The sequence below is a fragment of the Catonella morbi ATCC 51271 genome, assembly GCF_000160035.2.
Taxonomy (GTDB): Bacteria; Bacillota; Clostridia; order Lachnospirales; family Lachnospiraceae; genus Catonella; species Catonella morbi.
On sequence record NZ_KI535368.1, the window covers coordinates 230,687 to 288,357 of the forward strand.

Annotated in this window: 47 protein-coding genes (2 of these 47 running past the window's edge); 43 read left to right on the forward strand and 4 right to left on the reverse strand. The window is 35.5% G+C overall.

Annotated elements, in window-relative coordinates; all coding sequences use genetic code 11:
- The 26 genes from GCWU000282_RS08150 to GCWU000282_RS08280 form a co-directional block, all read left to right on the forward strand.
- A protein-coding gene (locus GCWU000282_RS08150) for a sensor histidine kinase (RefSeq protein WP_023354601.1) crosses the window boundary here: on the forward strand, positions 1-121 show its 3' end. The gene continues 1,154 nt to the left of window position 1, outside the view; 121 of the gene's 1,275 nt are visible here — the last part of the coding sequence; its start codon lies off the left edge, out of view; the stop codon is at positions 119-121.
- The gene (locus GCWU000282_RS08155) at positions 118-735 is read left to right on the forward strand and encodes a response regulator (protein ID WP_023354602.1); all 618 of its coding nucleotides are present in this window, start codon (positions 118-120) and stop codon (positions 733-735) included. The genes GCWU000282_RS08150 and GCWU000282_RS08155 overlap by 4 nt, the downstream gene beginning before the upstream one ends.
- A 254-nt stretch (positions 736-989) precedes the next feature.
- Positions 990-1,691, forward strand: a complete 702-nt coding sequence (locus GCWU000282_RS08160) for an LptM family lipoprotein (RefSeq protein ID WP_023354603.1) — start codon at positions 990-992, stop codon at positions 1,689-1,691.
- A gap of 143 nt (positions 1,692-1,834) precedes the next feature.
- Entirely contained in the window at positions 1,835-4,882 is a 3,048-nt protein-coding gene (locus GCWU000282_RS08165) for an InlB B-repeat-containing protein (RefSeq protein ID WP_023354604.1), read from the forward strand.
- A 548-nt stretch (positions 4,883-5,430) separates the two neighbouring features.
- On the forward strand, positions 5,431-7,194 hold the full coding sequence (locus GCWU000282_RS08170) for an ABC transporter ATP-binding protein (protein ID WP_035040066.1): 1,764 nt from the start codon (positions 5,431-5,433) through the stop codon (positions 7,192-7,194).
- On the forward strand, positions 7,191-8,948 hold the full coding sequence (locus tag GCWU000282_RS08175) for an ABC transporter ATP-binding protein (RefSeq protein WP_023354607.1): 1,758 nt from the start codon (positions 7,191-7,193) through the stop codon (positions 8,946-8,948). The genes GCWU000282_RS08170 and GCWU000282_RS08175 overlap by 4 nt, the downstream gene beginning before the upstream one ends.
- Positions 8,945-9,517: an L-2-amino-thiazoline-4-carboxylic acid hydrolase gene (locus tag GCWU000282_RS08180; RefSeq protein ID WP_023354608.1), complete on the forward strand. Its 573-nt coding sequence runs from the start codon at positions 8,945-8,947 to the stop codon at positions 9,515-9,517. Before GCWU000282_RS08175 ends, GCWU000282_RS08180 begins: the two co-directional genes overlap by 4 nt.
- A gap of 30 nt (positions 9,518-9,547) precedes the next feature.
- Entirely contained in the window at positions 9,548-10,156 is a 609-nt protein-coding gene (locus tag GCWU000282_RS08185; protein ID WP_023354609.1) for an MptD family putative ECF transporter S component, read from the forward strand.
- Entirely contained in the window at positions 10,156-10,851 is a 696-nt protein-coding gene (locus tag GCWU000282_RS08190; protein WP_023354610.1) for an energy-coupling factor transporter transmembrane component T family protein, read from the forward strand. Before GCWU000282_RS08185 ends, GCWU000282_RS08190 begins: the two co-directional genes overlap by 1 nt.
- A complete protein-coding gene (locus GCWU000282_RS08195) occupies positions 10,848-12,233 on the forward strand; it encodes an ABC transporter ATP-binding protein (protein ID WP_023354611.1) in 1,386 nt (461 codons plus the stop codon). The genes GCWU000282_RS08190 and GCWU000282_RS08195 overlap by 4 nt, the downstream gene beginning before the upstream one ends.
- Before the next feature lie 26 nt (positions 12,234-12,259).
- Positions 12,260-13,594, forward strand: coding sequence for an MATE family efflux transporter (locus GCWU000282_RS08200; RefSeq protein ID WP_023354612.1), 1,335 nt, complete (start codon positions 12,260-12,262; stop codon positions 13,592-13,594).
- A 221-nt stretch (positions 13,595-13,815) separates the two neighbouring features.
- Positions 13,816-16,056 carry a sensor domain-containing diguanylate cyclase gene (locus GCWU000282_RS08205; RefSeq protein ID WP_023354613.1) on the forward strand — a complete coding sequence of 747 codons (2,241 nt, stop codon included), beginning with the start codon at positions 13,816-13,818 and terminating at the stop codon, positions 16,054-16,056.
- A 232-nt stretch (positions 16,057-16,288) separates the two neighbouring features.
- Positions 16,289-16,909, forward strand: coding sequence for a TetR/AcrR family transcriptional regulator (locus tag GCWU000282_RS15920; RefSeq protein WP_023354614.1), 621 nt, complete (start codon positions 16,289-16,291; stop codon positions 16,907-16,909).
- A gap of 60 nt (positions 16,910-16,969) precedes the next feature.
- Positions 16,970-17,584 (forward strand): MptD family putative ECF transporter S component, encoded by a 615-nt coding sequence (locus tag GCWU000282_RS08215; protein ID WP_051384162.1) that lies wholly within the window; start codon positions 16,970-16,972, stop codon positions 17,582-17,584.
- Complete coding sequence (locus tag GCWU000282_RS08220; protein WP_023354616.1) at positions 17,584-18,318, forward strand: energy-coupling factor transporter transmembrane component T family protein; 735 nt, start codon at positions 17,584-17,586, stop codon at positions 18,316-18,318. The genes GCWU000282_RS08215 and GCWU000282_RS08220 overlap by 1 nt, the downstream gene beginning before the upstream one ends.
- Positions 18,319-18,400: 82 nt before the next feature.
- Positions 18,401-21,652 carry an energy-coupling factor transporter ATPase gene (locus tag GCWU000282_RS08225; RefSeq protein WP_035040348.1) on the forward strand — a complete coding sequence of 1,084 codons (3,252 nt, stop codon included), beginning with the start codon at positions 18,401-18,403 and terminating at the stop codon, positions 21,650-21,652.
- Positions 21,649-23,376, forward strand: coding sequence for an ABC transporter ATP-binding protein (locus GCWU000282_RS08230; protein ID WP_023354618.1), 1,728 nt, complete (start codon positions 21,649-21,651; stop codon positions 23,374-23,376). The genes GCWU000282_RS08225 and GCWU000282_RS08230 overlap by 4 nt, the downstream gene beginning before the upstream one ends.
- The gene (locus tag GCWU000282_RS08235) at positions 23,369-23,557 is read left to right on the forward strand and encodes a hypothetical protein (protein WP_023354619.1); all 189 of its coding nucleotides are present in this window, start codon (positions 23,369-23,371) and stop codon (positions 23,555-23,557) included. The genes GCWU000282_RS08230 and GCWU000282_RS08235 overlap by 8 nt, the downstream gene beginning before the upstream one ends.
- A gap of 201 nt (positions 23,558-23,758) precedes the next feature.
- Positions 23,759-25,036 (forward strand): ATP-binding protein, encoded by a 1,278-nt coding sequence (locus GCWU000282_RS08240; protein ID WP_035040069.1) that lies wholly within the window; start codon positions 23,759-23,761, stop codon positions 25,034-25,036.
- 60 nt (positions 25,037-25,096) lie between these two features.
- Positions 25,097-26,098: a permease gene (locus GCWU000282_RS08245; RefSeq protein ID WP_023354621.1), complete on the forward strand. Its 1,002-nt coding sequence runs from the start codon at positions 25,097-25,099 to the stop codon at positions 26,096-26,098.
- A 9-nt stretch (positions 26,099-26,107) separates the two neighbouring features.
- Complete coding sequence (locus GCWU000282_RS08250) at positions 26,108-27,037, forward strand: CobW family GTP-binding protein (protein WP_023354622.1); 930 nt, start codon at positions 26,108-26,110, stop codon at positions 27,035-27,037.
- Between the two features lie 7 nt (positions 27,038-27,044).
- On the forward strand, positions 27,045-27,278 hold the full coding sequence (locus GCWU000282_RS08255; RefSeq protein WP_023354623.1) for a thioredoxin family protein: 234 nt from the start codon (positions 27,045-27,047) through the stop codon (positions 27,276-27,278).
- 337 nt (positions 27,279-27,615) lie between these two features.
- On the forward strand, positions 27,616-28,758 hold the full coding sequence (locus tag GCWU000282_RS08260) for a Fic family protein (RefSeq protein WP_023354624.1): 1,143 nt from the start codon (positions 27,616-27,618) through the stop codon (positions 28,756-28,758).
- A 34-nt stretch (positions 28,759-28,792) separates the two neighbouring features.
- Positions 28,793-30,313 carry an SMI1/KNR4 family protein gene (locus tag GCWU000282_RS17375; protein ID WP_023354625.1) on the forward strand — a complete coding sequence of 507 codons (1,521 nt, stop codon included), beginning with the start codon at positions 28,793-28,795 and terminating at the stop codon, positions 30,311-30,313.
- 220 nt (positions 30,314-30,533) lie between these two features.
- Positions 30,534-30,851 carry an ArsR/SmtB family transcription factor gene (locus tag GCWU000282_RS08275; RefSeq protein WP_023354626.1) on the forward strand — a complete coding sequence of 106 codons (318 nt, stop codon included), beginning with the start codon at positions 30,534-30,536 and terminating at the stop codon, positions 30,849-30,851.
- Entirely contained in the window at positions 30,844-33,306 is a 2,463-nt protein-coding gene (locus tag GCWU000282_RS08280) for a CoA-disulfide reductase (RefSeq protein WP_023354627.1), read from the forward strand. The genes GCWU000282_RS08275 and GCWU000282_RS08280 overlap by 8 nt, the downstream gene beginning before the upstream one ends.
- A gap of 13 nt (positions 33,307-33,319) precedes the next feature.
- Here GCWU000282_RS08280 and GCWU000282_RS08285 read toward each other — a convergent pair whose 3' ends face one another.
- The 4 genes from GCWU000282_RS08285 to GCWU000282_RS15925 form a co-directional block, all read right to left on the reverse strand.
- Positions 33,320-35,035 carry a cache domain-containing sensor histidine kinase gene (locus tag GCWU000282_RS08285; protein ID WP_023354628.1) on the reverse strand — a complete coding sequence of 572 codons (1,716 nt, stop codon included), beginning with the start codon at positions 35,033-35,035 and terminating at the stop codon, positions 33,320-33,322.
- Positions 35,025-35,795, reverse strand: coding sequence for a response regulator transcription factor (locus GCWU000282_RS08290; protein WP_023354629.1), 771 nt, complete (start codon positions 35,793-35,795; stop codon positions 35,025-35,027). The genes GCWU000282_RS08285 and GCWU000282_RS08290 overlap by 11 nt, the downstream gene beginning before the upstream one ends.
- Before the next feature lie 260 nt (positions 35,796-36,055).
- Positions 36,056-37,030 carry a peptide-methionine (R)-S-oxide reductase MsrB gene (msrB, locus tag GCWU000282_RS08295; protein WP_330365823.1) on the reverse strand — a complete coding sequence of 325 codons (975 nt, stop codon included), beginning with the start codon at positions 37,028-37,030 and terminating at the stop codon, positions 36,056-36,058.
- 335 nt (positions 37,031-37,365) lie between these two features.
- Positions 37,366-38,463, reverse strand: a complete 1,098-nt coding sequence (locus GCWU000282_RS15925; RefSeq protein WP_023354632.1) for a redoxin family protein — start codon at positions 38,461-38,463, stop codon at positions 37,366-37,368.
- Positions 38,464-38,704: 241 nt separating this feature from the next.
- Here GCWU000282_RS15925 and GCWU000282_RS08305 point away from each other — a divergent pair, with 241 nt between their 5' ends.
- The 17 genes from GCWU000282_RS08305 to GCWU000282_RS08385 all read left to right on the forward strand — a co-directional run.
- Entirely contained in the window at positions 38,705-39,319 is a 615-nt protein-coding gene (locus GCWU000282_RS08305) for a class I SAM-dependent methyltransferase (RefSeq protein ID WP_023354633.1), read from the forward strand.
- Between the two features lie 226 nt (positions 39,320-39,545).
- Positions 39,546-39,905, forward strand: a complete 360-nt coding sequence (locus GCWU000282_RS08310; protein WP_035040074.1) for a BlaI/MecI/CopY family transcriptional regulator — start codon at positions 39,546-39,548, stop codon at positions 39,903-39,905.
- A gap of 8 nt (positions 39,906-39,913) precedes the next feature.
- Positions 39,914-42,166 (forward strand): M56 family metallopeptidase, encoded by a 2,253-nt coding sequence (locus GCWU000282_RS15930; RefSeq protein WP_023354635.1) that lies wholly within the window; start codon positions 39,914-39,916, stop codon positions 42,164-42,166.
- Positions 42,167-42,729: 563 nt separating this feature from the next.
- Positions 42,730-43,362, forward strand: coding sequence for a DUF421 domain-containing protein (locus GCWU000282_RS08320; RefSeq protein ID WP_023354636.1), 633 nt, complete (start codon positions 42,730-42,732; stop codon positions 43,360-43,362).
- An 83-nt stretch (positions 43,363-43,445) separates the two neighbouring features.
- Positions 43,446-44,138, forward strand: coding sequence for a DNA alkylation repair protein (locus GCWU000282_RS08325; protein WP_023354637.1), 693 nt, complete (start codon positions 43,446-43,448; stop codon positions 44,136-44,138).
- 160 nt (positions 44,139-44,298) lie between these two features.
- Entirely contained in the window at positions 44,299-44,802 is a 504-nt protein-coding gene (locus tag GCWU000282_RS08330; protein ID WP_035040077.1) for a GNAT family N-acetyltransferase, read from the forward strand.
- Positions 44,803-44,828: 26 nt separating this feature from the next.
- Entirely contained in the window at positions 44,829-45,386 is a 558-nt protein-coding gene (locus GCWU000282_RS08335) for a hypothetical protein (protein WP_207637279.1), read from the forward strand.
- 251 nt (positions 45,387-45,637) lie between these two features.
- Positions 45,638-46,999 (forward strand): ABC transporter substrate-binding protein, encoded by a 1,362-nt coding sequence (locus tag GCWU000282_RS08340; RefSeq protein ID WP_023354640.1) that lies wholly within the window; start codon positions 45,638-45,640, stop codon positions 46,997-46,999.
- Between the two features lie 220 nt (positions 47,000-47,219).
- Positions 47,220-48,098 (forward strand): carbohydrate ABC transporter permease, encoded by an 879-nt coding sequence (locus GCWU000282_RS08345; RefSeq protein ID WP_023354641.1) that lies wholly within the window; start codon positions 47,220-47,222, stop codon positions 48,096-48,098.
- A gap of 18 nt (positions 48,099-48,116) precedes the next feature.
- Positions 48,117-48,959 (forward strand): carbohydrate ABC transporter permease, encoded by an 843-nt coding sequence (locus GCWU000282_RS08350; protein WP_023354642.1) that lies wholly within the window; start codon positions 48,117-48,119, stop codon positions 48,957-48,959.
- Positions 48,960-49,007: 48 nt separating this feature from the next.
- Positions 49,008-50,027, forward strand: a complete 1,020-nt coding sequence (locus GCWU000282_RS08355) for a LacI family DNA-binding transcriptional regulator (RefSeq protein ID WP_035040082.1) — start codon at positions 49,008-49,010, stop codon at positions 50,025-50,027.
- A gap of 20 nt (positions 50,028-50,047) precedes the next feature.
- Positions 50,048-51,625 (forward strand): GH35 family beta-galactosidase, encoded by a 1,578-nt coding sequence (locus GCWU000282_RS08360; RefSeq protein ID WP_023354644.1) that lies wholly within the window; start codon positions 50,048-50,050, stop codon positions 51,623-51,625.
- Positions 51,626-51,721: 96 nt separating this feature from the next.
- Positions 51,722-53,077, forward strand: a complete 1,356-nt coding sequence (locus tag GCWU000282_RS08365; RefSeq protein ID WP_023354645.1) for a glycoside hydrolase — start codon at positions 51,722-51,724, stop codon at positions 53,075-53,077.
- 197 nt (positions 53,078-53,274) lie between these two features.
- Positions 53,275-54,321: a LacI family DNA-binding transcriptional regulator gene (locus tag GCWU000282_RS08370; RefSeq protein ID WP_035040086.1), complete on the forward strand. Its 1,047-nt coding sequence runs from the start codon at positions 53,275-53,277 to the stop codon at positions 54,319-54,321.
- 188 nt (positions 54,322-54,509) lie between these two features.
- Complete coding sequence (locus tag GCWU000282_RS08375; RefSeq protein ID WP_023354647.1) at positions 54,510-55,880, forward strand: ABC transporter substrate-binding protein; 1,371 nt, start codon at positions 54,510-54,512, stop codon at positions 55,878-55,880.
- Between the two features lie 84 nt (positions 55,881-55,964).
- A complete protein-coding gene (locus GCWU000282_RS08380; protein ID WP_023354648.1) occupies positions 55,965-56,885 on the forward strand; it encodes a carbohydrate ABC transporter permease in 921 nt (306 codons plus the stop codon).
- Positions 56,872-57,671, forward strand: partial view of a carbohydrate ABC transporter permease gene (locus GCWU000282_RS08385; RefSeq protein WP_023354649.1) — the 5' portion only. The gene runs 52 nt beyond the window's last position; 800 of the gene's 852 nt are visible here — the first part of the coding sequence; it begins with the start codon at positions 56,872-56,874; its stop codon lies beyond the right edge, outside the window. Before GCWU000282_RS08380 ends, GCWU000282_RS08385 begins: the two co-directional genes overlap by 14 nt.

Genomic DNA, 57,671 nt, shown 5'->3' on the forward strand with positions numbered 1-57,671 from the left:
GTCCGGAGGACTTTTAAATGTTAAAAACCGTGTAGAATATCAGGGAGGAAAACTAAATATTATATCAGAACCGGCATTTAAGCTTACGGTAATCTTTGAGGGAGGAGGTAAAACGGAATGAAAAAAGTTATGATAGTGGAAGATCAGAGAATCCATCGTGAGTATATGGAAAATATAGTGAAATATTCAGACAGTTATAAACTGGTTACATCAGTAACGGCAGCAGATCTTGCAGCTTCTGTATGTACAGATACAAAAATAGACCTCATCCTTATGGATATTGCTGTAAACGGTTCATTAGACGGAATAGAGGCGGCAGCCGGAATCAAGAGTAAATTTCCGAATATAAAGATAGTCATTGTTACATCAATGCTTGATGAAACCTGTCTTAAAAGGGCAAAAGACGCCGGAGTGGATAGCCTGTGGTATAAGGATGCCTCAAAAGAGAATTTGCTTGAGGTAATGGATGCTACTATGCTGGGAGAGAATATTTTCCCGGAAGCTGCACCGAAGGTTCTGATAGGTTCAGCCAGTAACAAGGACTTTACAAAAACCGAAGTCCTTATACTAAGAGAGATAGTAAATGGTCTCAGCAATAAGCAGATAGCGGAGAAGTTAGGTGCGACAGAGAACACAATAAACTGGCATGTGAAGAATCTTCTTTCAAAGACAAAGCTTGCCAATCGCACTATGCTTGCAATTTCAGCCGCAAGAGGAAATTTATTTAGTAAATGACAGAATAGGAAAGTATATTTAAGGCAGCCTTGGTGGCTGTCTTTTTGTATGTAGAAATGATTGTAGAAAAATAAAAAAAATTGTAAAAATTTCAAAAACCCACCAATTTGGGTAGGGTAAAATTTTTTGATTTATGATATTGTATAGACAAAGGTGAAGGGTGACATAGAGGCTTATGTGCAAAATTACAAAAATATAACTTTCACTATGAAGATTCATGATTCTAAAATATTTGTAAGAAAGGAAGGGGTAAAATGAAAAAAGCATTTGGTCTTATGTTGGGGATGTTGTTGGTAGTATCACTTGCCGGATGTGGAGGAAAGAAGAATGATATGCAGTCTTCGGCTGAGAAAACTGCCGGGGTATCAAGTACAAAAGGAGTAAGCAAAAGTACGGCGGATGATAAGACATTATCTGAAAATGTCAGTGCATCAGCCGGAAATACATCATTGGAAAATGGAAGCCAATCAACAGGAAACGCATCGTCGGTTGCCGGAAATACGAGCAATACGTCAGGTGATGCCGGAGCGGGCGGAGCTTTATCCAAAGTTGATTATTCTGACAGAGGTAATTTTTTTGTTTCATATCCATCAGATATATATACCTATGATCCTGATTACACAAAATTGAAAAGAAAAGACGGAGAAGGCGGTATCATGATGGATGCCTTGCTTGGAGATACAAATTATGAGGAATTTAGAAATAAATTTGAAACAGAATTCTCAGGAAATAAGAACTATTCTTTGGAGGAGACAGACATAAACGGTTATAAAACCATGGTCGTAAAATACGATGATTCGGATGGCGGGAATATGGTAGTCATTGTTGATTTTAACGGCTTTTTTGGTGAAGGAAGCTATTATGGCATGCGATTTGTGGTTTCAGGAAAAACAATCGCAGATTGTGATACCGACGTGGTATGGTCGATAATAAAGTCTTTTGAACTGGCTAAATAAACGTTTTAAAGAAACCATGGAACAGGCTGTAAATATAGAGCAGTAAGTTTAACAAAATTCTTTGTAATGATACTTTGTTCCATATTTGCAGAAGTATAACTTTTATCGGGGAAAGCTATATATTTTTATGCAGAAGGGAGAAAATGATGAAAATAAAATCGAAATTTAATGGAAGGTTCTTATCAATATTGCTGACTCTTGTCATGTGTCTGACGCTTTTGCCCATGACGGTGTTTGCAGAGGGAGGAGAACCGGAAGAAATTAAGGAAGTGGTAGCTACAGCGGAAATTGAGGTGCCGAAGCTTGGATACAAGCCGGGAAATCCGAAATTTACAATTATTTCTCCTACCGATAAGGGTGTGAAGATTCCGCCTGCCCAGATTTATTGGTTAAAAAAGGATGATAATGGAATGTTTAAACCTTATTTTGGTTCTACCTTTGAAGAGGGCAGATACCGATTGGGGGTACAAGTGCGTAGTGAGAAAAATGATGGGAAATATTATCCTTTGTCTGAATATGTCACTTTTAAAGTGAACGGAGATAAGTGGTTTTCGGAAAAGATTTGGCAATATTCTGATTATAGTTGCGTGAACTGTTATGGAGCTGAATATGTTGTAACCTATTCGGGAGAACAACCTGAAGAGATATTTACAGTAGCCTTTGATACAAAAGGAGGTACTCCTTCAATAAATCCTCAGAAAGTAAAAAAGGGACAAAAAGCTGACGAGCCTGCTGATCCGTATCTATTTGGGTATGAATTTGGGGGATGGTACACGGAGAAGGAGTGTACAAATAAATTTAACTTTAACACCCCGATAACGGAAAATATAACCCTTTATGCGAAGTGGACTGTAAAAGCACCGGTAGAAAAATTTGTAGTAAGCTTTGATAAAAATGGACACGGAAGCGGAGCGAGTATAACTCCGCGGATAGTAGAGAAAGGAAAGACGGTGGAAGAGCCTCTCGCTCCTAAAGATGAAGGCTTTGAATTTGGAGGCTGGTATACGGAGAAGAAGTGTATACATAAATTTGACTTTAACACCCCGATAGCGGAAAATATAACCCTTTACGCAAAGTGGACGGAAAAAACGCCTGAAATCATTGAAATTGATACTGTGGATATTACAGTGGCAAATTTGCCGGTAGTGGGTGGAGAGCCTACAACCAATGGGATTACTGTAAATACAGAAGGTCTTAACTTTAGTTTTGCCAAAAATTATTTAGTAAAAGACTCAAAATATTATACTATAGGTTCGGATCGTATCTACGAAGCCGGTAAAGAATATGCAATAGGTGTTACTATGCTCTTAAAAGAAAATTATAAATTTGCAAAAGATATTATCGTAAATGTAAACAACAATAAGGCAAAAATTGATAATTGTGATATAAATATACTCAGCATTGTATATTCCTTTGGTGTCCTGCAGGGTAAGCCGAAAACGTTCAATGTTAAAATATCGGATTCAATTTCTAACGGCAAAGTTACTGCAGATAAAACAAGTGGGATTTACGCAAAATCAAAGGTTAGCCTGACAGTAACACCTGATGACGGTTATAAATTGGATAAACTGGAAGTTGTTAAGAATATAAGTGATCAGAAAGTTACGGTAGATGAGTATAATACCTTTGAAATGCCCGGCTCTGATGTAACCATTACGGCAACCTTTAAGGAAATCACGCAGACTGCAGAAGAATACAATATAAAAGTAATTCCGTCTGAAAACGGTACAGTAACCCCGGATAAGGAAAAGGCAAAAGAGGGTGAAGTTGTAAAATTGACTTTTGATCCTGCAGAAGGCTATGAAATTGACTCTATTGAAGTTACTGACGGAAGTGGAGAGAAAATAGAATTAAATAATGCAACATTCAGAATGCCTGCATCCGATGTAACAGTTACGGCAACCTTTAAGAAAGCCGAGCAGACTCCTGTAGAATACAAGATAACAGTAAATGAGCCTGAAAACGGTACAGTAACTTCGGATAGAAAAACGGCAAAAAAGGATGAAATTGTAACATTAACTGCCAAACCTAATGAGGGTTATGACTTAGATAAGCTGACAGTTAAAGATAAAGACGGACAGGAAGTTAATGTAGGTGAGGGTAATACCTTTATAATGCCTGCCTCCGATGTAACCGTTACGGCAACCTTTAAGAAAGCAGCTGTTATTTATACCGTTAAATTCGAAACAAACGGAGGGATGCCTGAACCTGCGGAACAGAAGATAGAAGAAGGTAAAAAGGCGGACAAGCCTGCTGACCCTGCCAAGGAAGGCTATAAGTTCGTTGATTGGTACACGGAAGCTGAATGCATAAACAGATTTGATTTTGCTACTCCGATTAGCCAAAATATAACCTTGTATGCCCGCTATGTACCGGTTGAAACACAGACATACACAGTTACTTTCGATTCAAATGGAGGCACTGAAGTTCCTCCTCAGACAGTGCTTGAGGGCGAGAAAGCCATAAAACCTGCAGATCCGACTACTTTGAGCGATGAATTTGATGGTTGGTATATAGATAAAAATTTTGACAAAGAATTTGATTTTAACACTCCGATATCGGGAGACATAACTCTTTACGCTAAATGGGTGCCTTGGCAACATTTTAAAGTTACTTTTGATTTGCGAGGACATGGTGCTCAGCTGAAAGTACAGAAGGTTGGCGTAGGAGAAAAAGCGAAAAAGCCTAATCCCGATCCTGCGGCAGACGGCTGGAAGTTTGAGGGCTGGTACACTACTGCTGAATGCGTAATTCCGTTTAATTTTGGCACTGAAATAATGTCGGACACAACCATTTACGCAAAGTGGACAAAGGTAGAGAGTGGTGGAGACTACAGCGGTCCTGTAGTACCTATTCAGTCGCCGGTAGAGGAAAACAAGCACGAAGAAACCACAGTAACCGAAGAAACCCCACCTTTATCACCTACAAATACCGAAATTGTTGAAGATACTACACCTTTAGGCGATACTGATGATGAAGAAATTGGTGTAGCAGATTATGATGAGGAAGACGAGGAAACTGAGACAGACGGGACCTCTGATGAAGCTAAGCCTGTAGTTACAGATGTAAAAGAGGAAACTACCCCACTTGGCACAAGACTTCCGGTTACAGGAGGTTCATTTGGAATCATATATATCCTGATTGGATTTGCACTTTCAGTATTTGGCTTAAAGAAATTAAAAGAAAGATAGAGCAAAATAGAATAAGCAAAATATTATCAGCCCCAGGCTATGAGAGTCTGGGGCTATTATAATCTTTTCCAACATTTCATTCATCTCTTTCCTGCATCCTAATCTAATTTAAATATGGCTTTAATTTTGCCTGTGACTGGAAAATCATTTAAATTATAAACATAATCTTTGGAAAACAGTTCCATAAGCCCTGAAACTTTAGAACTATATTTTTAAACATAAAATCATTAATAGGGTTTAAGAGACTTGAAAGCCATCTGATTTTTCTTTTTGGCATTATAGTACTTTCTTTCATTGGATTTCCTACAATGCCTCTAATAAGATTCTAGCAGAAATTTGAAAAATGCAAAATAGAATTCTTTCTGAATAAGGGATGTCTAACTTTTTCCTTGACTAAAAATCAAATTTATGATAATATACCAGTGGAATATACCGATGGTATATCGAGAGAAATATAGTATAATATCAAAGATACAGCTGGACTTTAAGACTTTTATAAGTCTTAAAAAATATATATAAGTTAGCAGTGACTAATAATGAGGAGAAAAATGAAGAATTTTAAAAATATCAATGAAAAAAATTCCATACAATATCTGCTTGAGTTTGCAAAGCCTTGTAAGAAACTGCTTATAAGCTCGATTATTCTTGCTGTACTTGGAGCGGCTGCGGGAATTATCCCATATCTTGCTGTTTCTAAAGCCATAATTCAGATATGTGCGGGAGAGTATAGTATGAGGGGAATATTATTAATGGCATTAATCGCTCTCTCAGGTTATCTTGGGCAGTTATATCTGTCAACATTTTCTACAATACGCTCTCACAGGGCAGCTTTTATGGTATTAAAAAATATTCGGACACATCTGACAGCCAAGCTTGCACGTGTACCTATGGGATTTATACTGGATACTCCTTCAGGGAAATTCAAAACTATGCTTGTTGATACAATAGAAAAATTGGAATTACCGCTTGCACATATGATACCTGAACTTACAGCCAATATTCTTATACCTGTGCTAATGCTTATTTATTTCTTCTGTCTGGACCTGAGGCTGGCACTTATTTCATTTGCCACCTTTCCTCTGGGACTTATCTGCTATATGGGCATGATGAAGGACTATGAGAAGCGTTATTCAAAAGTTCTGGCTGCAGGCAAAAATATGGATGCCGCCACAGTAGAATATATTAGCGGAATTGAAGTAATAAAGGCATTTAATCAAAGCAGTACCTCATATAAAAAATATACAGATGCCATAAAGGAAAATGAAGCATCTAAATCAGAATGGTTTCGAAAGACAAATCCTTATTATGCGGCAGGAATTGCCATAGCTCCATCAAGTCTTTTGGGAGTACTGCCACTTGGAAGTTTATTTTTCATAAATGGAAGCATAACGGCAGGAAACTTTATATCCTGTATAATTCTCTCTCTCGGACTCATTGCTCCGCTGATACAGGCTCTGCGTTACACAGACAGTTTTGCAATGGTGGATTCTACCGTAAAGGAAATTGCAGGACTCTTGGAAATGGAAGAAATGAACCGTCCTGAAGAGGAAGTGAAGCTTAAAAATGATGAAATCGAATTTTCCGATGTTTCATTTTCCTATGGAGATACGGAAGTTTTACACAATATCTCATTTAAGACAGTAACAAATGGGATTACTGCCTTTGTCGGTCCGTCCGGCTCCGGGAAATCTACCATAGCCCGTCTGATAGCTTCATTTTGGGAAGCAAGTGAAGGTTCTGTCAAAATTGGAGGACAGGATGTGAGAAATCTTCCTTTGTCACAAGTGATGAAGGAGATTGCCTATGTTTCACAGGATAATTATTTATTTCATTTATCTATAAAAGAAAATATACGTATCGGAAAGCCTGATGCAACAGATGAAGAGATAGTTAAGGCAGCAAAGAAGGCAAGTTGCCATGACTTTATTACTGCCCTTCCAAATGGCTATGATACTGTAGCGGGAGATGGAGGAAACAACCTTTCGGGCGGAGAAAAACAGAGGATTGCCATAGCCAGAGCTATATTAAAGAACAGTCCGGTTATCGTGCTTGACGAGGCAACAGCTTTTACGGATCCTGAAAATGAAGCAATTATCCAACGCTCCATAGGAGAACTTATTGCGGGTAAGACGCTTATAGTAATTGCCCACAGGCTTTCTACTATTACTGATGCAGATAAAATAATTGTAATGAATAATGGAAAGATTGAAGCAGAAGGTGTCCATAAGGAACTTTTGGAAAATTCAGAGCTTTACAATAAACTATGGAAGGCACATATAAGTGCAAGCGACAGGAAGGAGGAGAGCGTATGATTAAAATGTTTAAGCGGTTGTTAGACTTTTCGGGCAGTGAAAAGAAAAATCTTATTCTGTCATTTATTTTTCATATGTGTAACTCCTTTTTTGAAATGCTTCCTATTATGGCAATTATCACGGTTTTGTCAGAAATATTAAAAGCATCTTCAGGCAGGACAATGCCGTATAAGGTGATATGGACTTCTTTGGTAATTATGATATTCAGTATCTTAGGGAAAATGATTTTTATAAATCTCTCCGCTGTGAAAAGAACTTTGGGAAGTTTTGCCATGTGTACTGACTGGAGAATGAAACTTGGTGAAAAGCTAAAACGTGTACCTATGGGATACTTTAGCAGTAACCGTTTGGGAGATATTACAGCGGCGGTTACAACAACTCTGGGTGATTTGGAAACAAACTCGGTTACTATACTTGAAGCAGTAGCCGGCGGCTTTATACATGCTTTTATTATCGGAATATGGTTGTTGACCTATGAATGGAGAATTGGTCTGCTTATGATGGCGGGGCTTTTGGTATCTTTCATAATTTATGCCCGTACACAGAAAGCAGGGGAAAAATATTCACCTCGAAGGCAGGCAGCTCAGGCAGGGCTGGTAACAGGAATTTTGGAATATATTCAGGGAATGACTGTGGTCAAAGCTTTCGGACTTGGAGAAAGGGCAGGAAAAACAGTAGATAATGCGATTTATGAGAGTGCAGAAGCAAATATAGTTTTGGAGAAAGTTTTTTCTTCTCTTGCGGCGGCTTTCCAAACAGTATTTAAGTTTATAAGAGCAGCTATTGTTATTGTAGCACCTTATCTTTTGTTTAATGGGAGAATAGATGCCTCCAAATGCCTGCTACTGTTGGTGGCGAGTTTTATGATTTATTCCACAGTGGAGCTTGCAGGCAGTACAGCGGCTGTTGCAAGAGTGGTAGATGCATCTCTTGACAGACTGGAAAAAATATCGGATATGCCGCTCTTAGATGAAAAGGGAGAGGAACAAACGCCTGATAATTATGATATTACAGTTAAAAATATTTCATTTTCATACGATACAAATGAAGTTATAAGAGATGTCGGTTTTTTTGTGCCACAGGGAACAAGCTGTGCACTGGTAGGAGCTTCCGGCTCGGGTAAGACAACTCTTTGCAGTCTGATTGCAAGATTTTGGGATGTGGATAAGGGAGAGATTTTACTCGGCGGCATAAATGTTAAAGATTATACCTGCGACAGTCTTTTGAAAAATTTTTCCATTGTTTTCCAACAGGTTTATTTATTTGAAGATACAATTGAAAATAATATCCGCTTCGGAAAACCTGATGCAACCGGGGAAGAAGTGATTATGGCTGCTAAAAAAGCCTGTTGTCACGATTTTATATCAGCATTTCCCGAAGGGTATCAGACTAAAATAGGAGAAAACGGAGCTACCCTCTCAGGTGGAGAAAAACAGCGTATTTCAATAGCTAGGGCTATATTAAAGGATGCTCCTGTAGTCATCTTAGATGAAGCAACTGCAAGCGTGGATCCGGAAAATGAACTGGAACTACAGGAAGCGATAGAAGGACTTACCAAAAACAAAACTTTGCTTATGATAGCCCACAGGCTTAATACTGTAAGAAGGGCGGATAAGATAATTGTTCTGGATAAAGGGCAGATAGCAGAAGAGGGCACTCATGGCGAACTTATGAAACAGGAAGGAATTTATAAGAAATTTGTGGACATTCGCAAAGAAGCCATAGGCTGGAAGGTAGGTGAAGTTAAACTATGAGATACAAACAGTTTTATAAAGGAAAGTTACCTGAACAGTTATTAGAACGAATAGAAGCAGAACATAAAGAAAAAATGAAGGCTCTTATCAGGCGATCCGAGCAGGAGGGGTGGACTAAAAAACAAAGAAAGAGGCAACAGAGCAATATTTTCCCCAATATAGCCCTGTATCAGGTATTCATAGATAATGAAATACCCAAAGAAAAAGCAAAAGAACTGGTAAAAGACTATTCTTTTTATCGTGCCCGCAAGTATCATAGTATTTTAAAAACTATGTTTATTATTCCCGGTTTTTTCAGAGTATTCCGCTTTTTTATGAGAACAGGAATGAAGGGGGATGAAATCTGGATAAGTAAAATCAGGTCTGATAATGTAAGGGAGTGCTCTATGGATGTTCTAAAATGTCTTTGGGCAGATACCTGTAAGTCATTCGGCTGTCCGGAAATCTGCGAGATATTTTGCCTGTGCGATCATATTGTGTTTGGCAACATAGATAAACTAAGGTTTGACAGAAGCCAGACCTTGGGCATGGGTGGTAAAAGATGCGATTTTTGCTTTAAATCGAGATAGGAAATGAAAAACAGGAGAAGATTTTAATATATGAAAACGAATGAAAATAAAGGCTTGCAAATAAAAGATGTGATAACTACGGTATTACTCAGCATAGTGCTTATTATGATACAGTTGGTTGTAAATATGATATGTATGGCAAACCATTTCATCAGTATGACTTTATCCGTAGGGCTTACGATGTTTTTATGCGGACCCGTGTATTGCCTGCTTTTACACAGAGTACGTAAACATTTTGTTTCATTGGTTTATATGACTATTCTGGGAGTTATATTTTTTCTTATGGGCAATTTATACCTTTTACCATATTTTATTTTAATCGGAATAATTTGTGAAATTATTTTATGGAAGGAAAGTTCACTTAGAAAACCTAAGCAGGTAATATTATCTTGGACAGTTGCAAGCCTTTTGTATAATGGGGTGAATTTGCTGCCAATTTGGTTTTTCTGGGATACTTACTACGATTTTGCGGTAAAAAGCGGTATGGAACAAAGCTACATAGACTCATATGTATATTATTATACGGTACCGGGCTGGATTATATTTATTCTGATTTTTACAACAGGAATGGGGCTTCTTGGGAGTTGTATAGGAAATAAGCTGATGAACAAACATTTTAAAAAGGCAGGGCTGTTATAATGAGGTCTTTTTCTTTAACAGTGCAGGCTAAGCTTTGCTCACTTGTTTGTGCTGTTGCGGCGGTGTCATTGGGAAAAGATGTTATATTTAGCTATGTTCTTACTTTGGTATGCTTTTTCACACTTATAATACAGAAAAAATGGCAAATCACAGTTACTTATGGCTTATTTTATATTTTACTCGGAATATTGCTGTATCTGATTCGTTATCAGGGATTACATATGTATGTATTTTCGGAATTTTACGTGCTTATGTTTTGGAATCTCTCACCGATTTTTTTAAGTTCGTGGGATTTAATGACAACACCTCCGGGAGAGCTTTCGGCTTTTATGAGCAGGATACATATGCCTACATCTGTTATTTTAGGTATTCTTGTTGTGTTTCGCTTTTTTCCTACTGTGAAGTCTGAATTAAAAAGTGTTTATCTGTCTATGAAAAACAGAGGATTGACAGGGATAAGACATATATTCAGACATCCGCTAATTACAGGTGAGTATGTCTTGATTCCGTTTTTGTTTAGAGTATTGATGATAGCAGATCAGCTTTCTGTCTCAGGAACAGCAAGAGGAGCAGATACACCGGGAATAAGAGGAAGTTACTATGAGAAAAACATGTGTATGGCTGATATTGCCATAATGATTTTATGGATTGTTGTTACTGTAGCATATTTGCGGATAGGAGGCATTAAAATATGATAGAAATAAAAAATGTCTCTTTTTCTTACAATGAAAGTGAGTATGGTGTAAACAGTATAAATTTATCTGTCCAAAACGGAGAATGTGTTGTTTTAACAGGGGAGTCAGGCTGCGGAAAAACCACGGTTACCCGTCTTATAAACGGACTTGCTCCTACATATTATAGCGGAGAAATGACGGGTTTCGTGTATATTGATAAGAAGAATATAAATGAACTTCCGCTCTATGAAATAGGAAAAATTGTCGGAAGTATATTTCAGGATCCGAGAAGACAGTTTTTTTCTTCAGAACTTGCAGGGGAAGTGGCTTTTGCTTGCGAAAATTATGGCTTTTCGCACAAAGAAATAGTGAGTAGGACTGATGCGGCAATAAATAAGATGCAACTTGAACATCTTAGAAATATACCTGTTGATGTTATTTCAAGCGGAGAAAAGCAACGTACTGCGGTTGCTTCGGTTTACGCCCTTCATCCTCGTGTATTCGTGTTTGATGAACCGACTGCTAACTTGGATTTGAAGGGAATTGCAGAACTTAAAAATGTACTTTCTGAGTTAAAACTGTTCGGCTGTACACTGATTATAGCGGAACATCGCCTTGACTGGCTCGAAGATATTGCAGACAGGTATATCTATATGTCAGGAGGGGAGATTAAAAAAGAATATTTGAAGACAGAGTTTTTGGAAATGGATGAAAAAGACAGAGCTGAATTAGGATTAAGGAGAAAAGCAAAAGATTTTACGATTCTGCCTTTACCTGAACCGGGCGTTTCATCGGCGATAACCGTGAAAGGAATATCCTGTATAAGGCAACGAAAAAAGATATTCGAAAACTTGAACTTCTTTATCAATAAAGGCTGTATAACTGCGTTAACAGGACATAACGGCATAGGGAAAACCACTCTTGCGCTTATGCTAAGCGGACTTATGCGTATCAAAGGAGAAATTTATATTGATGATAAAAAATATACGCGCAGAGGTCTGAATAGGGAGGTTTATTATTGTTCCAACGATACGGGAACACAGTTTTTTACAAACAGTGTTGCAGAAGAACTTCTTTTGAATATGGAGAAGAATTTAGAGAATATAAAGGAAGCAGGAGCGATTCTTAAAAGAATGCAATTATATGAGTATAAAGATACCCACCCACAGTCGCTGTCAGGTGGACAAAGGCAGAGACTTGCCGTTTGCTGTGCCTTGCTTTGCGCTAAAAAAATATTGATTTTTGATGAACCGACCAGCGGTCTTGATGGCAGAAATATGTTGTTAATAGCCAAAGAATTAAAAAATGCAGTAAACAAAGGAAAAACTGTGCTGGTTATTACGCATGATGAAGAATTGATAGCAGAATGTTGTGATTATCGCTTGAACTTGAATGAGTTATAAAAATATATTAAAGGGGGACTTTTATTATGGATGTACGAAATAAACTACTTACCGAAAATCCGTGGAAATTGATGATAACTCTAAGTGTTCCGGCAATTTTAGGGCAGTTTATAGTAGGACTTTATGCATTTGTGGATTCAATCTATGTAGGTCAGATGGTAGGTACAAATGCTATGAGTGCGGTATCGGCAGCCTCACCCTTTGTTCTTGTGAATAATGCCATTGCTGTACTTGTGGGTATAGGTTCGGGTTCGGTACTTTCCAGAGCAGTCGGCAAGAAGGATCAGGAAACCATAGACAAGATTATGGGAAATCTGGCCTTTTTGGTAATTTTACTTTCTTCTTTAGTAATGCTTGTAGGAATAACCTTTGCACCAAAATTGCTCAGTCTTTCAGGTGCAAGCGGGGAGGTCCTTGAAATGGGAGTTTCTTACCTTAGAACGGTTTATCTTGGCTCGATATTTGTAAACTTTATGCAGGGAGCAAACATGGTTATTCGTGCTGAGGGGCGTATGGGAATTGCTATGGGAATAATGGCAGCAGGAGCAATTCTTAATATTATCTTAGATCCGGTGTTTATTTTGTTACTTCATTCACGTGACCCGCAGTCGGTGGCAATAGCAACAGTTATATCACAGTTTGTTCAGGCTATGGCAACTTTGATTTATTTCTTAAAGAAGAGCCCGGTAGTGCGCTTTCATGGAATAAAACCTGCTAATAAACTCAATCCTGAGATAATTTCTGTAGGTGCAAGTGCAATGCTTATGCAGATTATGATGCTTGTACAGATGACGGTTGTGTATAATACCGCAGTTCGTTTCGGCGGAGATAATCAGATTGCTCTTATGGGAGCAGCGCAGAGGGTTATGCAGCTTGCTTTTGTACCTATATGGGGAATGAGCCAGGGTATGCAGCCGGCAGTCGGTACTAATTTCGGAGCTAAAGATTATACTAGAGTTAAAAAATTAACAAATGTATTTATTATAGGTTCTACCTGCCTTGCAAGTATATTTTTCCTTATTATTGAAATATTCCCGACTCAAATTTTGTCAGCCTTCATTACAGATACAGATATTGTGGCAGCGGGTTTAAGGGATTTCAGACTTATGTATTGTATTTTCCCTACTTATGGACTGTTAATTATGGTTGTTACATATTTTCAATCACTGGGAAAAGCAAAGAAAGCAGGGTTTTTAGTAATACTGAGGCAGCTTGTGTTGGTTGTTCCTTTAGTGCTGATACTGCCACATCTGCTTGGTGGCAATGTACTTGGAGTATGGCTTGCACTCCCTTTGAATGATATTATTATTTTGCTTGTGGCACTTATTTTGATAAGGGAAGAGTATAAGAAGTTGAATTAGATATATGAACAGTGATAAAGTCCTATATTCAGAAAATGCATAGTTCTGCATTTTAGCCGGATATAGGGCTTTTTAATTGTTTTATCTTATGGTAGTTTAACGAAAATTCAGAATATAAGAGTTAATATTACTTATATTATTTTAAAAAAAACCGATAATAATGTTATAGTAGAATTGTTATCTGTTGTACATAAGATAATTATCTTTATGGGAGGGAAAGTATGGACAAAGAGGTGGTTTTGCAACTTTCAAATGAACAATTATATGATGAATTTGTTGAAAGTGTAATTTCTGATTCTATCGGACTGGAAGGACTTGTTTCTGAACTGGAGCAATCAAGCCGTTTTAAAGAAGATTTTATATTTAGGATTCATGTTCAAACAGCAAGACAGTTTATTTTAGTTTGTCAGCAAAAATCAGATGCTGTGCTTGAAAAAGCAGAAGAACTGATTGAAAGGGCACATATCCTGGAATTGCCTAAAATCTTAACTTTGAACTATCATATTTTGGGCAATGCTTACCGCTTTTTGAATTTTCTTGAAAAAGCATTAGAATGTTTTATGAATGTATTGAAATATAGCAGAATTTACAATTTAAATAATCTCACATCTATTGTGTATTTTTATATTTCAGAACTTTATATGACACATGATGATGTGAATACCGGTCTTGAGTACTTGAACAGGGCCTTTTCAACATTGGAAGAGACTAAAGATAAAGAACCTCGTTATGATATGAAAAGAGTAATGTTCAGCTCAAATATGATTCAACTGCTTTATTTAACCAAGAAATATGAGGAAATAGAACAATATGTTAAAGTCATGCAGGAAAATTTCGAAAGAGATTCAAGTCCACAGGCACTTTACACCTATAAATTGGCACTGCTATTTTATTTTTTTACTCAAAATAATTATGAAGAAGCCCAAAAAATTTTTTATGAATTATTGGATTTGATTGGGGATTTAGATGCTAAATATTTTATTCTGAAGGCATACTGTGAGATTATGCTTGAACATAACATAGATTATGATTTCTATGAAAAAGAATTGCTGTTGGCCGAGACTTGGGAAGGGTCCGGAAACTCTTATATTAATTATGCATTAAATAATAGCCTTTATAAATACTTTGAAAAAAAGGGAGATAAGGATAAGGCCTTTTCCAGCTTGAAAAAATCATTTAATCAGATTGAGAAAGAGATGTCAGACTTAAAAACGGATAAGGTCAATTCTTTCAAAATTATAGAAAAAAATTTCTCCATTGAAGAAGATATTTCAAGTGTTGAAAAGAAAAACAATGAGCTTGAACTGATGGCTGAAGAGGCAAACAGAAATAAAAATCTTGCAGAATCCGCATTGCATAGGCTGAAAATTGTGAGCGAACTTGGAAAGAAACTGACGTATTCACTTGATGTACAAGATATTATTAAGACGGTATATAGAAGGCTGGTTAAGGGTATTCCCCTTACCAAATTTGTCATTATGATAAAAAACAGTGAGTTAAACCGGCTTGAGTCCATTGCATATTATGCGGGCGGAAAACAGAAGGATAATATTACTGTGGATTTTGATGATAAAAATTCCGTTTTTGTAGAAGTATTTAAAACAAATAAATTTATAAAAATCGATGACTTTAATGATAGTGAAGGATTTGCAAAGCAGAGAAAACTCTCGTCAGATATATTTTGCAGCTCGGTATTATTTCTGCCTCTCAGCATTGAGAATGAAGTTCTCGGAGTATGCAGTATTCAACATAAGGAGTCGAATATCTATAAACCGGAAGATGTGGAATTCTTAGAACAGTTGATGCCTTTTTTGGCGATTGCGTTAAACAATGCCTTTAAATCGCAGGCTCTTGAACAAGAGATTAATCATCATAAAAAGACACAGAATGAGTTAGAGGAAGTTAATCATAAGTTAGAAGCACTTTCCTATTTGGACGGATTGACTCAAATTTCAAATCGTCGTGATTTTGAAAAGAAAATTTTAGGATATTTGCAAAAATCAAGAGAGCAAGGTATTTCATTAAGCCTGTTTATGTTCGATATAGACTATTTTAAGTTCTACAATGACTCTTATGGGCATTTAGAAGGAGATAATGCGTTAAAAACTGTTGCAACAATTATTCAGAAGCACTTTAGTGAGGCAGGAGGAATTTCAGCAAGATTCGGTGGAGAAGAATTTATTGCAGCCTGTCTGGGATTGAATGAAGAAGAGAGCATTCTTTTAGGAAACAAGATTAGAGAAGATGTATTTGCACAAGATATTTTGAATGAAAAAGCACCTTTAAAAAAGTTGTCCATCAGTATCGGAATATCATATTATAATGGCTTGGAAGAATTGAAGAAGTCTTTTGTTATGAGATGGGCAGATGTCTCTCTTTATCAAGCTAAGCAAGACGGGAAGAACAGAGTGGTATTAAAAACAATCAAAGCAGGAGAAGAGCCACCGGAAGGCTTGGAGTAGAATTTTAAGATTTTTGAGTTTTATAAACGGAGTTTGGCTATCCCTTTTTACCATACGATATGGTAAGAAGGGATATTTTTTTTATTAGAAACTTCTTCGCAAATTCCCTATTTTAAAATCTCTCTAAGGGAACTTACTGTGATGTATAAGCAAATAATTTGGACTAAGCTATTGACAAATTAGCTCTTTCTAACTAAAATATATCTAAGCTATATTGAGAAAGGATATCAAAATGAAAACAAAATCTACGCAGGAATTAATCCTTGAAAGCGGAAAGAGGATGTTCCTTGAAAAAGGCTTTAAAAGTGCTCCTTTGAGGACTATTGTGAAGAATGCGGGATACACGCTTGGAGCATTTTACGGTTACTACAAGAATAAGGAAGACCTCTTCTATGCACTTACTGATGAGACTGCAAGAGGATTAAAAAAAATTATGGACAGTATGAATGAAAAGATAAAAAATCTGCCACCTGAGCGTATGGTTTTCGACATTATGGGATGCTACTATGAACAGCTTCCTGAGATAGCAGATTATATATATTCGCATAAGGAGGAAATGATTCTGCTTATAAAATGTTCTGCCGGGACAAAATATGAGAGATTTTTTGCTTCCGTTGGTGAGATAAACAGAGAACTTATAACTCTGGGTGTAGAAAGAGCAAGGTCAGCAGGAGTTATGATACATGGACTTGAGACTGATACTTTCGAACTTCTTATGAGAAGTTATTCTGAGATAATGGCAAAAATTATTGTTGAAGGCAAAGACAGGGAGCAGGTTTTCAGAATGATGAAGGATGTTGGAGCAGTTTTTAGAAATGGAATGTTAAGCCTTATGGAAGAAAAAAGAAACTAAAATTATTCATACAAACAGTAAGTGGATAATTTTAATATAAAAAGAAAGAGGAATAAAAAAATGGCAAGAAAAGAATTAAACAATGTTGTAACTAATGACAGTCAGAAGATGACAGCCAAAGACCTTATGTACGCCGGAGCATTTGCAGCAATTTACATTGTACTTATGCTGGTTATAGTTATGGGATCAGGCATAGTACCTGTTCTTTATGTAATATCGCCTATAACAGTAGGAGCGGTGTGTGGAACTGTATATATGTTAAGTGTGTTAAAGGTGAAAAGATTTGGAGCTGCTTTAATTATGGGTATACTTTTTGCGCTTATTGCCTGCGCAACCAATGTGCAGGGACTTATAATGGCAATATGTACCTCTCTTTTAGCTGAACTTGTATTGTTCTTAGGAAAATATAAGTCAAAAAAGATGTATCTTTTATCTTTTGTAGTATTTAACCTTAATATGTCCTGCCCATTTTCGATGCTGTTTTTTGCCAGAGATAAATTTTTTGCCATTTCAGAACAGTATCAGGGAAAGGAGCATACAGAGGCTCTTATGAAACTTTTGCCTGACGGGATATATTTCGGAATAATAGGCTTTGCTGTTATCGGAGGAATCTTAGGAGCCTTTATAGCCAACAAACTTATCAAAAAGCATTTTGAGAAAGCAGGAATTGTTTAATGAATACCTATGTGTATGGTGATGATGGGAAAGCCCTGATAAGGCTTGATCCGAGAGCAAAACTATTTATATTTTTCATAAGCGGAGCAGTCAGCCTTAACTGTTATAAGGCTGTTCCGTCAATTATTTATGGCACGGTCTTATGTACCGTGCTTGCTTTATGTGGGGAAAAACTGTTTGCCCTAAAGGCTTATGCATTGCTTGCCGTTGTTATATATTTCAGGTATATGATGGGTATGAATCTGAACGGTTCGGGGATTCTTGGTATGCTTTGTATGTCTTTAAGCAGTATAGTTATCTTTTCTTTCCCGGTAATGCTGTCCTTTGTGCTGGTTATGCGGACAACAAGGATAAGTCAGTTTATGGCGGCTTTTAGGGCTATGCACCTTCCGTTAAAGGTAATAATTCCGCTTGCGGTAGTATTCAGGTTTGTACCTTCTGTATCTGATGAATGGAACGGAATAAGAAAGGCAATGGCATTCAGAGGTATATCAATGGAGCCGGCGGATATAATAAAATCTCCGCTTAAAACCATTGAATATGTGCTTATACCGCTTCTTTTTTCCTGTATATCGGTAATGGAAGAGATGGCTGCCGCTGCTCTTGCAAGAGGCATAGAGAGTGAGGGAAAGCGTTCTTCCTTTGAAAAGGTAAAGCTTGGAGTTATGGATTATCTGATTATGGCGGTGTTTACAGGGCTTTTGATATATATAATACAAGTGGCAAAAGTATAAAAATATGTATAAATAGTCATTTATGCAAAAAATGAGTGGATTACAAATGCTTTTGCAAGGATTGGAAAAGGGAAATAAGTTTATGATAAAGTTTGAAAATGTAAGCTTTCATTATGGTGGAGAGCATGGAACGGGAGAAGGGGTAGACAATATTGATTTTGAGATTAAAAAGGGTGAATTTGTTGTCTTATGCGGCAGAAGCGGCTGTGGCAAAACTACCTTAACAAGGCTTATAAACGGGCTTGCTCCACATTTTTATCAGGGAGAACTTGAAGGAAGGGTTCTGGTAGAGGATGTTTGTGTAAACGAAGTACCGCTTTCGGTTACTTCGCATTATGTAGGAAGCGTTTTTCAAAATCCTAAGAGCCAGTTTTTTAATGTGGACAGTACGGGAGAGCTTGTTTTTGGCTGTGAAAACCAAAATCTTGACAGGGAAATAATAAGGGAACGGCTTGAAAAGACCAAAAATGATATGCAGATAGAAGCACTTATGAATAGAAATATCTTTGAGCTCTCAGGCGGTGAAAAACAGCAGATTGCGGTAGGAAGTGCTTATACAGCGGCACCTGAGGTTTATGTTCTTGATGAGCCGTCTTCAAACCTTGACAAGAAGGCTATTAAAAGACTTAGGGATATATTGGCTAAGATAAAAGCATCAGGCAAGACTGTAGTAGTATCAGAGCATAGAATATTTTATCTCTTAGGGCTTGCGGACAGATTTATCTATATGGATGATGGCAGGATAACAGGCTCATATACAGCTAAAGAAGTAGCAGATTTTTCTGATGAAGAATTAAAAGAAAAGGGTTTAAGACTGCCTGATTTAACCAGATTAAACAATATAGGAAAAGTTTACAATGAACAGACTGATAAGACTACAGCTGTAGATGTAATAGACCTTACCTGTGGCAGAGGCGGCAATCAGATACTTGACATAGACAGGTTTTCTATACCTAAGTGCAGTGTAGTGGCACTTATAGGGGATAACGGCTGTGGCAAAAGCACACTTTCAGAGGCACTTTGCGGTTTGATACCTGTTTCCGGAAGTATAGGATTTGAAGGAAAATATCTTAATGCCAAAGAGAGGGTAAAAAAGAGCTTTTTGGTAATGCAGGATGTGAACAGACAGCTTTTTTCAGACTCTGTGATGGAAGAAGTGCGTATGCAGTCAGACATAACAGAAGAAGAAACAAGGAAGGTGCTTGCTTTACTGGGGATAGAGGAGCTTGCAGACAGACATCCGGCTTCGCTTTCAGGCGGACAGAAACAAAGGGTAGCTATAGCAAGTGCAATCTGTGCAAAAAAGGATATATTGTTTTATGATGAGCCGACCAGCGGTCTTGACAGGGGTGGAATGGAGAACTTTGGCAGACTTTTAAATGAAACCAGGGAAAAAACGTCTGTCAATATAATAGTAACCCATGATCCTGAACTTATACTTGAATGCTGTACTCATGTACTGTACATGGAAAATGGCAGGATACAAAGTTTTTATCCGCTTAACGAAGACGGTGCAGAGAGATTAAAGACCTATTTTCTTTCAGAGGGAGATATAAATGTAAGTAAAAAGCGTGAAAAAATAGGCATGTTTACAAAGATTTTTCAGTATATGGGAAATTATAAAAAGGTGACCATAACCTCTGTTTTTGTACTGATTTTAGCGGCAACGGCAAGTATAATGCCTTATTTTGAAGTATGGAAAATAATTGATGCTACACTTTCGGGGGAAACTGTAAACTTAACTACTGTAGGCTGGAGCATAGTCTTAATAACTGCATACAAGCTGATTTATACTTTGCTTTATATATTCGGTTTGCAACTGTCGCACCATTCTGCTTACCACACACTTGAAAACCTGCGTTGCTCTTTACAGGAGAAGCTTGAGAAACAGCCGCTTGGAAGCATAATAGACAAAGGAAGCGGAGCTATAAAGAAGCTGTTTTCAGAAGATGTGGAGTCGGTTGAACTTCTGCTTGCCCATATGATACCGGAAGGAATATCTAATTTAATTGTATTTGCAGTTATGTTTTTTGCACTTATTACGGTAAACTGGCTGCTTGCACTTGTTACCTTATTTATGATTTTCTTTGGAATAAGTGCTTCCGGACAGGTTATGAAGATAGGCATGAGCCGGATGGGCAATTATTTTGCAGCCGCAAAAAGGCTTAATAATGCGATTATCGAATATGTAAACGGTATGGAAGCGGTTAGAATATTTAACAGACAGGATAACCATAGTGAAAAGTATGAAGGTCATGTAAAGAATTATCATAATTACGCGCTTGACTGGTACAAGGTATGCTTTACATGGATGGCCGCTTACGGAAGCTTCTTTTCGCAGATAACATTGTATTCTATACCACTGGGAGGGATTTTGATTGTAACGGGCTATCTTGAACTTTCAGAATACATACTTGCTCTGTGTATAAGCTTTGGAACAATGCCTCTCCTTCTTAACTGTATGAGATTTATAGGGGCGTTGCCACAGGTAAACTATAAGATACAGGCTATTGAGAAGACACTTGATTTTCCTCCGCTTAAAGAAGGAAAAGAAAAATTTAATGCTGAAAATCATGATATTTCATTCAATGATATCCATTTTTCATATAAGAATGATGAGATAATTAAAGGAATTTCGCTCGATATAAAGACAGGAGAAACTGTGGCTCTTGTAGGAGAAAGCGGCAGTGGTAAGAGTACGCTTGCGAAACTTCTGGTACATTATTATGATGTATCATCAGGAAGCATTAGCCTTGGAGGGCAGAAATTAACGGATTTAAGCCTTGAAGCACTTAATAATGAAATATCCTTTGTTTCACAGAATCTCTTTTTATTTAATAAAAGCATTTTGGAAAATATAAGGGTAGGAAAACCTGCTGCAACTGATGAAGAGGTAAAAGAGGCAGCAAGAAAGGCTGAATGTGAGGACTTTATATTGGAGTTGGAAGGCGGCTATGAAGCTATGGCTGGAGAGGCGGGTAACCGTCTTTCGGGAGGACAAAAGCAGAGAATAGCCTTTGCAAGAGCCATATTAAAAGATGCGCCCGTACTTGTGCTTGATGAAGCAACAGCCTTTATCGACCCAGAAAATGAGAAAAAAATGCAAAAAGCCGTAAAAGAACTTATGAAGGACAAGACTGTAATTGCAATAGCACATAAGTTAAGAAGTGTGAAGGACGCTGATAAGATAGTTGTGCTTGATAAGGGAAGAATAGCTGATACGGGAAAGCATAATGAGCTGATACAAAGATGTGAAATATATGGAAAACTCTGGAAAGCCTCAGAAGAAGCAGAACAGTGGAGTCTTATAAGAAAGGAAGGTGTGGCAGAATGATAGGCTTAATTCAGAAAATAGTGAAATATACCGGAAAGTATGCCATACGCATCCGTATTTCTTATATATTTGCATTTTTAAAAAGTTTTTGTGCCAAAGCTCCGTATCTGGTGGCTCTGTTTTTGATAAATGAACTTATGGAAAAAAGAGCGGATATTTCTACCTGTATAATTTCCGCTGTCATACTGTTCTCATTTTTAGTCTTACAATCTGTGTTTACGGCATTGTTAAATAAATATCAGGCAATGGCAGGTTACGATTTGTTTGCAGACAAGAGAATAGAGCTTGGTAATCATTTAAGAAAGCTTCCTATGGGGTATTTTACGGAGGGGAATATAGGAGAAATAAGCACAGTACTTTCAAATGATATGGTATTTATAGAAGAATTGAGTATGCAGGCTATAGGTGAGAGTGTGAGCGATATATTTTCACAGCTTATTCTTACGGTTTTTCTGTTAATATTAAATCCGCTCATAGGTCTGGCAGCTCTTATAACAGAAGTGATAGCGGTGTTTGTTGCAATTCCTATGAAAAAGGAAAGTATGGAAAGTTCCGAGGGCAGACAGGAAAGTATAAAGAAAATGACTTCTGCGGTACTTGAATATGCACAGGGAATAGATGTGATAAAGAGTTTTAATATGACCGGTGAGAGTGCTAAAGAAATAAGAAAAAGCTTTGCGGATGTGGCAAGGGAAAGCCTTAGTTTTGAGAAAAATCATGTTCCCTTTGAAAGAGGGCTGCTTATGATTTACTGTATCGGTGCAGGGGCTATTCTTCTTGTATCTGCATATCTTTTCGGAGAAAATGCTCTAAGGCCTGTGGAATTTATCGGAGTATTACTCTTTTCTTTTGGAATATTTGCTTCAATAGAGCATTACTACCAGCAAATGACACAGTTTACCATTATGGAAATCGGTTTAAATAAGCTTAAAAAGATAATGGATGAAAAAGAGATAGAAGATACTGGGAAGGATGAAATCCCTGTTGAATTTGAAAATGAGCTGGCATTTAATAATGTAAGCTTTTCCTATGGAAATGAACAGGTGCTTAAAGGTATATCATTTTCGGTTAGAAAAGGTGAAACTTTAGCCCTTGTGGGAGCTTCCGGAAGCGGAAAAACTACGATAGCAAGTCTTTTAGCAAGATTTTGGGATATAAAAGAAGGTGAGATTTCTTTCAGAGGAAAAGATATACGCTCACTTCCTTTAGAAGACCTGATGGAACAGATAAGTATGGTATTTCAAAAGGTTTATCTTTTTGAAGATACAGTTTATAACAATATTGCTATGGGACTGTCTTCGGTGGACAAAGAGAGTGTCTATGAGGCGGCAAGAAAGGCAAGATGTTATGATTTTATCATGAAACTTCCTTATGGTTTTGATACCTTTGTAGGAAGCGGCGGTGCTACCCTGTCAGGAGGAGAGGCACAGAGGATATCAATAGCAAGGTGTATCTTAAAGAATTCACCGGTTATTATCCTGGATGAGGCAACCGCAAGCATAGATGCGGATAATGAAAGCTATATACAGGCGGCATTGTCGGAACTTTGTGAGGGAAAGACAACTATAGTTATTGCCCACAGGTTAAATACAATAAAGAAAGCTGAAAAAATTCTGGTGCTTGATAAAGGACAGATTATACAGGAAGGAAGACATGAAGAACTTATTAAAGTTACCGGAGCTTACAGAAATATGATACTGGCGGGAGGTGGAGAGAGTGAATAGGGCGGTATATAGGATAATCGGCATATATACTCTTATCATCAGTATATTTTTTATACTTGGCGGGATTTTTATTCCCTCTGAGGGAAGTGGTACTGTTCATACAACATTTTCTCTGCTGTTTGGAGTGATTTTGCTTATAGTGGGAACAGTGCTGTATAAGATAGTTAAGGTGGAAGAGTAATTTGTCGGATTGAAAATACCGAATGTGTCGGATTGAAAATATCGAATGTGTAGGATTGAAAATGCCAAATGTGTCGGATTGAAAATACCGAATGTGTCGGATTAAAAATGCCGAATGTGTAGGATTGAAAATGCCGAATTTGTCGGATTGGAATTGCCAAATCTGTCGGATTGGAGTATAATAGTTTATGAGGTGATACTTATGAATTATAAAAAATACAAGCCAAGATTGGTTGATAAGAAGGTTTGCGAGTATTTAGCTTCATTTGGAGCTGTATGTATTGAGGGTGCGAAATGGTGTGGCAAAACATGGACTTCAAGTCATCATTGTAACAGTGAAATATTTATTGGGGATCCTGCCGGAAATTTTCAGAATCGTAAACTTGCAGAATTAAATCCGGAATTGATTCTTAGTGGAGAAAATCCAAGAATGATAGATGAATGGCAGGAAGTTCCGGGACTTTGGGATGCTGTACGCTACAAAGTAGATGAAGAGGGAAAAAAAGGAATGTTTATTTTGACGGGTTCTGCAACACCTAATCATAAAGGGATTATGCATAGTGGAGCAGGACGGATTTCAAGAATCCGTATGCGTCCTATGTCGCTTTATGAAGCTGGTTTTTCTACCGGTAAGGTATCGCTAAAAGAACTTTGCAAGGGAAACTTAGAGCCTGCTATGACTAAAGAGGTGAGAATACAGGATTTGATAGATTATATAGTCAGAGGCGGGTGGCCTGCCAATCTTGATATTCCAATCAGTCGTGCGAACTTAGTTAGTGAGGAGTATATTGAAGCAATTATAACTGATGATGCTTATAGAATAGACGGAATTAAGAGAGATACACATAAAATGAGATTGCTACTTCGTTCACTTGCAAGAAATGAAAGTACAACAGTCAGTAATAAAAAATTAAAAAATGATATAAAAGAGATTGATGATGAAGATATTGATATAGAAACGGTAGCTTCGTATCTGGATATTTTTACAAGACTGTTTTTGCTTGACAACCAGTCTCCGTATGGGACAAAGATAAGGTCTTCTGCTCGCGTGAAACAAGCTGAAAAAAGACATTTTTCAGATCCTTCATTAGCTTGTGCCTTATTAAAGGCTACCCCTGATATACTCTTAAATGATCTTGAAACCATTGGATTTTTATTTGAAGCACTTTGCGAAAGAGATTTGAGAATATATGCCGAATCATTTGATGCAAAACTATATCATTATCAGGATTATAATAATAAGGAAATTGATGCCGTTATTGAAATGAAGGATGGAAGCTGGGCTGCATTTGAAATAAAACTTGGGGCCAATCAAATTGATGCAGCAGCAGAAAGCCTGATTAAGTTAAAAAATAGTATTGTAGCCGATGAAAAGGGTATACCGCCAAAAGTTTTATGTGTAATATGCGGACTTTCAAATGCTGCATATAAACGAGAGGATGGTGTTTATGTAGTACCCATTACCGCACTTAAGGATTGATAAAGTGTAGTGCTATGTATACAGTATGCATACTAATACTTGGAGGATGATATTAATATTATGAAAACCCTATGGGAATTTTTTCAAAATCAAATTCTGGGAATGAAATGGTTGAATGAATTAATCGGTAAAGGTTTGGGGAAAATAGGGATTGATGTAGATAGCAGGATGGGAGGAAGCATTCAATTCTTCTTATATGACACGATTAAAATTATAGTATTACTTTGTGTACTGATTTATCTGATTTCCTATATTCAGAGCTATTTTCCGCCGGAGCGCAGCAGACAGATACTTGGGAAATTTAAAGGGATCGGTGCGAATATAACAGCAGCCCTGCTCGGAACGGTTACTCCGTTTTGTTCCTGTTCATCCATACCTTTATTTATTGGTTTTACAAGTGCAGGCTTACCGATAGGAGTAACATTTTCGTTTCTTATATCCTCACCGATGGTTGATTTGGGCTCGCTTATTTTGCTAATGAGTATATTTGGGGCAAAGATTGCGGCCATTTATGTTATATTAGGATTAATAATAGCTGTAGTGGGCGGTACGATTATTGATAAAATGAAGATGGAAGACTATATTGAAGAATATATCAAAAAGGCAGGAAGTGTAAATGTTCAAAGCCTAAAGCTGACTAAATCCGACAGACTTAAGTATGCATCAGAGCAGGTTGCATCTACTCTTAAAAAAGTATTTCCTTATATTATAGCAGGAGTTGGAATAGGTGCTGTTATTCATAATTGGATACCTGAGCATTTGATTGAAACAGTGCTTGGAAGTAAGAATATATTTTCGGTAATTTTAGCGGTATTGGTTGGAACGCCAATGTATGCGGATATATTTGGAACTATACCTGTTGCAGAGGCTCTATATGCTAAGGGAGCGGAGTTTGGTACGGTTTTAGCATTTATGATGGCAGTTACAACCTTGTCTCTCCCATCTTTGATAATGTTAAGAAAGGCACTTAAGCCAAGATTACTGGGTTTGTTCATAGGTATTTGCGTTGTCGGAATTATAATAGCCGGATATATTTTTAATTTAATAGGTGTATATTTTTAGGAGAAACTTATGGAAAAGAAAGAGCTATATGTACTCACAGGATTTTTAGGGGCAGGGAAGACCTCATTTCTGTTAAACATTTTGGATAATATCAAGGATAAAAAAATTGGAATTATTCAGAACGAATTTGGTAAAATAAATGTAGACGGAGAAATTGTAAGACGTAACGGTATAGAAATGACTGAAATAAGCAGAGGATCTATCTTCTGCTCCTGCCTGAAACTTTCATTTGTACAAGCACTGGCAGAAATGAGTAAGAAAGACTTAGATTATGTTTTCGTGGAAAGTTCAGGGCTTGCAGATCCTTCGAACATTGAGGAAATCCTTAATGCTGTGAGTATAATGGCGGGAGACAGCTATATTTTTAAAGGGGTAATCTGTCTTATTGACGGAGTGAATTTCCCAAACCAGGTTAAAGATGTTGAAACAGTTGATAGGCAGCTTGCCCATTGTAATCTGGCAGTAATTAATAAGGTGGATTTGCTTGACTTATCTGAACTTGAAGAAGTGAAAAACATTGTTCGAGGGGTTAATCCTATATGCATGATAAGCACAGCTTCTTATGGGAAAATAGATTTATCGTTTTTAAGTGAAGATTTGACCTCATTAAAATGGGCTGAATATGAAGATAGTTTAAATACGGTAGATAATAAGCCAAAGACTATATCATTAGAAACAGGAGAAATACTATCAAAAGAAATTCTGACTAACTTTCTTAAAAAGGTGCTTCCGGATTGTTACAGAATAAAAGGATTTTTTAAGTTAGATGATGGATGGCAACAGGTAGATGTTGTGGAGGAGCTGATTGACTATAAATTAACTTCGGAGCGTGAAATCTCAGAACTTGTTTTTTTATCTAAAACAAGTCCGCAGATAATTCGCACGATTGACAAAGCCTGGAAAGAAATAGTTGATAAACCGATGAAGTTAAGGAATTGAGGTAATTATGGAAATTAAAGTAATAGGTGAAGGTTGTGAAAAATGCGACAAGCTATATGAGAATACCTGCTTAGCTGTAAAAGAGCTGGGATTAGAAGCAAGTATAGATAAGGTGGAAGATTTAATGGACATAGTCAGACTGGGAGTTATGACTACTCCTTCAGTTATGATGGATGGGAAGATTATTATAAGCGGAAGAGTGCCAAAGGTAAAAGAAATTATTAAATTGCTGAATCCATAGGATTGAAAACGCCGAATCAATCGGGTTGAAAACATCAAATCTGTCGGATTGGAATATAAAATTATGGTCCAATTCCGACAGATAAGATGAAATAGGATAATCAAAACTTGTAGTTTATTAATACATACTCCCTCTTCTGAAACCACTATATCGCTGCTTGCAGCTATTGAGGCAGAACTTGTTGTTTAGTGTCTTATTTTAAGCGAAAAAGCATAGGGATAGGGATGAAATTGAAATAAGCAAGGGAAAAGTTGGCCCTTATTTCAAATTCGATTGACAAATTGAAATAAGGAAGTTAGAATCAGAGTAGTATTTCAATTTTATTTGAGGTGTAACCATGAAAAATCGTGCAGGAAAATATAGAACAAATTTTTCGGGAGAAGCTGAATATATGTCATTTGTTCCAGCTCCATTACCACCGGATCCGGCTATAGAAATTGATAGTGATATGATAAAAATGTTAGTTAGATCCAATAATTCAATTGCATCACTTGAAAGCATAGCTAAAAGAATTCCTAATATGGAGCTTTTTATTTCGATGTATGTAAGAAAAGAAGCACTTATGTCTTCTCAAATTGAAGGAACACAGGCAACACTTGAGGATGTATTTGATCCTATGATAACATACAATATAAATAGGAATGTTGTAGATGTCGTAAATTATGTTAAAGCAACAGAATATGCGATAAAAAGACTAAATAGTCTGCCGCTTTGTAATCGATTAATAAAAGAAGCACATGCAGTATTGATGGATGGAGTACGTGGTCAGGAAAAAAGTCCGGGAGAATTTAGGCATTCTCAGAATTGGATTGGAGGGAATGGAAGTACATTAAAAAATGCCAGATATATTCCGCCTCATCAGGATGATATGATAGAGGCTATGTCAGATTTAGAAAAATATATGAATGAAGATGATATTCTTGATGCCTTAATAAGGGCAGCTCTTATTCATTATCAGTTTGAAACAATACATCCTTTTCTCGATGGAAATGGTAGAATAGGAAGACTATTAATAACGCTTTTTTTGATGGAGAAAAAGATACTTACGACACCGGCACTTTATATTTCATATTTTTTAAAGAAAAATCGTATTGAATATTATGACAGAATGACAGAAGTTAGAAGTAAGGGAAATTATGAACAATGGATTAAATTCTTTCTTATGGCTATTGATGAATCTGCACAAAATGCTATAGATACAATAGATGAACTTAATAAGCTTAGTAGTAAAAATGAAAAAATTATTGAAAATATGGGGCGTGCATATAAAAATACCATCCAGGTATTCAGGTATTTAGAATCAAATCCTATAATAGACATTGGAAAAACAGCAGAAATCCTTGATATATCATTTAATACAGTTTCATCAGCAGTCAAACGTCTTGTTGAGGCAGGCATTCTTGTTAAAACAGAGAATGCAAGTAGAAATCGTGCGTTTGCTTATGAGGAATATCTTAATATATTGCGACAGGGTACTTAAATAAATAACTTGCCAACTGAAAGGAAAACAACCTATGAAACCCTTTGAAAACTTTGACTGGAGTAATTTCTGGGATGATGATGATTATTCGCTTAAAGAATATGTTGGAAAAGAGCCTACAGATGAAGAAATAAAGGAAATTGAAGATGAACTGGGATATAAACTGCCACAGTCATATATAGAGCTTGTTAAAAAACATAATGGTGGAACTCCGTTTGCTACATTATTTAGAAATGATGAAACCTCGGTCTATATTACAGGAATTTATGGTACAGATAAAGAAAAAATGAATTCACTTTGCGGTGAACTCGGTAATGAGCTTTGGTTAAATGAGTGGGGATATCCGGGTATAGGAGTTGCGGTAGCTGATACTATCTCTGCCGGTCATAATATGGTCTTCCTTGATTACAGGGAGTGTGGTAAAGATGGAGAGCCTAAAGTGGTAATGATAAATCAGGAGGATGATTACAGTATTGATTACCTTGCAGATAATTTTGAAGAATTTATTAGAGGGCTTACCATTGCTCCGCAAGATATTACAAAGGAAGAATTTGTAGAATACAGTGATGAGATAAAGGAAAAAGTTATTACTAATTTAAGTGATGAAAATGATTCTGAGAGTGTTATAGAATTTCTCACCTTTACCGGAGTGGAAAATCTAAATACCGGGCTAAAGGGAATGCTTGCCAGGGCCTACAACAATAATGAACAGATAGAAGAAGCTATGAAGGTAATGGATATGATTCCTGTGGAAGAAAGAGATGCTCTCTGGTATTACCGCTATGGATATTCTTATTCCAAGTTATCCTCAAACCGTAATTATGATACAGAAAAGGAAAGCTTAAATGCACTTGTAATGCTTGAAAAAGCTATTGAACTTGCAAAGGATGATAAGGTTGTCGGCTGGTGTATTGAAATTGTGGAATTTCATGGATTTAAAAGTATACTTGAAGCTAACAAAGAGAAATTTCCTCTCGTTTACAAACACTATTCGGAATATATAGCGAAGCTTACAGATGCTGAACTTAGCAGTTCAGGGAATAAAAAAACATATAAGAAAATTACTATAGAAGATATTGAAAAAATGGAAGATATCTGGGATATTTTAGATCCGGTATACTGGACAATCGATATTTACGGCACATACGAAGATTATCTAAAATCGGCAGAAAGCCTTACCTTAGAACAACGATACTTAAATGCAGTATCCTGGTATTTTATGGAAGTAAATAACGGAGGACATTTTCAGTTTTTAGATAATTCTACGGGAATAGTCTGGGAGGATGCCCTAAACGGACTCAGACTGTTTGAAATGAATGAACTGGCTGACAGTTTTCAGAAAGTTATAGATTTGTTTGGCGGAAAGATTCCTTTTGACAGAGAAGAGCGTTGGAATGCAATGGAAGAGCTTGATGAGAACTTGGAAGAGCTTTTGGATGAGGCAGATAAATTGGTGTATAAAGTATATGAATACGGTGGTGAATATGAAATTAAATACATAAAAGCTCATCCTGAAAAATTTCTCTTTGACGGATATTTTAATAAGATTGTATAAAAAATGAATAATTAGATTTATAAAAATTCCTCTATGTCGGAGACTTTGGCATAGGGGAAATTTTATTAATTCAATGGGAAATTTCTTAGATTAAACGATTAGTAAAATCGTTATTGACAATATTATATAATTATTATATTATAATATTTGAATATAATAAAATAACTCAAATTATTGGGTATAATGATAATAAACCCCGAAAGTTAAATAAGGTGACATTATGGAAAATATTAAAATGAACAACTTAAATGATGATGAACTTTATGTTGTAAACCTTGCAGAAAGGCTAAAAGCAGTTTCACATCCTGCCAGACTCTGTATAGTGAAGAAACTATATATTAACGGTGAATGTAATGTAAGCTATTTTACAGGCTGTATGGATGTATCCCAGTCAGGCATATCACAGCATTTATCAAAACTAAAAGACCTGGGGATAGTTACTGCAAGAAAGCAGGGAACAGAGAGCTATTACAGCTTGGTTGATGAAAATATTATAAGGCTTGTAAAAACATTTTTTACGGAGGGAAAAGATGAGTAAGAAAATTATAGTAATAGGTGGTGTGGCAGGAGGTGCTACAGCAGTAGCCAGACTTAGAAGACTTGATGAAACAAGTGAAATAATTATGCTTGAAAAGGGAGAATATGTTTCTTTTGCAAACTGTGGACTCCCTTACTATATAGGTGGAGTTATCAAGTCAAGAGATGCCTTGTTCGTATCTACACCTGAAGCCATCAGTGCTAAATATAACATTGATGTAAGAGTATTAAATGAAGCGGTTTCAATAGATAAAAACATGAAAACTGTCAAAGTAAGAGATTTAAAAGAAAATAGAGAATATGAGCTCTCCTATGATGAACTTATAATATCCACAGGCTCAAGACCAATTAAGCCTAATGTAGAGGGCTTTGACGGAGAAAATGTATTTACCCTTTGGAATATACCAGATACGGATAAAATTTATAATTATGTAAAAGAAAAATCACCTAAAACAGCAACCGTAATAGGTGGTGGTTTTATAGGACTTGAAATGGCTGAAAACCTTGCACATAGGGGATTAGCTGTGACAGTGGTTGAAAAGGTCGATCAGGTAATGGCACCACTTGATAAGGATATGGCAAATATAGTTCATCGCCATATGGCTGAAAAGGGCATTTCGCTTGTACTTGAAAATGGTGTGAGTAAGATTACCCATAGTCCGTCAGGCTCAAAGGTTGTACTTGAGGATGGACGTGAAGTAAATGCAGATATAGTAATACTTTCTATCGGAATCAGGGCAAACAGTGAACTTGCAAAGGAAGCAGGACTTAAGTTAAATGCCAGAGGTGGAGTTATAGTTGACGAATATATGAGGACTTCTGAGCCTAATATATATGCGGTAGGAGATATAGTTGAAACAGATGATTTTGTAATGGGAACGAGAACCATGGTTCCGCTTGCAGGACCTGCCAATAAACAGGGAAGAATAGTGGCAGATACCATAGCAGGTGAGATAAAGACCACTTACAAGGGTACCCAGGGTACAAGTGTAGCTAAGGTATTTGACCTTACTGTAGCAAGTACGGGAGCTAATGAAAAGACATTAAACAGAGAAGGAAAAGAATATAAAAAGGATTACAGAATTACAGTAGTACATCCAAATTCACATGCAGGTTATTATCCTGATGCAGCTACTATGTCAATTAAGCTTATTTTCGACTTAAAAGGCAAGGTGCTTGGAGCGCAGATAGTGGGCTATGATGGAGTGGATAAGCGTATAGATGTACTTGCTACTTCAATTAGGTTTGGTGCGACTGTATATGATCTTACAGAACTTGAACTTGCCTATGCACCACCATATTCTTCAGCAAAAGATCCTGTAAATATGGCAGGGTACACAGCTACAAACCAGTTAGATGGCTTGGTGGAGGTTGCAAGAATAGAAGAAATAAAGGATTTTGATAACAATACTGTAATTGTAGATGTAAGAGAGGATATTGAAAGGAAGATGGGATATATTCCAAATTCAATACATATTCCTCTTGGTAATCTCAGAAGCAGATTAAACGAACTTGACAGAAACAAGGAATATATAACAAGTTGTGCAGTAGGACTTAGAGGCTATATTGCTGCAAGAATCTTAAAGCAGCAAGGCTTCAAAGCAAGAAATCTTATGGGAGGCTATCGCAGCTACCAGTCAGGACAAAAGTTTGAAGGTGAAATAACCCCTATGATGAGAAATGTGGCTGACAGCGGTTTTGCAGGAACATCGAGTAATGAAATGGAAGAGCTTGATGTATCCGGCCTTTGCTGTCCGGGACCGATAGTTGAAGTATCCAAAAGACTTGAAAAACTAAATGTTGGAGATACATTAAAAGTAACAGCTACAGATCCTGGATTTTATTCAGATATAAGCTGTTGGACAGATAATACCGGGAATGAGCTGGTAGAAAAGAAAAGTGAAGGTGGCAAATTTTTTGCAACTATAAGAAAGAGTGGTGGAGTCGTGACGACAGAGTCCTGTGCCTGCTCTGAACAAGGTAAGAAAAAAGAAAAAACCATGATAGTTTTTGACGGAGATTTGGATAAAGCCATTGCTTCATTTATAATTGCAAATGGGGCGGCAGCTATGGGAAATAAGGTAAATATGTTCTTTACTTTCTGGGGGCTGAATGTGCTTAGAAAAAATGAAAAAGTATCTGTAAAAAAGGATTTTATCTCGAAAATGTTTGGGCTGATGATGCCTCGCGGAAGCAAGAAGCTTAAGCTTTCAAAAATGAATATGATGGGTATGGGATCTAAGATGATTCGTATGGTAATGAAGAAGCAGAATGTATATTCTCTTGAAGAACTTATAAATCAGGCTAAATCAGCTGGAGTGAAGATGATAGCCTGCCAAATGTCAATGGATGTTATGGGAATCAAAGAAGAAGAACTGATTGATGGAGTAGAGGTAGGAGGAGTAGCTACCATGCTTAATGATAGTGACAGATCAGATATGAATTTGTTTATTTAAAGAGGGAGGGGAATTATTCCCTCTCCCTGACCTTTATCCTGACCTCTGTTCCCTTATCAGGGACAGAGGTTATATTTATACCATAGCCTTTGCCGCAAAGCAGTTCTATTCTATGGTCTACATTTTTAATTCCAATTCCTCCCAGTCTGACTTTGGTATTAGGCTGGCAGTTTTTTTCATTCTTTAATTTTTCAGTATCAAATCCTTTACCGTTGTCAGACACAATTATAACAATGTCCTTCTCGACTTTCTCAAAAGAAATGCTTATCTTACCGCCGCCATTTGGACGAAGCCCATGGTAGATGGCATTTTCAACTATTGGCTGAATTATGAGTTTAGGAACAGTGGCATTTTCAAGTTTGCCGGCGTCACCTATTTCATACGTAAGCATATCTTCATATCTGAATTTTTGTATCTCAAGATAATTCTTTACATGTTCTATTTCTTCTTTAAGAGTGACAAAATCAAGCTCTGTGCTTAAAGACAGTCTTAAAAGTCTGCCAAGTGCGGAAGTCACCTTGATTACAGACTCATTTTCGTTAAGTTCGGCAAGCCAGAGTATAGTATCCAGTGTATTATATAAAAAGTGAGGATTTATCTGACTTTGCAGCATTTTAAGCTCAAACTGTCTTCTGGTTTCTTCTTCTTTGGAAATATTTTCAGTAAGAGCCTTTATCCTGTCTATGAGCCTGTTGTACTCATTTTCAAGCTCAGTAACTTCTTTTATGCCTGTAGCTATGGTTATATGATTCCATTTTTCATCTAGACTCATCATAGCAAGCTTAAGTTCGGTAATAGGCTTACTTAGCCTTTTAGAAGCAATTATACCTACCAATATGCTTAGTAATACAAGAAAAAAGGATAAAATAAAAATAGTTTTGGTTAAGTTATTTTGAAGTAATTTTACATTGTCGGCGGCAGCAACTCCAAAAAGCTTCCAGGTTGAATTGTTAACAGTAGCCTCATATACCACATTACCGTCTTTAATATCACCATCCATAAGGGATTTAAGTTCTTCACCTTTTTTCATATCACTGAATACAGTAACATCAGGATGATATATTATGTCACCGGATTCTGACATAATATATACATAGCCCCTTTTACCGAGGTCAAGGTTTTTAATATAATCTTCTATAAAATTATATGAAATATCCATAAGCACAACGCCCAGGTGCTCGTTGTTTTTACCGATAATTTCTCTGTATACCGATATAGTCCATTTGCTTTTATCAGCGGCAAAGGCACTATGTCCCGTCTCTGAGAGCATAGGCATGCGATTGGAAGCAATGGCTTTTTTGTACCAATCCTCCTTCATCATATCATCTGAGAGTGTCATAGACATATCACTGTCACTTGTGATTGCAAAACCATTTTTAGAGACAACAGCCACACCGCTTATTCTGCTGTCACTTTCTTTTGCAAGAGCAATAAGTGAAGAAATAGACTCTAAAGATTCAGGAGAGGATTTGGCAAGAGCTGCTTTTATGTCTTTATGTTCAGCGATGATATTGCTAAAGGCTCTGAGCTTTTCAAGGTAGGAAGAGATATACTCGCCTGTCTGGTTTACCATAGCTCTTGTGCGCATTACATCATCTTTAATCAACATATCAGAGGTAAAATGATAGATACTGCCGGAAAGCAGTGCTATTATAAAGAGAGAAAATATAAAAAAAGTAAGAGCTGTCCTTACATGTAATTTTGAAAAAAAGCTTAATCTAGTTTTCATTTGGTTTCATCCCCTGCTTAAACTGTTTTGGAGTAATGCCAAAGGTCTTTTTAAATCTGTTTGTGAAATAATTAACATCTTCATAGCCTATTTCCTCTGCAATTTCATAGTTTTTCATATCAGTGGAAAGACAGAGGATTTTTGCCTGCTCCATTCTTTTGAGTGTTAGATATTCCTGAAATGGAATGCCATATATCTGTTTTATTATACCGCTTAAATAACTGCTGTTAAAGCCAAGATTTTCAGCCATATATCCAAGAGACAGGTCAGAGTCAAAAAGGTGTTCATTCATATATTCTCTTACTGCTTTAAAACTTGAATTATCACCGGACAGTATACTCTCACTTGTTACGCTAAGTTCCGAAAGCCTGTTTTCAAGTCTGATTTTTTCTATTTTATCAATCATCCGCTTAAGTACGAGCTCTATATCTGTCTTATTTACAGGCTTTAACAGATAATCATCCACACCAAGTCTTATTGCGGTCTGCATATATTCAAAATAATCGTATCCTGTAACCATAATAATTGCAAAATTTTGATTTTTTTCTTTGAGCATTTTAGCTAAAGTCAGTCCGTCTGTATTTGGCATGTTTATATCAAGCATTATTATATCAATCTGCTCTTTATCTGTTATTTCAAGGCATGTTTCAGCATTACCGGCTTCAAATATTTTATTTATACCTATTTCAGACAAGATGGCGAGAGATTTTATCCCTCGCCTGATTACTGGTTCATCATCAACTATAAGTAGATTATACATTGTATCTCCATTAAAAGTTATCTTATTACTTATTATTCATGGAAGAATCTGTCATATTATCTGACATAGAACCTTTTTCCATATTTTGTGTACTGCTGTCTTTCATCTCCGAACCCGAAGAGTTATTTCTCATAAAGCCTCAGGTACTGCAACCGCCTGAGCCACAGCCTGTTATAGCAGTTGCAGCAGTTATTATACCGGCTATTAAGCCTAAAATTTTCTTTTTCATATTATTTTAATTTCCTTTGTATTTCTTGATTTTACTTTATTAAGTATTTTAAATAACTATATCCTCTTTTATCCATTTCTGCATATGGAATAAATTCAATAGATGCACTGTTTATACAGTATCTTTTACCACCGAGCTCTTTAGGACCGTCATCAAAAACATGACCTAAGTGTATATTGCCGCTTCTGCTTCTGACTTCAGTTCTTATCATATTAAAACTACGATCTTCAATGTATTTTACAACATCTTTAGCTATAGGTTTAGAAAAACTTGGCCATCCGCAGCCTGACTCAAATTTATCTGTAGAGGAGAAGAGTGGCTCTTTGGTTGTAATATCTACATAAATGCCTTTTTCAAAATTATCCCAATATTCATTTGAAAATGCATATTCTGTCTTGTTTTGCACAGCAACTTTATACTGAATATCCGTAAGAGTTTTTTTGAGTTCTGCATCAGATGGTCTTGGATATTTTGTAGCATCTATCACAGGTTCTTTATCAGGTGACAAAGGTTTCTCAGCGAGAGAGAGGTCTATATGGCAGTAGCCGCCTGGATTCTTCTCAAGATAATCCTGATGATACTCCTCAGCTTCAAAAAAATGTTTAAGTGGCAGAACTTCTATTGCTATAGGTTTGTCATACTTGGTTTGTTCTTTATTTAAAATTTTATCAATTATTTTTTTATCATTATTATCTGTATAATATATACCGCTTCTATACTGTGTACCAACATCATTTCCCTGTTTGTTTACACTAACAGGATTTACAACTCTCAGATAATGTGTGAGTAAGTCTTCAAGGCTGATAATTTCAGGTTTGTATATAACTTTCACTGTTTCAGCATGACCACTGGTATGTAAGTCTCTATAGGTTGGATTTTCAGTTTTTCCGTTTGCATATCCGCTTATGGCATCTTCTACACCGTTTAATTTCTGCATATAGGCTTCAAGTCCCCAAAAACAGCCTCCTGCAAGATGGATTTCTTTTAATTTATCAGATTTATTCATTTTTTTTGCTCCTTTATTATACTTAACTTTATTTTGTTTCACTATTTTATTTGCAGCTTGTATCTCTTGTTGATTTTTAAACCAGCTTGCAGTTAAGTATAAAGCAATTGCTGCAAAAAATATAGGTATTATCCAAAGTAATTTATTTTTACTCATATATAATATTTCCTTCCTGCTTGTTTTTAAAGCAAGCCTTAACCATAACAGATTGTATAAGAAGTGATATTATTATGGCTAAGGTGTAAGATTAACACACATCTGCAAATATCAGAATTAGGAGCCAAGGATTTGATTGAGGTATTTTGCAAGATGGCTTGCAAATAATTTGAATTAAATTATTTAAGGTTTTTGATTGTATCCTTTATATAGTCATTTGAGTTATGTCCTGCCTTAACTGTGGTATCAGTTCCATTGCTTGAAACATATACAGAAGTAGGATATACTTTTACACCATAATGTTCAGTAACTTCTCCTGTTTCATCAAAAAGTACCTTGAGGTTTTTATAGCCTAATTCCTTAAACCATTTCTTAAAAGCAGCGGTATCCATTTCTCTGTTTTTTCCGGGAGCAACTACAGTAACTATTTCAAAGTCATTGCTTTCGCCTGCAAGCTTGTCAAGGTCTTCAAGACCGGTAAGGCAGATAGAGCACCATGAAGCCCAAAACTTCATATAAACTTTTTTGCCCTTATTGTCACTGAGTTTATAATCATTACCATCTAAGTCCTTGAGAGTAAAATCGTACATATCCTTCTTATTCATCATCTTATCTTTTTTCATGCTCTTTTTTTTCATAGACTTTGAATTCTTCATATCATCATGCATCATGTTATCATCCTTTTTCATATCACCATTCATCATATCGTCTTTCATCATTTTTCCGGACTTATCTTTTTTCATATTGTCCTTCATCATGTTGTCGGATTTTTTCATTTTTTTGCCGTTATTTTTTTTCATCTTCATTTTCTTGCCGGCTTTTTTCTTCTTCATTTTTTTATTGGATTTGTCCATTTTCATATCGCCATCCATCATCTTACCGGACTTATCCTTCATCATCTTGTCATCATCCATCATTTTATCAGACTTATCCTTCATCATATCATCGGATTTATCTTTTTTCATATCGTCTTTCATCATGCCATCGGATTTACCATCTTTCATACCGTCCTTCATCATCTTGTCATCATCCTTCATCATGCCGTCAGACTTACCTTTTTTCATATCATCGTCCATCATCTTGTCGGACTTATCTTTCATATTATCCTTCATCATGTCATTATCTTTCATCATATCGCCGTCTTTCATTTTATCTGCCTTTGTCTCCATTATGGCAGCTTTTGCAGGAGTCATATTATCTCCCTTTGCGTGATAGCCTGCTAAAACAGATGTTGTTACTAATGCTCCTACAAGAAGTCCTAAAGTTTTCTTTCTCATTTTTTTAATTCCTTTCAATTGTGTAATATTTTCTCCGAATTTTTTGTTTAATTAACTTATCTTAAAAGTGTTAATTTGTTTCGGCTTGATGTTCTATATGATAAAATAAAATTGTTCTCAATATAATAGAATTTGATTGAAAAAAACATGAATATTATTACATGTATCATTGCAATGTTGGAATTATGAATAATATAGGTTATAATACAGTACTAAGGCAAATATAGAAAGGAATTATATTATGAAAGAAAATTATTTTGACACAGTAGCAAAGGAGTGGAATAATCCTAGAAGACAAAGTGCAAATGAAGAAATAAAAGAGGTTATTTTAAGAAGGCTTGCAGTAGATAAGTCTGAATCTGAGATAAAAGCTCTTGAGATAGGAGCGGGAAGTGGAACTCTGGCCCTGCTCCTTGCAAAACATTTCGCAAAAATAGACGGTATTGACAGTTCGGCGGGAATGAGAGAGGAATTTCTTAAGAATAAAGAAGCTTTTTCGGCAGAGAATGTAAATATATATGATGAGGATTTTCTTAATATAACGGATGAAAAATATGATTTGATATACAGTCATAAGGTTTTTCATCATATAGTGGATGTGGAAAATGAATTGCAATTATTAAAAAAATTCCTGGCACCAAAGGGGAAACTCTATCTTATGGATTTTTGTACAATACCTGCAGCCTTTCATAAAGATTTTCCGGATTTTGACGGACATAACGGATTTTCAAAAGAGGAAATTTGCAATTATTTTAAGAACACAGGTTGGAAGCTTGTAGACTATGAAATAATTAAGCAGGGGAAAAAAGATGATATAGAATATGAAGTGTTTTTGGCAGTAGGAGAGGTGGAATAAATAATTACTCCATAATATACAAGAGCTTTTGGTTATAATTATAGCTGAAAGCTCATTTTTAATTTAATAAGAAATTTCTTATTAAATAAAATCTCTCCATATAGTTATTGGTAAGTTCAAATCCGTAGAAAAAAATAAAACTACTACAGTAGTGTTGACAAAAATACAAGACTGTGGTAGTATGAAGATACAAACTACTGTAGTCTTGTAAATGGAGGTAATAATAATGGATGTTAAATTATTTGATTCAGAATTAAAGATAATGAATGTATTATGGAAAGAAGGTGATACTACAGCCAAACATATTTCAGATGTGTTAAAAGAAGAAACCGGCTGGAATATGAATACTACTTATACTTTAATAAAAAGATGTATAAAAAAAGGTGCTATAGAGCGTTCGGAGCCTAACTTTATGTGCCATGCCCTTATAGCAAGGGAAGAAGTACAGGCAGCAGAAGCCGGAGAACTGCTTGATAAGATATTTGACGGAGCAGTGGACAAAATGTTTGCAGCTCTAATAGGTGGAAAGAAACTTTCGAAAGATGAAATAAAAAACTTAAAAGAGCTGGTTAATAAGCTGAAATGAGGTGAAGTATGAACCTTTTACAAATGAGTTTGTCAGGGGCTGTGCTTATAGTTGCTATCATAGTAATAAGAGCATTGTTTTTGCATAAATTACCTAAAAAGACATTTACAATCCTATGGACTTTGGTGCTGATAAGGCTTTTACTGCCATTTTCAATACCTTCATCCTTTAGTATATATTCTTGGTTTCCAAGTATAAATTCTGCAAGAGAAAGCTATATAGCAGATAATAATACATCAGAAAGAGTAAAAAACCTGACAGTTTCAAAGAACATAAAAGAAACTGTTATAAAAGAAAGTAATACGAATAAGTCGCATAATTATATAAAGTATAATAGGGCTGAAGACTTTGAAAAAACAATTTTTCCGTCAAATGAAGCAATAAGATTTGCGGGTATGATAATAGGAATTATAATTTTCCTTTTTCTATACATTAGAAATATGAGGGAGTTTAGGACTTCTTTGCCAATAAACAATGCCTTTATTAAAGATTGGCTTGTTAAACGTAAGCTGAAAAGGAAAATTTCCGTAAGATATTCTGATAGGATTTCTACACCGCTAAGTTATGGGATTTTTAGGCCTGTGATACTCCTTCCCAAAAATCTTGATTTGAGAGATACCGGACTTTTAAGTTACATTTTAACACACGAATATGTGCATATAAAAAGATTTGATATTATAACCAAAATGTTTCTTATAGCGGCACTTTGTGTTCATTGGTTCAATCCGGCGGTATGGGTTATGTTTATGCTGTTTAACCGTGACATAGAATTATCCTGTGATGAAGCTGTTGTGAGAATATTTGGTGAAAAAAGCAAGGAAGCATACGCGTATGCCCTTATTGATATGGAGGCAAAGAAGGGCAAGCTTATGCCGCTTTGCAGTAACTTTAGTAATAATGCAGTAAAAGAAAGGATAATATCGGTTATGAAGATAAAGAAGATTTCATTATTTATGATATTATTTGCAATAATATTTGTAACAGGAACTACTGCTGTATTTATGACTTCTGCAAAAGAGAAGGAAAATGAAAGTATTTCAGGAATAGATTATAAGAAAATTGATGATTTAAAATTTAAGGATTATGAAAAAATGTCTGTTGCAGCATATTCGGATAAGGTGCTTAAGGCTGTTGACAGTGAAGAATATGCAGAAGCCTTGAATAAGATTGCAAATAATAAAGAATTCTATGAAAAAAGAAATATAGATGAGAAAGCACGGTTCTTTAATTATGTACTTTCACCTATCCTTGCAAGAAACCGGAGATATGGAATAATTAGTGGAAATATTGAAATAAATAATAATCTATATCAGGTAGAGTATGCACTTAATATTGAAATATTAAACCCTGAAAAGCTTAAGGTAGGAGAATATATGAATGCCATAGAAAGCATTGATTCAGGTGTAAATTTATTAAAAAACAATCTAACTAAAAAAGCGGTGAAAAATGCTAAAGAGGTGAGTGAAAAATTTAGAACAGGGTTAATTAAAATTTCAGAAAAATTAAGCAATGATAATTTAAAAATAACCTTAGGAGGTATTTCGGAAATAGAAGAAGTTTCGGAAATGGTAAGTGAAAAAAATAATGAGTTAGAAAGTGATGAAATTGCTGTAGAGAAAGTGGATGACAAAGCTGAAACAAGAAGCTTTAAGTCTGCAACTAAGGAAGATTATGACTCATTATTTAACGCTCTGAAAAAGCCTGATTACAAGAATATGAAGTTGGATGACTTTAATAAAAGATTGGCAAAATGGGCTTCCGCAGATGATGATAGAATGCGTATGGACAGGATAAATGATGACATAAATTATGAAAATTTTGCAGTAAATCTGACAGATGAAGAAAGGGAATTTGTAACAACAACCATAAATTTCTCAGGGCTTGAAAATGCAAAAAAATTTAAGGCATTATATACAAAAGGGAAGGAAGAGCTGCCGGTTATCAGTATAAGCTTTAGCGAAGCTACAAAAGTAGGAGATGGAAGATATGAAAGCTACGATTGCAGCTATTCATTTTCATACAAGATAAAAGAAAAAGATAAAATTACAGTGGCTGAAAGGGATAATGCGGTAAGAGGCTTTATGCTTGCAGCCGGAAAGATTTGGAGTAATCCGGAGTTTAGCGATTTATCGAAAGTAGATAAGGAAGATATTATTAAAAAGCTCAATGAGACAGCTAAAGAGCATAGTGGAGATAAAGTTAGTTTTAATATCTTAGAAGACCAACTTGTTTTTGATAAGATAAATGAAACAATAAGATGATTTTCTTAATAACAGTATGTAATCCCTGATTTTGTCTGATGGAATAAGAGGACAGGATTGGGGAGTTTTTATTTAATGAATATCGAATAAAATATATTGATGTGGGTGTCAAAAGTATTTGACACCCAATGATACAGGATTGCTTCGGCTTCACCTCTCGCAATCCTTGCAAAAATATTCGTAATCCGCTCATTTTTTTGCAAAAATGGCTACTTACTCATATTTTTTGCGTGTCAAAAGATAATAAATTCTCTTGCAAGCAAGCTTGCATCGAATTTTTATACTTTTGACACTTGTATCATATATTATTTTTAATGCTAAATTTTATCGACTATAATCGAAATGATATCATAATTTTAAAATTTATCGACTATAATCGAAACTGGGTTTGATTTTTAGAACTTTATCGTTCATGTTATTCAGAATAATATAGTAGATATAAAAGAATTAGTATAGGTATAAAATATTGTCTGTCGCATTAGGGCTTTAGGCTGGACAAGTTTACATCAATATAATATATTTATACTAAAAATAGTTAATGAAACAACAGGAGATTTAAGATTATGAACGATTTGATTTTGGTATTTGTAAAGCTCTTGATAGGTTTTTTGTCTGCAATTACAATCATTAATTTTACCGGAAAGGGAAACCTTGCCCCTAACTCTGCCAGCGACCAGGTACAGAACTATGTTTTAGGTGGAATCATAGGCGGTATAATATACAATAAAAATATAGGTATTCTTGAGTGCCTGCTTGTCATGTTTGTTTGGTTTGTTCTTGTTACAGGATTCAGATGGATAAAAAAGCATAATATTAAACTAAAACAGTTGATTGACGGTAAAGCTCTTATAATTATAAATAACGGAAAGGTAGATGTGGAAAACTGCAAGAAAGCAGGACTTTCTGCACATGATGTGGCATTTAAGTTAAGAGCCAACAATGTGTATTCGGTAAAAAAGGTTAAAAGAGCTGTGGTAGAGCAAAACGGACAGTTTATTATAGTGCTTGAAGGCGAGGAAAATCCAAAATTTCCTATAATTACGGACGGACATCTTCAGAAGAATATATTAGAAATAATAGGAAAAGATGAAGAATGGCTTAAGGAAAAGCTTAATGAAAAAGGCTATGAAGAATACAGTCAGATTTTCCTCGGTGAATATGTTGATGGCAAGATTGTTCTTGTGTCTTATGAGTAAGTAGCCATTTGTTGCAAAAAAAGTGAGAGGATTACGAATATTTTTGAACTCTACATTATTTAATTTTGTTTGAAAGGTTTACTATGATTGTAGAAGAAATTACAAATGAACTATTTAAAATGCAGGATGTAAAATACAGAGACTTTAACAGCAAGTTGATTCCTACAGTTGACAAGGAGAGCATGATTGGTGTAAGAACACCTGAACTTAGAAAGTACGCTAAACAACTTGTAAAAAGAGAAGATGTGAGAGAATTTTTACATTCAGTTCCGCATAAATATTTTGATGAAAATCAGCTTCATGCTTTTATACTTGCAGAAATAAAGGATTTTGGGGTTTGTCTTGAAGAAGTAAAAAACTTTCTTCCTTATATAGATAACTGGGCAACCTGTGATCAGCTTTCACCAAAAGTATTTAAGAAATATCGCAAGGAACTTCTTACACATATAAAAGAATGGATAAACTCAGACAAAACATACACAGTAAGATTTGGTATAGGTATGCTTATGGAGCATTTTTTGGATGAAGATTTTGACCCGGCATATCCTGAGATGGTGGCAGAAATAAGGTCTGAGGAGTATTATATAAATATGATGACAGCCTGGTATTTTGCTACAGCACTTGCAAAGCAATATGAGCAGGTACTTCCGTTTATTGAAAATAAAAAGCTTGATACATGGACACATAATAAAGCTATTCAAAAAGCAGTGGAAAGTTACAGGATTACAGATGAGCAGAAGACTTATCTTAAAGGAATTAAGGTGAAGGGCAAGTAACAGTTGTCAGATAGACTGGAAATGAGATTGGAAATAAATAGAATATTTTAAGAAAAATTGAAATTATATAAAAATATTGAAGTTATAGTTGAAATAATGTGTGCAAAGTGATATTATACCTAAAATACTTGTAAACTTAAGCGCTTTAAGGGGGTTAGCTATGAAGATAAAACTAATAAAGTGGAGCAAAGATTTAAGCAAAGAGCTGATAAACATTTGCAATAATATAGACCGTTCTTATCTGTCAAATCGTATACCGTATCCTTATACTGAGAAGGATGCAGACTTTTGGTTTGGTATGACAACGGAACATGACGGTAAGGATGGTATATTCAGGGCTATTGTTGTAGATGATAAGGTTGTGGGGAATATTGCGGTTGAACAAAACTCGGATGTCAGATGTAAAGATAGTGAAATAGGATATTTTTTGCTTACAGATAACTGGTCTAAAGGCATAATGACAGAAGCAGTAAAACAAATCTGTAAGCTTGCTTTTGATAATCTCGATATAGTACGAATATCGGGAACTGTGTATTTACCTAATACCGCATCGCAGCGTGTGCTTGAAAAAAATGGTTTTGAAAGTGAAGGTGTGCGAAAAAATGCTGTTTACAAAGATGGCAAGCTTTACGACTTGTGTTTATATGGCAAATTAAAACAATAATAGATAATAGATGGAGGAGTAAGAGATTGAATTTTCAAATAATATTCTTAGAGTCGGCTGCCTGGTCGCTGCTATGGATTATTATGGTGGCTATATCGGTAAGAATATTTCCGTTTACTATAGAGCATGATTATCCAGAAGCGGCAAGAAAGGTAGCGAAACTTCCGGAACTTACAGGGAAACATAAGCGAAACGGAGCTGTTTTTGGGGTCATAAGTTTTGTTATACTTTTTGGTTTACTTATTGCTTTTGCAGTTTTAATGCACAGGTGTGAAGAATTATCATTTTTTAGAATATTTATTCATCTTTGGATTGTTTGTATGACTTGGAATGTAGTGGATTTAGTAATCATTGACTGGCTGTTCATTTGCTTGTTTAGGATTAAGTATTTTGTACTTCCGGGAACTGAAGACTGTGAGGGAAATAAGGATTATAAGTTTCATTTTATAGGTTTTTTAAAAGGTATTTTTGCAATGACTATAGTGCAGTATTATTTTCAGGAATATCATATTTTATGTTACGAGTGTCAAAAGTATAAAAAATTCGGTGCAAACTTGCTTGCAAAAGAATTTATTATCTTTTGATACTCACATCGTTTTATATTTGGTTTATTAAAAAACAATTATTACATCCCCTGCCTGAGGACTTTGGGCAGGGGATATTTTTATGAATTTTAATATTATATTTGTCTAATATTACATTTATGTATACATATTTTATATGCAAAATACAGACATAAACTCTTGAGTATTGACAATGTATATGATAATATGCTAAAATGTAAACGTTTACAAATTAAACATAATAATCATATTACACAAAGGGGGTTATGTCAATGTTACAATTAAAAAAAGTAAAAGCTGTTTCTGTTTTTATGGCTGCCATATTGGCACTTACAGCCTGTGGAGGTGGAACCACAAAACCGACAGAAGATAATGGAAGCAAAAACGGTTCGGGGAGTGCTGTGGCTAAAGTAAGCAGTGTCAAAAGTTCCGATAAGAAATCTAATGAAAAGGTAGAACTTAGATTCTTATTATGGGGAAATCAGAAGGAAATTGAGTACAAAACTAAGTGGACAGACGAGTTTAATGCAGCACATGATAATATTCATGTAAACCTTGAAGCAATACCAGAAGGTTTTCATGATAAATTGACAGTTCAGGTTTCCTCTAATACACTGGCAGATTTAGTACAGATTGCGGGAGATTTTGGTGGAGAGTATTTTAAGAAAGATGTGTTTGCTCCTTTAGATTCATATATAGAGAAAGATGGATTAAAAGGTGCCTGGGTTGACAGCCTTATGAGTGGATTGTCATATAATGGAAGTGTTTATGCCGCACCTACTACATTTTATTCAGGATTTATTATTTACAACAAGACAATGTTTAAAGAAAACAATATACCTCTTCCTACAAATGATTGGACAGAAGAAGACTTTTTAAAAGCTGCCAAAGCTTTAACCAAAGGAGAAGGTGACAGTAAAGTCTGGGGAGCTGATTTTTCTTCATGGTGGGCTTACTCTCTTGCAAGAAATTTATATGACGGTTACAAGGCGTGGGACTGGGAAGCCGGAAAGATGACTGCAGACACCGAAGGATTTAAGGATGGAGTTCAGTTCATAACAGATTTATACAGAGTACATAAAATTTCACCTACACCTACTATGGCAAAAGATGTGGGAGGAACATTTGAAACAGGTAAATATGCTATGACTGTAGGGGCTTCATGGGATATGGCAAGTTTTAATGAAGCAATAGGCGATAAGTTTGAATGGGATATTGTAACCTTCCCATCAAATTCTAAGTACGGAAAATGGAGATCTCCTCTTTGGACAACTGCAATAGGTATTTCTGCAGATTCTCCTCATAAAGATGAAGCCTGGGAATATATAAAATATATGTCTGCTCAGGGAAAAGTACAAGAAGAAATGGAAATTATCGGACTTCCGGCTTTGAAATCAATAAGTGAAGACAGTAACTTTATAAACTCAATACCTGAGGGGTGGAAAAAATTTAATAAATCAGTATTTTTTGATGCTCTTGATTATGCAGTAGATGGTGTAGTGTTAAATGAAATACAGGATGAGATTATTAAGGTCGAGCTTGAGCTGCTTTTTGCAGGAGAGCAGGATATTGACACAACCTTAAAGAATATACAGACAAAAGGACAGCTTAAGTTAGATAGAATGAAAGAATAATTGATATTTTAGTGTTTTACGGTATTAAATGATAATTAAATCCGAATTGTTCATACCATAGGTCACAGACCGGTTAATTTATAATATACAGTCATAAAATATTTTCGGTCTGTGACTATGGGATGATGTTCTTAAACATTTTCTAAAACACATAATTTCAAGCGTTTATTTTGATTATGTGGTTTGGTAATATGGGTTAAAATATTGGGGAGGAAATATTATGAGGCATAAAAAGAATCAGGCTAAATATTTTTATATGTTCATAATGCCATGGTTTTTGGGCTTTTTTTTATTGACTTTTATGCCGTTGGTATATTCTATATATTTGTCTTTGACACAATATAATGGTATTTCAATGCCTAAATTTATTGGATTAAGAAATTACATAGATTTGCTGTTTTATGATGATCTATTCAGAAAAAGCCTTTTTAATTCTTTTCATTATGCGGTGCTGGCAGTTCCTACCAGCTTAATATTGGCACTGTTTATGGCCTTTTTATTATCAAAGGAAATTAAAATAAGCAATATTTTTCAGATAATTTTCTATTTTCCTTCAATAGCGGCAGGAGCAGCTGTTTTTGCAGTGATAAAATATTTATTGCGAGGAGAGGGAGGCTTGATAAATTATGTATTATCAATTTTTCACATAGAAGGTCCATTTTGGCTGACTGATTCAAAATGGGCAATGACTTCTCTTGTAATTGCAAATTTGATATTTTGTGGACAACAAATGCTGATATTTTTAGCAGGTATAAAACAAATTCCTGTTTCATATTATGAGGCTGCTAAAATAGATGGAGCGGGAAATATCAAATGCTTTTTTAAGATAACATTTCCTCTGATATCAAATGTTTTTGTATTCAATCTGGTTATGGGGATAATAGGTGCCTTTCAGGTATTTGTTCAGCCGCTTATAATGACAGAAGGAGGGCCGTTTAAAAAGACTTATATGTATGGAATGTATATATATGACAGCGGCTTTAGTCATGGAAGGTTTGGCTATGCAGCGGCTCTTGCATGGATTATGTATATAATTATTCTGTTTATAAGTTTGGTTATATTAAGGTCTTTGAAGAAACTTATGAACTATACTGAATAGGAGAGGAGGGTATTTATTATGTCTAAGAAAGTGAAAGTATTGGCATGGATTGTGATTTGTTGTATTTTAGGAGTGATATTTTTGCTTCCTTTTATTTGGATGTTGTCCACATCTTTGATGGGAACAGAGCAAATTGTTAAATATCCTCCTGAAATTTTTCCTTCACCGTTTACATTAAGGTCATTTAGATACATATTTGAAAGCACACACTTCTTTATGTATTTTAAAAACAGTAGTATAATAACCATATTAAATATTGTCGGAACGTTGATAAGTACTACTTTAGTCGCATACGGATTTGCAAAATATGAAGCAAAACTCAAAGGTTTGTGGTTTACTATACTTATCTCTACTATGATGGTTCCTTATTTTGTAACTATAATACCTTTGTATAATATATATGCAAAACTAAGATTCACTAATACCATCTTGCCGTTAGTACTGCCCAATATGCTTGCGGGCAGCAGTTTCAGTATTTTTCTTTTACACCAGTTTTTTAAAAGCTTTCCAAAAGAAATAGAGGAGTCGGCAAGGATAGATGGTTGCAGTGAACTTAAAATTTTATTCAAAATGGTTTTGCCAAATTCAAAAGCAATTTTATTTGTAGTGGCAATTTTTATGTTTGTGTGGACATGGAATGATTATTTTGGACCGGCGATATTTTTAAATGATGAACCCAAATATACATTGGCTGTAGGACTGGTATTTTTAAATTCTTCCATAAGCGGATATAAGGATGCATTAGATCAGGGACCGGTTATGGCTATGGCATTACTTACGGTATTACCGATTATTGTGCTTTATGCCTGTTTTCAGAAATATTTTATAAGAGGTATTGTGTCAAGCGGATTAAAAGGATAAGGTTATAGTCTTGGAACAGTGAATGTAAGAAATGTCGGAGAAAATATAATGAATAAAAAAATAACTATTATAGAAATAGCTGAAATGGCCGAGGTATCTACAGCTACAGTTTCAAGAGTAATAAATAACACAGGGAAGGTTGAGACCGGCAAAAAAGAAAAAATTTTGGAACTGATTGAAAAATATGATTATAGACCAAATCAGATAGCTAAAGCTTTGCAAGCCAGGAAGTCTAATACCATAGGCTTTGTTGTTCCACATATTAATAGTCCTTATTATGCCGGAATATTTTATGAAACTGAAATTGCTGCCAAAAAGAGAGGATACACGCTGTTATTATGTAATTCAGAGGCTGATAAGCGCTTAGAGAGTAACATACTTGATACATTTGTGTCTGCTAATGTAAGGGCTATAGTTTTTATGGGTGGACGACTTGATGATATGTCTATCGATAAAAAATATATTAATGAAATAGAAAAAATAAATAAAAAAATCCCAATTATATCCTGTGTTGACATTCCGGAGTTAAACTGTGCGCAGGTATACCAGGAACAAAAAATAAGTGCCGATGAGCTCCTTAAGCATTTATCAAAAGAAGGATACAAAGATATTGCTTTACTTGGTGGGTATGCAAATATAAGGACTACAGCAAAGAGACGAAAAGAGATAATAGAGAATGCAGACAGATATGGAATTAGTATACGAAAAGATATAATTGAGAGTGATTATTCTGTAGAAGGTGGAAATGTTGCTATGCAAGAACTGCTGAAGTCTCCGCAATTACCGGAAGCTATTATATGTATAAATGATCTTGTGGCGATAGGTGCACTTAGTGAAACATATAAGAGTAATGTAAAGGTTCCGGACGATATAGCTATTTCAGGTTATGATAATTTGGATATATCAAGTTTTATTTTCCCGGGAATTACTACAATAGCCTGTGATTATAAAGCATATGCCGAAGCAATAGTAGATATGATACAGAATATAGATAATATTGCTAAAAATACAAGAAGAACAGTTCAGGCGAATTTGATTGTCAGAGGTTCTACAAAAAGAAACGCATAAGATATAGGAGAGAAAATTGTATGAAGAGCTTGCCGCAAATAAGAAAATTTAATAAAAAATATATGTTATTTATTGATGACAAGCCATTTATAATGTTTGCAGCAGAATTGCACAATTCAGCAGCTTCCTCAGTAGAATATATGAAAATAGCCTGGGAAAAAATAAAGGAGTTGAACTGTAATACTCTTTTAGTTCCTGTGTATTGGAATTTGATTGAAAAGAAAGAAAATAAATTTGATTTTACTGATGTAAAGCGTATGATTTCGGATGCAAGAGAGTACAAAATCAAATTGGTTCTGTTATGGTTTGGAAGTTGGAAAAATGGATTGTCAGGATATGCACCGGACTGGGTGAAGATGGATTGGAAGAGATTTCCAAGAGTTGAAAATGAATATGGAGTAAAAACAAAAATTTTAAGCATGTTTCAGAGTGATATTTTATCGGTGGAATTAAATGCTTTTAAAAGTTTTATGGAATACATAAAGGAAATTGATGAAAAAGAACAGACAGTTATAGTTGTACAGGTAGAAAATGAAGTAGGAATTTTAGGTGCAGTAAGAGATTTTTCAAATGGAGCTAATGAAGCATATAGAGAAACTGTATCGGATAATCTTACAGAGTATCTTAAAAAACAAAATTTTTTATGTTTTAGGGATATGACATATAAGGGGGATACTGTAATAGGTACTTGGGAAGATGTATTTGGACGTTATGCTCCTGAAGCATTTATGTGTGTAAATTATGCAGCATATATAGAAAAACTGGCAAAACAAGGAAAGGAAATCTATAACCTGCCTTTATTTACTAATGTTTGGCTGAAAGGTAATAATGATGAAAAAGCTGGAATTTATCCTTGTGGAGGTCCTGTGCCTGAAATGATTGATATATGGAAATGTATGGCTCCAAGCTTGGATTTTATTTCACCGGATATATATTCATTTGAATTTGAAAAAGTAGCTGCACAGTATGCCAGAGACGATAATCCGTTGTTTATACCTGAAACAAGAAGGGATAAATGGGCAGTAGCTAATTTATATACATCTGTAGGAAAATATAATTCGCTATGTTATTCTCCTTTCGGGGCTGAAAGCATAGGTGAAGACAAATCATTTATAACAGGAATATTACACACAGATATTAATGATAAAAACATATCAAATGAAATGGTGCAAAGATATCTTTCAAAAAGTTATAAAATGCTTTGCAATATGCTTCCGATTATTACAGAGTATTATGGAACAGAGAATATAAAAGGTTTTGCTCAAAAGGAAGGTGAAATAAGCAGGCAATTAAGATTAGATAAGTACTTATTGACAGTAGAATTTTATCACAACATTAATGAGAATAATGAATTTATTCCCGGAGCAGGTATTGTCATACAAATAAGTGAAAATGAATTGTTATTCATAGGATATGGGTATAAAGCGGAACTAGAGAGTTTTACAGTAGGAAAACAGCTTGACTTTTTGTCTCTGGAAAAGGGAAATTATGATGAAAATCACAAGTGGATTAAGTATATGGATTTAAATGGCGATGAGCAATATATCAGGATGGAAGAAGAACCAACTTTGTTAAGAGTTTTTTGTTATGAGTTTTAAAAAGAGTAAATCAGAGTGTATATTATCTTGACTTTTTGAAACCCATTTCATATAATTTAATTAACCCATTTCAAATATAAAAATACGGAGGAGATTATGTCAGGCAATAAAAAAATATCAGTTGATATTTCTTTGCAAAGAGAAAGCAGAAAATTTGAAGGCTGGGGCACTTCTCTTTGCTGGTGGGGAAATGTGATAGGGAGATGGGAAAATAAAGAGAATGTAGAAAAAATATGCAGTCTGCTTTTTGATAAGATGAATGGATTGGGACTGAATATCCTGCGTTATAATTTAGGAGGTGGAGCAAATCCTCCAAATAAGAAAAATTTTAGGGTTGGAGCGGATATGCCATGCATTTTAACAGAAGATGGCAGTTTAGATTTAGAGGCAGATAAAGCACAGTTAAGTATCTTAAAGCAGGCTGTGAAATATGGGCTTGATACTCTTGAGATTTTTTTAAACAGTCCCCCGTTAAGTATGCTTAAATATCCATCTACTGCGGGAGCTGATGACGGTCTTTGCAATCTTAAAGAAGAGATGACAGAAGCTTTAGCAGGGTATTTAGCTGATTGTGCACTGGCTATTGAAAAAGAACTTGATATAAATGTATCGACTATAGCACCATTTAATGAGCCTGTTTCTTTTTGGTGGAAGAGTGAAAATGATCAGGAAGGCTGTCATTTTGATGTAGAAGAGCAGAGTAAGCTCATTGAAGCTTTGGCAGATGCCATAGAAAGAACAGGGCTTAAAAATACAGGAATAAGTGCCCCGGAGTGCTGGAGCACTTTTGAGAGTATATATTGTATTAATCATTATTCAAAAAAAGCATTAAGTCAGGTGAAACAGATAAATACTCATTCATATTTTAGCAATGAGCAGAGCAGGAAAGAATTGTATGAAATAGCAAAACGCTTAGGAAAACCGCTTTGTATGTCTGAAATAAGCTGTGGAGGAAATGCTTCACATAACCACAGTGATATTAGTGGAGGAATAGAGCTTGCAAAAAATATAGGAGTACATTTAAATGAAATGAAAGCAACTTCCTGGATTTATTGGCAGGCAGTAGAAAATGAACTGATGAAGCATAACCATGGTCTTATGCATGCCAATTTTGAAGGCAAGGAAGAATTTTTCTTAACAAAACAATATTATGTTTTGGGAAATTATGCTAAATTTATAAGACCCGGAATGAATATATTAGATAGTGAAAATTCAGATTTGGTTATAGCGGAAGATGAAGAAAAAGGAAAACTTGTAATTGTGGCTTTGAATGACAGTGAGTTGTCTAAAACCTTAGAATTTCCTTCTGACAGTATTAAAAAGTGGAAAAACTGTGCTATATACAAAACTTCTGAAACAGAGAGTTTAGAGAGTATAAATGAGACTGTTGATGGCGAATATGAGCTTAAGCCATATTCTGTTACAACCTTGTTGTTTGAAAAGATAGGTTAACACAAATTATTTACGCCATAGATCACAAACATCTTATTTTGCATAGTATAGTAGGATAAACAATTTTCGGTCTGTGGCTATGGGGATATTACCAAACATATGCAAAATATCGTAATTGGTGGCCTACGGCTTGATTACGATATTTCGCAAGATGTTTCGTGAATAATTTGGGATTAAACAAAGAAAGTAGGAAGAATATGCAGGAAAAATCAATGACGATTTATGATATAGCAAAAGAGGCAGGGGTATCTCCGGCTACCGTATCAAGGGTTTTGACAGGGAATGCAAGGGTAAAGGAAGATAAGAAAGAAAAGATTTTAAATATAATAAAAGAAAATGATTTTAAGCCTAATGCTCTTGCAAGAAGTCTTATAAATAAAGCCACAAAAACAATAGGCTTTATAGTGCCGGATATCACAAATCCGTTTTTTTCAGGTGTATTCCTAGAGGCTGAAAAAAAAGCGTTAAGTCTCGGATATACAATGATTTTATGCAATTCTATGAATGACAATAAGATGAATCGTACAGGAGTTGAATCCCTGTATCTGGACATGTTACGCGAAAAGCAGGTAGACGGTATAGTTATTATGGGGGGCAGAGCGAATGAGAAGAAATCAGGCAGAGGGCAGGCAGAAGAACTTAAAGCAATAACGCAGAAAATTCCGGTTGTTTTCATAAATGGAGCTATGTCAGGGGTAAAAAGCTATCATGTGGCTGCTGATGAACAGAGTGGAATGCAAGAACTTATCAAGTATCTGGCAGCTCTTGGGCATAAAAGGGTAGGCTTTATAGGAGGAAGAAAGGGGATTACTTCGACAGACATAAAACATACAGCATTTTTGGAAGCTGTGAAACAGGGAATATTTCAAAGTAAAGAAGAATGGCTGATAACAAGTAATTTTTCAGTAGAAGACGGTTATGAAAGTATGAAAAAATTACTTGACTGTAAAGAATTGCCTACTGCGGTTATGGCGGTGAATGATTTTACTGCTATAGGTGCTATAAATGCAGCTAAAGATAGAGGACTCAGAGTTCCGGAAGATATATCCGTTACAGGATTTGACGGGATATATATGACAGAAGCGGTTCGCCCCAGAATAACAACTGTCTCGCAAAATTACATGGAGCTTGGTGCAAAGGCTATAGAAATTATAGATAAGCTTACACTTGGAGAGAAGGTAAAAAGAAAATATACTGTAGATACAATGGTATTAATAAAGGACTCTTGCAGTAGTCCTTTATAATTAAAATTAAACATGATTTTATATAAATAAGCTTGAAACCCATTTCAAAAAAGTGCAAAAAAGTATTGACATAATGCTATAAACTTACTATAATCAAAGTATGAAATGGGTTTCATAAATTTATAACTAAGGGATGTTTACAAAAACTATTGCTTATATAGCAGTAAGTGAGAAAGAGGAGGTAGTATATGAAAAAATTAAATTTGCGTGTTTTAGCAGCTACTTTGGTGGCAGGATTGTTTTTATCTGGATGTGGGGCAGCTTCCGGTAGCAATTCTTCTAAAAAGGATGATATGGCTTCAAAAGGGAATGTGAAGACGAGTTCTGTTTCAAAAAATGATAAAGAGAGCGAAATGCCTAAAGAAGCTGTCAACCTTAAAATGGCTTGCTGGGGAAGCGAGAATGATATTAAGACATATGAAGCCAGAGCAGCTATGGTACATGAAAAATATCCGGAGATAACATTAGAGGTTATGGCAATTCCTAATGATGGTTATGATACTAAGATACAGACTATGATAGCCTCAGGGGATGCACCGGATATTATACAGGTAGGAGAGGCGAGTAACTCTTATGCTTCTAAAGGAGTTTTAGAGGACTTATCTAAGTTATCTGAAACGGCTGGACTCAACCTTGCAAAGAGGTTTGGAACAGCAACATCTACTTATACATGGCAGAATACCTTGTATGCTATGCCAGATAGAGGTGGAGCCATGATAGTGTACTATAATAAGGATATGTTTGATGCCGCAGGAGTATCTTATCCTACAAAAGACTGGACCTGGAAAGATTTACTTGAAGCTGCCAAGAAGCTTACAATAACAAAGGATGGTGTTGTAGAGCAATATGGATTCGCAGCAGGTGGATGGTGGCCTTGGTGGATGAGCTTTATGTATCAGAATGGTGGAAGTATTCTAGATAGTAATCTTGAGAATGTGACAGTTAATTCACCTGAGAATATAGAGGCAATAAACTTCTATAATGATCTTGTACATAAGTACAAAGTAGCTCCTTCCGCAGATGATTACAGCCGTTTTGGACTTAAAGACGGGCAACCTGATCCTTTATTTGCACAGGGACATTGTGCTATAAATATAACAGGCTTCTGGAATGTAGGTTCTCTTGAAAGTGTAGAAGGGCTTAACTGGGATATGGCACCTATGTGGAAGAATAAGGTGGGAGCGACCTTTTCATTCGGTAGCGGTCTTGCCATACCTAAGGGAGGCAAGAATGTAGATGCAGCTTTTCGTGCCATTGAATTTCTTACAAGCCTTGACGGACAGAAACCTATAGTAGAAAATAAACAGGATGCACCTGCAAATGTGGAGCTTCTTCAAAGTGATCTTTTCTTAAAACCTGCTTGGGCAGAGGGAAGAAATATGAATTTTAATGCTTTTGCAGATTCAGCCGACATAATAGTTTCTCCTCCTCTTCATCCTAAGTGGAATGAGATACAGCGTGTATTTGACGAGAACTTCAGCGTGTTGTTTGCAGAAGGAGGAGATTGTGCAGAAACACTTAAAAAGATAGAAAAAGAGTTGAATGATGTAATAAAATAATAAACTATGTGTTTAAGAACGGGGGCTGTCGTGACGGATAAGATCCGTCTTGGCAGCCCTTGCTTGAATAGAAGGAGGGAGACTATGGGCTCCAAAATGAAAGCAGCACAGAGAGAGGCAATTTGGTTTTATATTTTTGTTTCTCCCTGGGTTTTAGGATTTTTATTTTTTTCTCTTGGTCCTATGATAGCCTCTTTATTTTACAGTTTAACAGACTGGAATATGTTTGGGGAAGCTAATTTTGTGGGATTTAAAAATTATATCAAGATTTTTACAGCAGATAAAAATTTTTATAAAAGTTTGTTGAATACATTTTTTTATGCAGGCTTAACGGTTCCGCTTTCTCTTATAATTTCTTTATTGCTTGCATTTTTATTAAGTTATAAGATTCGTGGAATGAAGATTTTCAGGACTATATATTATCTACCTGTTCTGGTTCCGCTTACAGCAGTAGCTTTTGTATTCTTTTGGATATTTAATACACAGATAGGTTTAGTAAATCAGTTTTTAGGTTTGTTTGGCATAAAACCGCTTTCCTGGCTTTATGATGAAAATCTCATAAAATATGTAATTGTTTTTATGGGATTATGGCAGGGCGGTGGAAGTCTTGTGCTGGTACTTGCAGCTATAAATGGTGTACCTAAGGCCTTGTATGAATCAGCAAGCCTTGACGGAGCAGGTATTTGGAAACAGTTTTGGAAAATTACGGTACCTCTTATTTCACCGGTATTATTTTTCAATCTTATTACCGGGCTTATAGGTTCTTTACAGGTATTTACTCAATCTTATGTACTTACGGACGGATATTATAAGCCAAACAATGCAGCTATGATGATAAGCAACTATTTATATTTGAAAGGATTTTCGGATTTGGAGATGGGATATGCCTGTGCACTTGGTTGGGTAATTTTTGTTATAATTATAATTCTTAGTGCCATAGTGTTCCGTTCGTCTGCTATGTTTGTATTTTATGAAGGAGAGGTGAAAAAGAATGGGAAACGATAGAAAGCCGATTGAAAAAGCGGTAGTATACATTTTACTTATTCTTATTGGGATAATGTTTATTTCACCTTTTATTTTTATGATTTCAATTTCGCTGGCTTCAGATGCAACTAATGTAAAGGGAGCATTTACTTTAATTCCTAAGGAATTTCATTTTGAAAATTATTTAAAAATATTTGAAAAAAATTCAACTATGGGAAAACATTTGATAAACAGTATAGTTTTTGTGTTTTTTTGTATGGTTGGACAGGTATTTTCAAGTTCGTTTGTAGCATTTGGCTTTGCAAGGCTTAGAGCGAAGGGGAAGAATATATTATTTTTAATGCTTTTAGCTACATTGATGATACCACAAGATGTTTATATCATACCGCAGTTTATGCTTTTTAAAAAATTAAACTGGCTTGATACATATCTTCCTATAATAATACCTAATTTCTGTGGAGGAGCATTTAACATCTTCTTGATGCGACAGTTTTTTATGACAATTCCTACAACCCTAGATGATGCGGCTAAAATAGATGGACTGGGATATTTTGGAATTTATAGAAGAATAGTCCTTCCTCTGATGAAACCTATACTTATAGCAGTTGCTTTATTTACTTTCCAGTTTAACTGGGGTTGGTTCTATGGACCTTTGGTTTTTATACAGAGCAGAGAGAAATACCCGCTTGCAGTAGCCTTAAAATATATGCAGGCATCATCCGGAAATGCAGTTCCCAATTGGCATTTGGTAATGGTGGGTGCTATGTTTTTAACCATTCCACCGCTTATTACATATTTCTTTGGACA

What these genes read in the sequence shown, in the direction of transcription:
- GCWU000282_RS08155 (WP_023354602.1), top strand. Translation starts at nt 118, where the DNA reads ATGAAAAAAGTTATGATAGTGGAAGATCAGAGAATCCATCGTGAGTAT.
- GCWU000282_RS08160 (WP_023354603.1), top strand. Translation starts at nt 990, where the DNA reads ATGAAAAAAGCATTTGGTCTTATGTTGGGGATGTTGTTGGTAGTATCA.
- GCWU000282_RS08165 (WP_023354604.1), top strand. Translation starts at nt 1,835, where the DNA reads ATGATGAAAATAAAATCGAAATTTAATGGAAGGTTCTTATCAATATTG.
- GCWU000282_RS08170 (WP_035040066.1), top strand. Translation starts at nt 5,431, where the DNA reads ATGAAGAATTTTAAAAATATCAATGAAAAAAATTCCATACAATATCTG.
- GCWU000282_RS08175 (WP_023354607.1), top strand. Translation starts at nt 7,191, where the DNA reads ATGATTAAAATGTTTAAGCGGTTGTTAGACTTTTCGGGCAGTGAAAAG.
- GCWU000282_RS08180 (WP_023354608.1), top strand. Translation starts at nt 8,945, where the DNA reads ATGAGATACAAACAGTTTTATAAAGGAAAGTTACCTGAACAGTTATTA.
- GCWU000282_RS08185 (WP_023354609.1), top strand. Translation starts at nt 9,548, where the DNA reads ATGAAAACGAATGAAAATAAAGGCTTGCAAATAAAAGATGTGATAACT.
- GCWU000282_RS08190 (WP_023354610.1), top strand. Translation starts at nt 10,156, where the DNA reads ATGAGGTCTTTTTCTTTAACAGTGCAGGCTAAGCTTTGCTCACTTGTT.
- GCWU000282_RS08195 (WP_023354611.1), top strand. Translation starts at nt 10,848, where the DNA reads ATGATAGAAATAAAAAATGTCTCTTTTTCTTACAATGAAAGTGAGTAT.
- GCWU000282_RS08200 (WP_023354612.1), top strand. Translation starts at nt 12,260, where the DNA reads ATGGATGTACGAAATAAACTACTTACCGAAAATCCGTGGAAATTGATG.
- GCWU000282_RS08205 (WP_023354613.1), top strand. Translation starts at nt 13,816, where the DNA reads ATGGACAAAGAGGTGGTTTTGCAACTTTCAAATGAACAATTATATGAT.
- GCWU000282_RS15920 (WP_023354614.1), top strand. Translation starts at nt 16,289, where the DNA reads ATGAAAACAAAATCTACGCAGGAATTAATCCTTGAAAGCGGAAAGAGG.
- GCWU000282_RS08215 (WP_051384162.1), top strand. Translation starts at nt 16,970, where the DNA reads ATGGCAAGAAAAGAATTAAACAATGTTGTAACTAATGACAGTCAGAAG.
- GCWU000282_RS08220 (WP_023354616.1), top strand. Translation starts at nt 17,584, where the DNA reads ATGAATACCTATGTGTATGGTGATGATGGGAAAGCCCTGATAAGGCTT.
- GCWU000282_RS08225 (WP_035040348.1), top strand. Translation starts at nt 18,401, where the DNA reads ATGATAAAGTTTGAAAATGTAAGCTTTCATTATGGTGGAGAGCATGGA.
- GCWU000282_RS08230 (WP_023354618.1), top strand. Translation starts at nt 21,649, where the DNA reads ATGATAGGCTTAATTCAGAAAATAGTGAAATATACCGGAAAGTATGCC.
- GCWU000282_RS08240 (WP_035040069.1), top strand. Translation starts at nt 23,759, where the DNA reads ATGAATTATAAAAAATACAAGCCAAGATTGGTTGATAAGAAGGTTTGC.
- GCWU000282_RS08245 (WP_023354621.1), top strand. Translation starts at nt 25,097, where the DNA reads ATGAAAACCCTATGGGAATTTTTTCAAAATCAAATTCTGGGAATGAAA.
- GCWU000282_RS08250 (WP_023354622.1), top strand. Translation starts at nt 26,108, where the DNA reads ATGGAAAAGAAAGAGCTATATGTACTCACAGGATTTTTAGGGGCAGGG.
- GCWU000282_RS08255 (WP_023354623.1), top strand. Translation starts at nt 27,045, where the DNA reads ATGGAAATTAAAGTAATAGGTGAAGGTTGTGAAAAATGCGACAAGCTA.
- GCWU000282_RS08260 (WP_023354624.1), top strand. Translation starts at nt 27,616, where the DNA reads ATGAAAAATCGTGCAGGAAAATATAGAACAAATTTTTCGGGAGAAGCT.
- GCWU000282_RS17375 (WP_023354625.1), top strand. Translation starts at nt 28,793, where the DNA reads ATGAAACCCTTTGAAAACTTTGACTGGAGTAATTTCTGGGATGATGAT.
- GCWU000282_RS08275 (WP_023354626.1), top strand. Translation starts at nt 30,534, where the DNA reads ATGGAAAATATTAAAATGAACAACTTAAATGATGATGAACTTTATGTT.
- GCWU000282_RS08280 (WP_023354627.1), top strand. Translation starts at nt 30,844, where the DNA reads ATGAGTAAGAAAATTATAGTAATAGGTGGTGTGGCAGGAGGTGCTACA.
- GCWU000282_RS08285 (WP_023354628.1), bottom strand. Translation starts at nt 35,035, where the DNA reads ATGAAAACTAGATTAAGCTTTTTTTCAAAATTACATGTAAGGACAGCT.
- GCWU000282_RS08290 (WP_023354629.1), bottom strand. Translation starts at nt 35,795, where the DNA reads ATGTATAATCTACTTATAGTTGATGATGAACCAGTAATCAGGCGAGGG.
- msrB (WP_330365823.1), bottom strand. Translation starts at nt 37,030, where the DNA reads ATGAATAAATCTGATAAATTAAAAGAAATCCATCTTGCAGGAGGCTGT.
- GCWU000282_RS15925 (WP_023354632.1), bottom strand. Translation starts at nt 38,463, where the DNA reads ATGAGAAAGAAAACTTTAGGACTTCTTGTAGGAGCATTAGTAACAACA.
- GCWU000282_RS08305 (WP_023354633.1), top strand. Translation starts at nt 38,705, where the DNA reads ATGAAAGAAAATTATTTTGACACAGTAGCAAAGGAGTGGAATAATCCT.
- GCWU000282_RS08310 (WP_035040074.1), top strand. Translation starts at nt 39,546, where the DNA reads ATGGATGTTAAATTATTTGATTCAGAATTAAAGATAATGAATGTATTA.
- GCWU000282_RS15930 (WP_023354635.1), top strand. Translation starts at nt 39,914, where the DNA reads ATGAACCTTTTACAAATGAGTTTGTCAGGGGCTGTGCTTATAGTTGCT.
- GCWU000282_RS08320 (WP_023354636.1), top strand. Translation starts at nt 42,730, where the DNA reads ATGAACGATTTGATTTTGGTATTTGTAAAGCTCTTGATAGGTTTTTTG.
- GCWU000282_RS08325 (WP_023354637.1), top strand. Translation starts at nt 43,446, where the DNA reads ATGATTGTAGAAGAAATTACAAATGAACTATTTAAAATGCAGGATGTA.
- GCWU000282_RS08330 (WP_035040077.1), top strand. Translation starts at nt 44,299, where the DNA reads ATGAAGATAAAACTAATAAAGTGGAGCAAAGATTTAAGCAAAGAGCTG.
- GCWU000282_RS08340 (WP_023354640.1), top strand. Translation starts at nt 45,638, where the DNA reads ATGTTACAATTAAAAAAAGTAAAAGCTGTTTCTGTTTTTATGGCTGCC.
- GCWU000282_RS08345 (WP_023354641.1), top strand. Translation starts at nt 47,220, where the DNA reads ATGAGGCATAAAAAGAATCAGGCTAAATATTTTTATATGTTCATAATG.
- GCWU000282_RS08350 (WP_023354642.1), top strand. Translation starts at nt 48,117, where the DNA reads ATGTCTAAGAAAGTGAAAGTATTGGCATGGATTGTGATTTGTTGTATT.
- GCWU000282_RS08355 (WP_035040082.1), top strand. Translation starts at nt 49,008, where the DNA reads ATGAATAAAAAAATAACTATTATAGAAATAGCTGAAATGGCCGAGGTA.
- GCWU000282_RS08360 (WP_023354644.1), top strand. Translation starts at nt 50,048, where the DNA reads ATGAAGAGCTTGCCGCAAATAAGAAAATTTAATAAAAAATATATGTTA.
- GCWU000282_RS08365 (WP_023354645.1), top strand. Translation starts at nt 51,722, where the DNA reads ATGTCAGGCAATAAAAAAATATCAGTTGATATTTCTTTGCAAAGAGAA.
- GCWU000282_RS08370 (WP_035040086.1), top strand. Translation starts at nt 53,275, where the DNA reads ATGCAGGAAAAATCAATGACGATTTATGATATAGCAAAAGAGGCAGGG.
- GCWU000282_RS08375 (WP_023354647.1), top strand. Translation starts at nt 54,510, where the DNA reads ATGAAAAAATTAAATTTGCGTGTTTTAGCAGCTACTTTGGTGGCAGGA.
- GCWU000282_RS08380 (WP_023354648.1), top strand. Translation starts at nt 55,965, where the DNA reads ATGGGCTCCAAAATGAAAGCAGCACAGAGAGAGGCAATTTGGTTTTAT.